Below are 57,671 nucleotides of genomic sequence, written 5' to 3' on the forward strand. Positions count from 1 at the left end.
TCTTTACCGAGGAACACGGTAAGGAAACCAGCATGGGCGTGCGCAAGTCAGGCGAGATTTTCGCCGACATCGCCATGTTGCGCGCTTATGTTCACGAGGCTTCAGTGCGGGCATCGGCGAAAACCGAGTTGCTGTTCATTCCGCGCGCCGCGATCGAACCGGTGATCGCGGGCAATCAGGCCGCGCTCGCGTTCGTGGCGAGCTATGTGGCGATCAATTCGGCCGGCGGCTTCGTCGCGCAACTATTCGATCTGCGCGGCAAGCTGAACAAGGCGGAACTCGAAGAATACGTGCGCAGTGTCGGCGTGAAGCGGGTGGCTGCCGGCAAGGAAATTCTCAAGCAGGACGGTCGCGAGGATCGCCGGCTCTACGTGGTGCGGCAAGGCGAAGTGCGCATCGTGCGGCACGAGGAAGGGCACGACTACACGCTGGCAAAGCTCGGCGAAGGCGAGATCTTCGGCGAAAAGGCGTGTTTGATGCGTCAGGAGCAGATGGCGTCGGCCGTGGCTTCTACCGATACGCGCTTGCTGGTCATTCCCGAGCGCACCGTGCATTTCATTCTCGAGCGCAATCCGAAACTGCGCGAAGTACTGGACGAGCGGATTCGTTACGGCGACCGGGAATTGCAACGGCAGAAGCGCGTTGAACAGCGCCGCAAGCTGCCGCTGATGCTCGACCTGCAGACCAAACCGGAGTTCGGCGAGAAAGTCATCAAGCGCTTTGCGCTGGTCGAGCAGGCCGAGGAAATGGATTGCGGCGCGGCCTGTCTCGCGATGGTATGCCGCCACCACAACATTCCGATGACGCTCGGCAAACTGCGCGAGCTCGCGAATGTGACGACGCAAGGCGCCACGCTCGATAGCCTTGCGCGCGCCGGAGAATCGCTCGGCTTCACCGCGCGCGGCGTGCAATGCACGTTCGATTCGCTGCGCGGCTTCGATCTTCCGTTCATCGTGCATTGGGAGGGATACCACTACGTGGTGGTGTATGGCGTTTCCAAAGAGTACGTGTGGGTGGCGGACCCGGCGCTCGGCTTCAGAAAGATGACCGTGGAAGATTTCGAGCGCGGCTGGAGCGGCACCTGTCTGCTGTTTACCGGCGGCCCCAATCTGTTGCGGATGTCCGCGGCGCGCTCGCCGTGGATTCGCTTTGTCGGTTATCTCAGGCCCTACAAAAAGATACTCGGACACCTGTTTCTCGCCACTTTCGTGATTCAGGTGCTCGGCGTGATTCCGCCGCTGATCATCCAGAACATTCTCGACGGCGTGATCGTGCATCAGAACGTGAGTCTGCTGCATCTGCTGATCGGCGGGCTGATCATCGCCAATGTGTTTTCGCAGTTGATGTCGTCGATTCGCGCTTATCTGGCGAACTTCATGGTGCGCAATATGGACTTCGCGATGATGTCGCAATTCTTCAAACATACGATGTCATTGCCGTTCTCGTTCTTCGCGAAGCGCAAAACCGGCGATATCTTCGCGCGCTTTCAGGAGAACCAGACGATCCGTGCGTTTCTCACCGAATCCACCGTGACGACCGCATTGAATCTGCTGATGGTGTTCATCTACTTCACGATCATGTTCGTCTACAACGTGAAGATGACTTTGGTGCTGATCGCTTTCGTCATACCGATCATGGCGCTCACCGCGCTCGCCACGCCGAAGATCAAGAACTACGCGCGCGAGGTGTTCACCGCCTCCACCGATTCCAAGGCGTTTCTGATGGAAGCGCTTGCGGGTGTCGAGACGGTCAAGGGTATGGGCATCGAGCGGCCCGTGCGTTTGCGCTGGGAAAAGAAATACGCGAAGGCGCTGGAAGTGCAGTACCGTGCGCATGCGTTCAGTATCCTCATCGGCCTCGGCAGCCAGTTGCTGAATGCGGCGACAACCATCGCGATTCTGTGGGTGGGCGCCAATCTCGTGCTGGCGCGCGAAATGACGATCGGTCAGTTGATCGCGTTCAACGCGTTCATGGGCAGCGTGCTGGGCCCGCTGATGGGACTCGTCGGCTTGTGGAGCATGTTGAACGATGCGGGCGTCGCGATGGAGCGTCTCGGCGACGTGCTCGACATCGAGCCCGAGCAGAAGCCGGAAGATCTGCCTTCGCGGGTGATGCTGCCAGAGCTTCAGGGCGAAATCAGCTTGAGCGGCGTCTACTTCCGCTACGGCGACAACGATTCCGCTTACGTGCTGGAGAACATCAGCTTCGACATCAAGCCCGGCGAACTGGTGGCGATCGTCGGACGTAGCGGCTCGGGCAAGACCACGCTCGCGAAACTGCTGGTGGGCTTCTATACGCCGACCGAGGGCAAGATGACGATCGACGGCTACGATCTCGGCGTGGTCGACAAAGCCTATTTCCGCGCGCAGATCGGCTACGTGATGCAGAGCAATCTGCTGTTTTCCGGCACGATCGCCGAGAACATCGCGAGCGGCGACGATGCGCCCGACCGCCGCCGTATCGAGGAAGTCGCGAAAATGGCCGACGCGCATGCGTTCATCAGCAAGATGCCGCTCGGCTACGAGCAGGTGGTCGGCGAGCGCGGTATCGGGTTGTCCGGTGGGCAGATCCAGCGCTTGTGCATTGCACGCGCGCTGTATCACGACCCGCGCCTGCTGGTATTCGACGAAGCCACCTCGGCACTCGACTCGCAATCGGAGAGCAATATTCTCGGCAATATGCACGACATCCTGAAGGGCCGCACGGCGGTGATCATCGCGCATCGGCTCAGCACGATCATGCGCGCCGACAAGATTCTCGTGCTGTACGAAGGCGCGATTGTCGAACAGGGCCGTCACGATGAACTGATTCAGCGCGGCGGCATGTACTACCAGCTAGTCCAGAAACAGTTGAGTGCGTGATGAAGATACTCGATCAGATAGAAGAAGCCGCACCGGCGATTTCGTACGCGGGCTTGATCGAGCGGATCGAGATCTTGCGTTCGACGCTGCGCTGGTCGTCGCGTCTCGAACGCGCGGACATCGACAAGCTGTTGCGACAAGCCACGTCGCTGCGCGACGAGGTGATGCAGCTTTCGCACAAGGAGCGCTTCGTGCAGGCCGCCGCGGCCGCCGATGCCGCGCCGGACCATTCGGCGGACCAGTCGCGCGGCGCGCGCCGCAAGGCGTTGCTCGAACGCAGCTTCATTTTCGAAGGGACGTTCGGCGACAATCCGCGTCTGCTCGAATCGCTCGAAATCGCCGAGAAAGCTGCGCCGACCGATTTGCCGGTGCTGATCGACGGTGAAAGCGGCACCGGCAAAGAGCTGATGGCGAAGGTGATTCATGCGAACGGATCGCGTGCCGACAAGCCGTTCATCTCGGTGAACTGCGGGGCGATTCCGGACAATCTGCTGGAGTCGGAATTGTTCGGGCATCGCAAGGGGGCGTTTACCGGGGCGTCGAACGATCGCAAGGGCAAGTTCGAAAGTGCGCATACCGGCACGATATTTCTCGATGAGATCGGCGAGCTGCCGCTGGCCGGCCAGGTGAAGTTGCTGCGCGTGCTGGAAGCACACGAGATCCAGCGAGTGGGCTCCGACGAAACGATCGCGGTGGATACGCGCATTGTCGCGGCGACCAATCGCAATCTGCGGCAACTCAGCGAAGAGGGCAAGTTTCGCGAGGATCTGTTCTACCGGCTCAGCGTGATTCACGTCACGCTGCCGCCATTGCGCGAACGGCGCGATGAAATTCCGCTGCTGATTTCATGGTTCGGCGACGAGGCCGCGGGCAATCTGAAACGGCGGCCCGTCAGATTGACGCCGCGTTTGCGCGACTTTCTGCTGAACTACGCGTTTCCCGGCAACATCCGCGAATTGCGCAACGTGATGTATCGCGTGTCCTGCCTCGCGGGCGACATGGCCGACCTCGATCACCTGCCGGTGGATATGCGGCCGGCCGCGCCGGGTTCTACCGTCGCTGCGACGGCGAGCGGTCATGAGCCGATCAGCGTCGCGAATCTGATGTCGTTGAGCGACGCCAAACGCGCGGCCAGCGACGACGCGGAGAAAGCCTTCCTGGAGCGCGGGCTGCGCGAGGTCGGCGGCACGGTTGCGGAACTCGCAAGACGCATCGACATGAACCGCTCGCATCTGCAAATGCTATTGAAGAAACACGGTTTGCATTCGAAGGACTTTCGTCACCGGAATCTGAACGCGTCGCCTGGCAAGAACGGCACCGCTGAAAACGAAAACGAAGAAGACGACGGCGATTCATGAATCACTGCATTCCACGCAAATTCACGGTGCAGGATTCAGCAGGGTCTTTTCCGACGCATACGGGTCTTCTGCCCGCACCACCACCGCGGTGATGTTGTCGCGCCCACCGCGCGCGAGCGCCAGTTCGACCAGTTCCTTCGACGCTTGCTCGCACGCCACGCTCGTCAACACGGCGAGCATTTCTTCGGCGCTGACTTCGTTGCTCAGGCCGTCGCTACAGAGAAGAAAGATGTCGCCGTCCGCGACTTCGATCGCGTCGTCGTCGAGTTCGAGCAGATCGGTTGCGCCGACTGCGCGCGTGATCATGTGCTGGGCCGGATGATGCCGCGCTTCTTCATCGGTAATGACGCCGAGCAGTTTCAGTTCTTCGACCTGGCTATGGTCGCGCGTCAGTTGTCGTAACGCGCCTTCGCGCAATAGATAGAGCCGGCTGTCGCCGGCCCATAGATACGCGCAGAAACGCTCGCAGGCCAGCAGCACGACAACCGTGCTGCCGATTCGCTGCACCTGGCGGCGCGTCGCTTCGTCGCGTAACTGCCGATTCGCCGTTTGCAGACACACGCGTGTTTCCGCAACGGACGCGTTGAGGCCAGCCGGCCGCGCGAGCCGGTTCAAACCGTCGATCACGAGGCGGCTCGCGACGTCACCGACCGCGTGCCCGCCCATGCCGTCGGCGACGGCCCAGCGTCCGGATTCGGGCTGGTCGAGGCAGGCATCTTCATTGATTTCACGGACGCGTCCGGCGTCGGAGCGCGCGGACGACGTCCATCGAAACTGATTGGCACAGGTCACAACGGCTACACCGTATCGTTTCTGCTGCGTGCGTCGGGAGCGACACTGATGGTCGAGTTCGCGCCGGTATTGCGCACGTCGACCGACTGGAACGTGTTGATCATCTGGTTAGCATAGAAGTTGTTCGACACCTCGTACAGATTGACGACCGGCCCGATGCTAGGCGTTTCCCGCACATAGGGCTGAATCCAGCCGTACACCCATGGCGCGCCACCGCCGCCGCGAATCGATGCCATTGCTTTGCGGTCGAGCGCGAGGTTCATCGAAAGATCGTTCACTGTGATCGAAGCCATGTCGTTCTCCGGTTGGCCGCACTCACGCGGCGCGCGGTTAAAAGAAGCTGAATCCGATCTTGCAAGGGGCATGCCAATTTGCGGCGCACACGAGTGCGTTGCCGCAACACGTTGATGGCACGGCGATTTCGTCCGGTCCCCGAAGTACGTTGAGGGTATGCACGTGGCCAGAGGTCGGCATGCAGCCAACAACGGCGCGCGCAAACCGGTGCGACGCCCAACACATCGGACAGATGTGTGGACGCTAGCTTTAGCGCCGGGGGATGAGTGCCGTTCGCCGACACATCGGTGCGAATTCTGTCGGGTCGCCACCACCACCTGTCCGCCCAAGAACCGCGCTATTTTCCGTTTGCCCCCTTAAATAAAGGCGTTTCAACGCCTGGCCCGGATGATGCAAATGAACTCGCAACAGTGTTGGAAACGAAACGAGGCCAGCCATGAACACCACTTCTCTTCAAACGATCGAAGCACAGCGCAATGAAAGCCGCCGTGCTTCGTCGGCGATCGAGTTGCCGATCGGCGCTCATCTGGTTACGCAACGTCGCGGTTATGAACATCACGGTATCTACGTCGGCAACGGCCGCGTCGTTCATTACGCGGGTTTTGCTGGCTCCGCGCAGCGCGGTCCGGTTGAAGAAGTGGAGTTGGAACGTTTCGCCGCCGGTCATTCGCTGACGATCCGCGCGACGCCGAGCGCGCGTTACGTCGGCGACGAAGCAGTGCGTCGCGCCCGCTCCCGTCTCGGCGAAAACCGCTATCGGCTGCTGACGAACAACTGCGAACACTTCTGTTCGTGGTGTCTGCTCGGCGAAAGCCGCAGTGAACAGGTGCATTGCTGCTTGCGTCATCCGCGTACGGGTGTGCATGCGCTGGTGTGCCTCGTGAAGGCTTTTGTCGAAAGCGGCAGGGCGTGCGCTCAGTCGGCGCACATCGCGTGAACCCGCCGGATCGCCATGAACGGATTCAAGGAGAACATCATGATTGCCGCCGAAAAGACCTTGCACTGGGCCGTCGATAAATGGCTCGCGCCGACACCTTCTATGCCCGCACGTGTCGTGCAGTTTTGCCATCGCGCATCGCATCAGCGTTTTGTGCGCGTGGAAGCATGGCGCCCGAGCGGGCTGCTGTCGATCTTCTTTTTCCGTCACGACGACGGGTCGTGGAACGTGTTCCCGCCGCAAGCCGAGCGGCCTGCAATGAACGGCCATCGTCGCGCGGCGGTTTGCTAGATGCGCGCTGCCGAAGCGGCTTCCTTGACGATCCACTGACTGAACAGCAGCATCGCCGGTGTCATCGGCCGGGTTTTTAGCGAGGTCAGCCAGTAGCTGCCCGCATGCACTTCCACATCGAATGGACGCACGAGACGCCCCGTATTGATCTCGTGCTCGAACATCAGCGCGGGCGCCAGCGCGATTCCCGCGCCTTGCATCGCCGCTTCCACCATCAACCGTGACGAATCGAATACCGGCCCGCGAATCGGGCGCGGCGCGATGTCGGCTGCGGCGAACCAGTTCATCCAGTCGTCGGCGCGATAGGAGCGCAGCAGCGTTTCGTTCGCGAGGTCGGCGGGTTGCGTGAGACGTGCGGCGATCTCCGCGGTGCAGAGAATGGCGAGCGGCGCATCGAGCAGGCGGGTGGCGAGCGAACCGGGCCAGGTGCCGTCGCCGAAACGGATCGCGAAGTCGAGGCCTTCGGTGGCGAGGTCGACCAGGTTGTTGTGGGTGAGCAGCCGCAGCTCGACAAACGGGTGCGCTTCGCGAAACGACTTCAGGCGCGGCATCAGCCAGCCGACGGCGAACGTGCCGACCACGCCGACTGTCAGCACCTCGTGGAAGTGACCACCTTCGAATTGCTTGAGCACCGCCTCGATGCGATCGAACGCATCGCTCAGAACCGGGCGCAACGCGAGGCCTTCGTCGGTCATCGCGAGGCCGCGCGGCAGACGCTTGAAGAGGGCGGTGCCGAGCCGCTCTTCCAAAGTCCTGACCTGCTGGCTGACGGCCGCCTGGGTCACGTTCAGTTCGAGCGCGGCGCGCGTGAAACTCAAATGCCGCGCGGACGATTCGAATGCGCGCAACGCGTTCAGAGGCAGATACGGTCTCATGATGAACGTATAAGATTTTTTATTGAGTTGGGTAACTTATCATCGTTTGTCGGGGTGAGCGAGAAATTCGAAAGTGGCGGCTCAAGGAGCGGCCATGATCACAAGACGGAAATTCGTAGGGGTGGGCGGAGTGGATCTGAGGAAAGGAGATGTCGTTCGGAGGACGAAGCTGCGTGGGCATCGCAAACGCCATCGCATCAGGTTGACGAAGCGCGCCTTGTACTGCAGAATCTAGCGCGCCCAAGGGCCACGATAAATACCTGACTAGCAGTAGACGGTCGGCTATCCGTGGACTTGGGCATTCTTATTTGTTGTCACCGTCCTACCCCACACTAGCGACGTTCGACTTCGCAGCAATCTGCACCGCCTTCACCACCGGAACCAACGTCCCCCGCACCATCAACTGCACCGTCTTCACCACCAGAATCCCGATCACGACATTCGCCGCGACGAACAGAACCGGCGCGAGCCATTCGATCGGACCGGTCGCGCCTCGTTCGACCATGCGAATCGCCATCGTCGGCAGCGCGGCCACACCGAAGCTGAATGCCCAGTACCCCGGCACGAACGCTTGCTGACGAATCCACGGCAACAAACGCAACAGCATCAGCACCTGATAAAGCCCATAACCGAGCAGCATCATCGCGAACAGATCGGGTGTGCCGCTCGTGAGGCCAAGGTACGTGACGCCCCCCACCACCGGCGGTGCGAGTTGCACGCCGAGGATCGGCCGCAGCGCTTCCGGCAGCGGTTCATGCACGGCGGCGCGATGCAGGATCAGCGATTCGATCGCGAGCCACGACAGCAAACCGGCGCCGAAGAACAAGGCCCCCAGTTGATGAAACCCGAAGGCCGCAGCCGCAGTCCCCGCGACGAAACTCGGCGCGACCGTCGGCAGATAGATGGCCGGCGTGATCAATTCCGGCTGACGTCCACCTTGCCAGAGCCGTCCATGCAAATAAGCGCCGAGCGCGAGTTGCGCCGCCGTCGCCACCCAGAACAGCGCAAGCGCAACGCTATGCGCATACGGCAGCAGCAATTGCGCGGCCAGCAAACTGGAAACCGGCCCGAGCGCCGCGAACGACGATTGCACCGGATGCTGCATTTCCGCGCGCGCGGCGTCCGCGTGCGTGAACCACTTGTGGGCATAAGCAGCCAGAACGACCACCCACACGCCGAGCGCCACGACCGTCAGCACGTCGCCGATACCGGCCGGCAAGTGCCACACCCGAATTGCCACGCGCCACAAGTTCGCGAACGCCAGCGCGCCCACTGCAATGCCGAAGAAAGCGACTGGAATCGAACCACGATTGCTGTTCATCACCGATCCTCCGAAAAGTTGCGACGCGCTCCGCAGTGCGGGTATGGCGCGATCGATGACGTACTGTAAAAGCCGCGGCCCAAACGGAGAACGTGGACGCCGCTCAACAAATCGCGCGATCGTCTCAACGTGATTCAATCGTCTTACGGTATGACGCGCGCTCGCCTTGGCGTAAAATTTCGCTTTCGACACGATGCCTCGCCCATTCATGCCCACGCCAGCGGACAAATCCAACCCGAAGGAAAGCGAAGGCGTCGCCGTCATCGATCGTGCGTGCGCGATTCTGTTCGCGTTCCGTCCCGACGACGCCGCGCTCACGCTTGCCGAACTGGCGGCGCGCACGGGCCTCTACAAGAGCACGCTGCTGCGGCTCGCGGGTTCGCTGATCCAGCACCGTCTGTTGCTGCGTCTCGACGACGGCCGCTATCAACTCGGCTCCGCCACCTTCATGCTCGGCGCGCTGTATCAGCGCAGCCTCAACGTCGGCGATATTCTCGTGCCGCTAATGCGCGAACTCGCGGAAATCAGCGGCGAGAGCGTGTCGTTCTACGTGCGCGACGAAGCGGTGCGCGTATGCCTGCATCGCGTGGATTCGAAGCACGCGGTGCGCTTTCATGTGCGCGAAGGGGATGTGCTGCCGCTGGAAAGCGGCTCGGGCGGTCACGCGTTGCTTGCATTCGGCGGGATGCCCGGCGAGCCGTACGACAAGATTCGTGAGGACTTCTATTGCGTGTCGATCGGCGAACGCGATCGTGAGACGGCGGGGATTTCGATGCCGGTGTTCGGCGTGCGGCAGAGTTTGCGCGGCGTGCTGACGCTGGCGGGTCCGAGTTCGCGAATCGGCCCGGACTTCCTCGAACGCAATCTGGACGCGCTATTCGATTGCGGGTCGCGCGCCACCGATGCGCTCGGCGGCGACTCGCGCGCAATGCGCAATGCGCAGCGGCGCGCGGCGGCGCAAGTTCAGGGCAAGTGACGCTCGGGCTCGCCCGTGTAGCGGTAGTTCATCTGGCGCGGCATCGGCCCTTTGTTGCGCTCCTTGCGTCCGCGCTGTTCCCACGCATGCGACAGAATGCCGACCGCGCGCGACAGGCAGAACACGCCGCGCGCCAGTTCCGGCGCAAAGCCGAGTTCAGCGTAGATCACCGCGGTGGCGCCGTCGATATTCATCGGTACGGGTTTGTTCTTGCGTTCCTTCAGCAGTGCTTCGATCCCGCGTGCAATCGCGGCGTACCGTCCTGCGATAGTGTCCTGCTGCACGTTTTCGTCCACGAGCGCGAGCAGCCGCACCGCGCGCGGATCGACCGGATGAAAGCGGTGCCCAAACCCCGGCAGATACTTGCCATGCTCCGCGGTAAACGCATCGACGCCTTGCTCGACCGCTTGCGCCAACGTCAGGCCGTTTTCGATGCGCGCGGCGATCGAGTCGTAGAGCTCCACCGCTTGCTGGCCGGCACCGCCGTGCACGTCGTCGAGCGCATTGATCGCCGAGGCCATCGCGCCATTTAGCGGCAGCCCGCAACTCGTCGCCATCCGCGAGATCGCGATCGACGGCGCATGCGGCCCGTGATCCACCGAGGCCACTAACGCCGCCTCGAAAAGGCGCGCCTGCGCCGCGTCCGGCAGTTCGCCGCGCAACATCAGCCAGATCATTTGCGGAAAGCTGATATTGCCGATCAATTCCTGAATCGGATAACCGCGCACGTTGATCGAGCCGGGATGGATGTCGATGATCGACGTGCTCCAGTAATCGGCGGCGAGCGTGGCGGCATCGAATGCTTGCGTCATGTTCAGATCACTCCTTCGGCGCGTAGGTGGTCGATTTGCGTGTCGTCGTAACCGAGCGACGCGAGTTGTTCGCGCGTATGCGCCGACAGAACCGGCGCGGGTGTGGCGGGCGCAGTGTCGCCGTCCGACAGACGAAAACCCGCGCGCGTCACGCGTTGGCGATCGATGCTGCGCGCGCTGTCGGCGGCGAATTCACGAATGAACTCACGCGACTCCAGATGCGGATGCGCGAGAATTTCCGGCACCGACATCACGCGCCCCGCGGGTACGCCTGCTTCGAAGCACTTTGCTTCCCAGTTAGTCGCGCTGTCGCGTGCCAACGCGGCTTCGATTTCAGCCTTCAACGCGACGCGGTTCACTTTGCGCGCGTTGCGCTCGGAAAAGCGCGGATCGTCGAGCAGGTCCGCGCGGCCGATCAGATTGCACAAACTCGCGAACTGCTTGTTCTCGTTCGCGGCGATGTTGAGCGGGCCGTCGCCGGTTTTGAATGTGCCCGAAGGCGCGGCGGTGAAGTTCTCGTTGCCCATCGGCGCGGGCGTGACGCCGGCGTTCAGATAGTTCGACACCACCCAGCCCATCGTCGCGAGCGTTGCTTCGAGCATCGACACGTCGAGCATGCGGCCGCGTCCCGTCGCGCGTGCATCGACCAGCGCGGCGCAAATGCCGAACGCGGCCGTCAGTCCGCCCACGGTGTCCGACACCGGATAGCCGACGCGCAACGGCGCGCTGTCGGCGTCGCCAGTCACGCTCATCACGCCGGAGATGCCCTGAATGATCTGGTCGTAAGCAGGGCGTTTCGAGAACTCGCCGTCCATGCCGAAGCCCGAGATCGCGCAATACACGAGCTTCGGATTCACGTCGCGCAGCGCGTCGAAATCGAGACCGAGGCGCGTCATCACGCCGGGGCGAAAGTTTTCGACGAGCACGTCCGCAGTCTTCACGAGATCGCGCAGAATGGCCTTGCCGCGCGGGTCTTTCAGATTGAGCGTGACGGACTGCTTGCCCGCGTTCACCGCGACGAACGAAGCGCCCATGTTGCGCGCCGACGCATCCTTGTCGGCGCCCAGCCGGCGCGCGAGATCGCCGCCTTCCGGATGCTCGACCTTGATCACCTCGGCGCCGAGCAGCGCGAGTTGATACGCGCAAAACGGTCCGGCCAGTACATTCGACAAATCCAGTACCCGCACTCCTGCGAGGGGCAGCGTCATCTTTTCAAACCTCTTGTTCAATGCGAAATTTCGTCGAGATTGCGGTTGTTGGTGCGCGGGCCGAAGATGCCGATCGCTCCCATCACCATCAGCATCGACAGGCTGATCAACGCGAACACGCCCGTCACTTCGAAGTGACGCAGCGCGAACGCGATCATGAAACCGGAGAACATCGCGGACAGACGCGACATCGAGTACACGAAGCCGACCGCGCGAGCGCGCAAGCGGGTCGGAAACAGCTCGGTCTGATACGCGTGATAGCCGACCGAAAGCAGCGTGCCGCACAGCGTGATCAGCACGCCGAGGATCATCAGCATCGCGGGCGAGGTCTGCGTCGCGAACAGGCTGCCGAACACGGCGATGCCGAGCGCGGACAACACGATCAGCGTCTTGCGCTCGATGCGGTCCGCGAACGCCATTCCGAGCAGCGGCCCGAACGGATTCGAGATCGCGATCACGAACGAGTACAGCAGGCTGTGCGTGATCGTCACGCCTTTGGAGACCAGCAGCGTCGGCACCCACGAGGCAAAGCCGTAGAAGCCGATCGACTGGAACAGGTTGAAGACCAGCATCGTGATCGCGCGTTTGCGATACGGCGGCTGCCAGATTTCGCGGAAGGAGGCCTTCGTGGTAGCCGGTTCGATCGTCGGTACGGGTGCGGGCAACGGTTTGCCGTATTGCGCGGCGACTTTCGTTTCGAGCGCGTGCAGCACCTGTTCCGCTTCGGCGGCGCGCCCTTGTTGCGCGAGCCAGCGCGGGCTTTCCGGCACACGCCGGCGAATCGCCCACACCACCAGGGCGCCGAGCGCGCCGATGATTACGACCCAGCGCCAGCCGTCCAGACCGAACGGCGTGAGCGGCACCAGCCACCACGCGAGAAACGCTACCGACGGCACCGCGCTGTACTGCACCAGATGCACGAACGCGAACGCGCGGCCACGCAGATGTTTCGGCACGAGCTCGCTGACGTAGGTGTCGATCGTTACCAGTTCGACGCCCACGCCGATGCCGGCGATCAGCCGCCACAGGTTGATCGCGGGCGCGGTGGTTTGCAGCGCCATGATCAGCGTGGCCGCGGAATACCACAACAGCGACACGGTGAACACGGTTCGCCGGCCGTAGCGGTCCGCCATCCCGGCGAGAAAGAATGTGCCGATGAAGAGCCCCGCAAACGACGCCGCGACGAACGCGCCCAGACCGGACACGCCGAAGAACGACGCGGTGGTCGTCGAATAGAGGCCGCTTTTGACGAGGCCGGGGCCGACGTACGCGGTGAAAAACAGATCGTAAAACTCGAACCAGCCGCCGATCGACAGCAGGAACACCAGCATCCAGACCGCGCGCGTGGCGGGCAGGCGATCGATGCGCGCATTGATGCCGGGCGTGAGCTCCGGCCCTGCGGCGCTTGAATCGGACGACGCGCGCCGCGCGCCGATCGGCAGGCTTGCCATGAAATTCTCCTTCGAGTGTCTCACTCTGGGTCGTTCTGTCTAATAGAACGACGTTCTATTTAATGGGTGTGCCGAGAGTAGTCTGTGCGACCGTCGCAAGGAATCAGGGGTTTTACCTAGAAGAGAGGAAAACGCCGGACGGCCTCGATGGCGAGTCCGGCGCGTCGCTCAATCGTCGAACTGCTCCAGCATCTTGAGCAGCGTGTCGAAAGACAGCGGCTTGCGGGCGTAGGCGATGCGCGGATTCGGCTGCACCGGGATATCGGCGGCCGCGCTGCACAGGATGATCGGGAGCGAGCGCAGATCGGGGTCGGCGAACAGCGCCGCGCACAGTTGCAGGCCGGACATGATCGGCATCATGCAATCCGACACCACGATGTCGGGCCGCGCGTTGCGGATCTGTTCGAGCGCGACCGCGCCGTTCGACGCCGTCAGCACGGCATAGCCGTGCCGCTCCAGCAACAGCCGCCAGACCGTGAGGATGTCGAACTCGTCGTCCACGACCAGAATGGTTTTCATGGGCGGCTACGTCTTTCTTCGCGGAGTCAGTGTGGCCGACAGGCCGTGCTCCGTGACCATGCCTGCGGGATGCGCGGTGGCTTCCATCACGTCGAGCCCTTGCGACGAAATCACGAGTTCGCGCAACGACGTGTCGTGCGCGCTTTCGCGCTGCTTGACCACCGAAATCATGCGCCGCAGGCCGGCATCGGTTTCAGCGTAGCGCAGCAGCACGAGGTTCTCGGTCAACGCGGAGACCCGCACGCTCTTCGCGTGGCCGGGGTCCGCGTAAAGCGGCAGCTCTTCGGTCAGCAGCGTGGTGACGCAGGCTTCGCGCAACTGATGCAGCAGCGCGTTCAGGAATAACCCGAAGCGCTCGGGGCGCAACGCGGAGTCGCGAAAACCCTCCACGCCGTCGATCACGATGCGCGCCGCGCCGGTTTGCTTGACCGTGGCGAGCGCGATTGCCGCGAGTTCGTCGATCGCCAGTTCGACCGCGGGTTGCCACTGGATCATCAGGCGGCCGTCTTCGTACGCGTCGGCGAGTCCGATCGACACGGCCTCGGCTTTGCCGATCAGCCGCTGCGGTCCTTCGTAAAAGCCCAGATAGACGCAGCGTTCGCCACGCGCGATGCCGGCCGCGAGAAATTGCAGGCAGAGCAGGGTTTTGCCGACGCCCGACGGTCCGATCAGCGTGGTCGTGGAGCCTCGTGCGAAACCGCCGCCGAGCAGGTGGTCCAGATGCGGCAGGTTGAAGCCGAGGCGTGTTTTCAGATCCACCGGTCCCGGCTGCGCCGCGCCTTGCGCTTCGAGACGCGGGAACATCAGCAGCCCGCTTTCGGCGATGCGAAAGAAGTGCTTGCCCATCAGATGATTGCGCGCGCGCATCTTGTGCACTTCGATCTCGCGCGCGCGGCGCATGCCGTCGTTGTAGCGGTTCAGCTCGATCAGACCGTCGACGAGCGTGTGCTCGGGATGCGGTTCGTTGCCGGAGAGCGGCGCGAGCAGCAAGGTCGCGCAATCGAGCGCTGCGACCAGCGCATTCAGTTCGTGGATGAACTTCGACAGCGACAATTCGGTTTCGCTGAATTCGCGCGCGCTGCGGAAACCGTCGATGATCATCAGCCGCGGACGATAGTCGTAGATACTCGACGCGATCAGCTTCAGGAAACCGTCGAGGCCGTCCTGCATCAGTTCGTGATAGCCGGACACGAACAGCATTTGCTGCGCGACCGCGCTTTCGTCGAAGAAGCTCAGGCCTTTCAGGTGGCCCAGCAGCTTGTCGTGCGACTCGGCGATCAAGGTCATGTACAACACCTTGTCGCCCTGGCTTACGCGATGAAAGCCGATCTGGCTCGACAGGATCGTCTTGCCCGCGCCTGCCATGCCTTCGAGCAGATAGACGCCGCCGCTGACCAGGCCGCCGCCCAGGATCTCGTCGAAGCCGGGCACGCCAGTTTCCACGTTGGACCGGGAAGACGTCTTGGATTCGTGGATAGTCATGTGGATGTGTCGATCAAAGTGCGGGATGTGAGAGATCGTGCTCGACCGTTCGACAACCCAAACTAACCTGAAGAGCAATCCGCGTTCCCGCTCGAATGCGCGGCCGCGAGTCGGCTCGGAATGAGCGGGATTCTATCCGGTGGCGCGAGGGTTGGCTAACCGCGCGAGGTTGGGCGGCGCGTAGGGCGATTGTCGGAAGGGAAAAGCGGAATGTAATCGACGCATGCCGTTAGCGCGTTTTTGCAATCCGGTGCAATAAAGAGTAGGTGCCAGAGCGCGCGGACCGATTTCCTCAAACCGTCGATGAGAACCGAAATTACCTGGGATGCCCTGGTATTTCCAGGTGAGTGGATTTCGGCGACTTCATCCAGTGCCTGCCGACGCGAATGACGGTCTGGCCGCTTCACCGTATACAATTCGGCAGCGCCAGTTTTCCGCTCAATTCCGACCCGATCCCATTCATGCCGAACCCGTCCCGGGCCTTTCTTCTTGGCCCGCTCCTGAAAGGCGTTTCACGCTCTTTTTATCTCACGCTGCGCGTGCTGCCCGTCGGCATGCGCGATCCGATCGGCCTTGCGTACCTGCTCGCGCGCGCGGCCGATACGATCGCCGATACCTCGCTGATTTCGCCCGAGCAACGTCTCGCGTTGCTGTTGTCGTTGCGCGAGCAGGTCAACGGCGCCGCACACGACAACGCGTTGTTCCAGCGGATGGCCGCCGAAGTCGCGGTACAGCAGGAGCAATCGGATGAAAAGCTATTGCTCGAATCGCTCGGGCCCGCTTTCGAAGTACTCGCGCAACTGAGCGAGTCCGATCGCAACGCGGTGCGCGGCATCGTCACCACGCTGACCGAGGGGATGGAATTCGACCTTCGGACTTTCCCCGACGAACGCTCCGGACAGATCGCCGCGCTGCGCGAGTACAGCGAACTGGATCGCTATACGTATCTGGTGGCGGGTTGCGTCGGCGAATTCTGGACGACGATGACTTACGCGCACATGCCCGGCACGCTGAAGGAGCAACCGGACACGATGCAACGGCGCGGCGTGCGCTTCGGCAAAGCACTGCAACTGACCAACGTGCTGCGCGATTGCGGCAAGGATCTGCGGATCGGCCGTTGCTATCTGCCGCACAGCATGCTCGATCGCTACGGCCTGAGCGCACGAGATCTTCTGTTGCCGGCCAACTCGCAGCGCGCGCGGCCGTTGATGATCGAACTCGTGCGCAACACGCTGGATCACTTTCGCGAGGCGCTCGACTACACGCTGGCGATTCCGGCACTGTCCGTGCGTTTGCGGCTTGCTTGCCTGTGGCCGATCCTGATCGGCCTCGATACGCTGCTGTTGCTGGTGAATAACGACGCATGGCTCGATCCGGCGCAGGTGTCGAAAGTGCGGCGTAACGACGTCTATAAGATCATCGCGTCTTCGCTGCTGCTGGTGCCTTCGAATGCGCTGGTGCGCAGGTCGGTCGAGACACGCATCGCTCAGATCGAAGCGCGGTTCTGAAGCCGGAACGGCCTGATTGCGTGCGGTTTGACGGCGATCAGGGTTCGTACTACCAATCGGGAAACCCCTGGCACCACGCCCCCATGGTTCGCGTTAGTCTGTTCAAAACAGGAGACGAACCATGCGACAAGTGTTCAATATTGCCGTGGTGCTGTTGCTGGGCTATCTGATGGCGGATAGGGCGCTGATGCGCGCGCAGGCCGGCGAGATGGGAACGATAACCTGTCAGAAAGGCGCGGAACTCACCAAATCGCACGCGTTGAGCATAGGTTTCGGCGACAGGGCCGCGAGCAGCCAGGGCGAGAACTTCCTGTCGAGCTGCCTCGTGACGGGTCGCGGACAAGTCGGCGATCTGGTTGCCCGCGACTGACGTTCGTCGCCACTCCTGATCTATAAAAAAAAGCGCCCAGACCGTAACGGTCCGGGCGAAGTCATCGTAAGCCCGATGACGGAGGTATCGAATACGAAAAACTGGCCCGCTATCGGCAATGCTCGATCGCGGGCCAGTTTGTTTTAGGTCATTTCGTTTAGCTAAGGGGCGCGGGTCTCGCCGCCTGTAACGCTTCGTTCCTGACCGCTCAGCTTATGCGCGGTGATGCGCTTAGTGGCCGAAGTACACCGATTGCGGGCCGCTCGCCTGCACCACATGACCCGATTGCGACGCGCCGCTCACCACGCCGCCGTAACCGCTTTGCGCTGCTTGCGCGGTGCCGTTCTGCGCGTCGACGCGTGCCTGGGCGGCTTGAATGTCGGCCGGATAGTTCGGGTCCTGACCGCCCGGGTGATAGCCCGCCTGCTCCAGTTGAATCAGTTCGGCGCGCACTTGAGCGCGAGTCACCGGCTGGTTCGACTGCGCAAACGAAGCGACAGGAGCGGCCAGCGCGGCGGCGATAACAACAGCTTGAATGAGCGATTTCATAATGAACTACCTCCAGTTCGGTCTTTATCGCGCTACGACCAAGTTTGTTCGTAGCCAGTGATTCCATTGTAGTTTTGCGAACTGGCGGGAGTAACCGTGGATTCAGTCAAGGTTTGTTGCTGAATTTGTAATGATTGACGAGGAACCAAACGGAGTGGCGGGGCAAACGGCGTCGAAAACGCCGCTAAGGGTTTCCTAATTATCCGATGGCAAGATCCTTTTCTTCCGGACGCCGGGACTCGAGTCTATTCAGTTCGAGTGGCGAATCTGAAAGAGGAGCAGATATGTCGGTATTGAATAAGGTGAAATCCCTTCAACGTGTAGCCGCGCTGATTGTGCTGCTGACTCTGGCGGCTTGCGACGGCACGGCCGGCGGTCGTAACGACGTGGAAAACTCAATGGCCTCCGCGCTATCGCAGATATCGCCTGCTTCGGTTCTTGCGACCTCGCCGGTCGCGACATCGGGCTCGTTCAAACATCCTGGCGTTCTCGTCACGCGAGACCGTCTCGACGCTGTCAAGGCACAGATTGCCGCGAATAACCCTGTCGTTGCCCATGCATTCGACGCGATGAAAAACAGTGTGTGGGCCGCAAAGACCTACGCAGTTCAGGGACCGCCGGCCGACGGCCGCATCTCGTGCGACACGGCCTCGACCAACGACCACGGCTGCAAGGCCGAACTGCGTGACGCCACTGCGGCTTACACACAGTCGCTCATGTGGTACCTGACCGGCGACCAGACCTACGCCGACAATGCGATTGCAATCATGAATGCTTATTCAAGCAAACTGACGGGTGGACATGGCGGCACCAATGGCCCTTTGCAATCCGCATGGGCTGCGGAAATCTGGCCGGCCGCGGCAGAAATCATTCGCTATACGGCTAGCGGATGGTCGCCCGACGACGCAAAAGCGTTCGCGACAATGCTGACGACCCAGTATTTGCCGTCCATCACTGGAGAGAACGGCGCCGGCAAGAACGGCAACTGGAAGCTGAGCATGATCGACGGGATGTTCGGCATCGCGGTCTTCACCGACGATCGCTCGCTGTTCGATAGCGCGGTAGCCTTGTGGAAGCGCTGGGTGCCGGCTTATTACTACAATGCGGACCTCGACGGAAATGCTCCGGTCACGTTTCCGGGTGGACCGGGCAGTTCGCACGCCGGCGGTTTTTCATGGAATGGGCAGACTGTTTTCAATTCCGCTGTCAGTGGTGTCACACAGGAAACCTGCCGGGATACGCAGCACGTGGGCCTTGCGATAGCCGCAACTTTCAACGCTGCGGAAACCGCGTATATCCAGGGAACGGATCTCTATACGGTGGAGCAGCAGCGGCTGACCACGGCGCTCGAGTTTCTGTCGACGCTATTGCGCGGCGTTCGCAATACGTCGCAGATCGCTTATACCGACGTTCCCGCAGACTTGCTGGGTTCGCTATGCTCGGGATCGAGCGCTCCCAACACCGACAAATTTGTCCCTGTGCTGAAAGGGACGATGGTGAGGGCATACAACGCCTATGCAATCCGCAATAAGGTCGATCTACCCGAGACGAACGCCCACGTAATGGACGACATCATTCCTTTTGCCATTCCCGACGACGGCCACAACGTTCAATGGGAAGTGCTGACGCACGGCGGCTGGGGTGCGACCAACGCGCAATGAGCGTTGGTAAGGTCAGCGATATGGCATCCGAATCAATTTTCATTCGGCCGTTTCAAACCGTCTCCTCGCACATCGACAAACGCTCGTTGACCTGCTCCAGTACGCCGGTCTTTTTCCAGGCCATATAGCGAAGATAACAAGTTTGCTGTGGTGGAAAAGTCGCAGGCAGTCTGTGCCATTTTTCTTTTCTCTGTTGCAGCCAGAGAATCGCATTGAGGATCTCGCGGTCGCTGCGGCGCGGCCGACCGCGGGCCGATTGAACTTCGGGAAAGAGACTCTCAACGCGAGCCCAATCGGCATCTGTAAGTGGGATGGTTACCATCTTCGGCCTTGAGTACTGTGTGGGAGTTGTGACTGTTTATGAGACAGCAATGTTGCCGATACTAGTAAATCTTTTTAAATCGGTCAAACATTCTTGCTGCAATGCGTCGTGGCAAATAATTCCCATTTTTACGTTGCTTTTTTACGCGTGCGATGCTGGGTCGTGAATGGCGTCGTTACGCGACGCTCACTTCGCGTTTCGCGTTAAACCGGCCCACGTGATGCGACGTAACGTCGATCCGCAACGCTACGTAACGCGAGCGAAAAAGCAAACGTTTGGCACTCGTCACGATGGGCATGCCGGTTGACTTCCCATCGCTGAAAACGCCTGCCTGTCGGGCCTCGACGAAAGTTCTCGTCGTGCGAATGCATGAGTAGCGAGTGCGTGGCACGACATGTGCATACGTTAGCGAGGTTAAAAAATTACCGACACCATGCATACGCTCGATCATGAACCAGCGCTCCCGCTTGCAACGACTTTCGACATGCGTTCGACATGCGTCGATTGGGCCGATGGAGCAAACGACTCTCGCGACGATCCCGTGCCGCTGAGCGAACTCGAAGCACGCGTTCGCGACGGCCTGCGTTCGGGCGAATTCCATCTCGTGTTTCAAGGGACGTATCGCGCAAGCGACAGATCGCTCGCGTGCGTTCACGCACACGTTCGCTGGAAGCATCCCGAGTACGGGCTGCTGCTGCCGGGCATTTTCATGATGCCGATCGGGCATCCGGACGTGGCGCTGGAAATGGCGTCGTTCGTCGTCGACGGTGTGTGCCGTGAATTGCACGCGTGTCTGGCCGCGAAGCTGCCGGTGCAGCCGATTGCGATGACGGTGCCGGCGCAAATCGCGATACTCGACTCGTTCGCAAACGAGCTTGCACGTGTGGCGCGCTCGTACGGCGTTGCGGCGAACCTGCTCGAAATCGAAGTGGCCGATAGCGCCGATGCCGCGCGACTGCTGTCGTTGCGCACGCTGACCGCGGGACTGCGCGATGCCGGCGTGAGTCTCTCGCTCGGCAACTGGGGCAACGGCGGGTCGTCGCTCGCGCAGCTCGGCGCGCTCGACGTGGATACCGTCGCGATCGCGCGCGAGTTGATGGCGGCGGTGCCGCGCGACCCGCGTGCGTGCGTCGTGATGACGGCGCTGCTGGATCTGCTGCGTAAGCTCGATGTGCGGGCGATCGCGAGCGGCATCGAAACCGACGCGCAGTTGCAGTGGCTGCGCGCGTGGCCCGAAGTGCTGGCGCAAGGCGCTCTTCTTTCGCGCCCGCAAGCCGGGCTCGCGAATCTGCTCGTGCCGCGCCGCGAGAAATAACGCGTCGGCACGACAGGACGTAATTCGACGTCGTGTCGTGCCGCGTGGCAAACGCGTCATTTGAACACTCGTGCGATTCTCGCAAACAGCCCGTTCCTCGCAATCCACTCGGCGTAGGCGCGATAGTCGGGATCGTTCATCAGATGCCGTTCCTCGGTTTTCGCGCGCAGGAAGTAAAGCAGATTCACGGCGACCAGCGCGGCGCAGTGCATGATCGCGAGCCGCCAGCCCAACGGTTCGACGAACGGCACTGCGACCATCCAGTAAGACAGATTCTTCGCGATGTACGCGGGATGTTTGGTGAAGCGATACGGGCCCGACGTGATGATTCCGCGATTGGTCAGATTCGAAAAGCGCAGACCGAACGAGATCGTGGACAGCGCGTAGCACATCAGCAACGCGATGATCACCGTGCCCCAGATCACGCGAACGATGGGCATCGAGATCAGCCAGTTGTCCCAGAACATCGAGCCTTCGTAGCGGATGTACTGGCTCGAGATCAGCGACCAGAACGGCTGATAACAGATCAGCGCGACCAGCCAGCCGAGCGTGGTCGGTTCCGCGCTGCGCACGTGGCTGTCGAGAATGCGCAGCGTGCACAAATAGCCGACGGTGCCGAACATAAGATCCATCGTGAACGACAGGTCGTACATGAAGCGGAACGTCGACAGCGAAAACGGCGCGTTCAACGCGATGGCCAGCGACGCGCTGAGATGATCCGCGTCGGTCGACAGATACACGATCATCAGCGGCAGGAAGAACGCCTTCACCATCCAGCCCGCGAGCATTTCACGCACGGGCCGCCAGTTGGCCGGCCGTTCGCCGCGAAACAGCAGACGTCCCCAGGTCAGGTAGGCGTCGTCGACTTCGCGCTGATGCATGTCCATCCACACGAAGTAGAACGGCGCCGCGACGATCAGGTACGGCGCGAGCGTGCTGATCAACGACCAGAACGGGTTGTAGAACGCGCCGTGATATTCGGGCAGCAGCCAGTAGAGCAAACCGATTCCCGCATACACGGAGGCCAGCGCGGCGAGCCGCACGGCGACCCGCGCGATGCTCAGCGGCCGCACGGCGCGGCTCGCGAGTCCGGCGCTCGGACGCAGATAGACGCGCGCGACGAAGAGCTCGTACGCGGCGATCGTCGCGATGATCGCGAGGCAGGCGGCGGTGCTGCGCGCCGCGCCGTCCAGTGTCGTGCTGTCGCGCAGCAGCCAGAGAGTCAGCAGTCCCGCGACGATGCCGAGCAGGCCGATCGAAAATGGCGTCGCCGAACGTGGCCGTGGGTCGTGGACTTGCGCGACGCTAGGGAAAGTGGAGTTCATGTCAGCCTCGTAGTCGTGACATTGAAGGCGGCCGGGCTGTTGATTTTTTGAGGCCCGGCCGCTGCGTTGATGCAGTGCTTCCTCTTGCTGCATGGGCTGCCGGTCAGCCGCCTGATCTGCGGCTCGATCGGCGCGGCTCGATCAGCGGTTATTTGCCGGCCGCGGCGCCCGTCACACCGCCGAGCAATCCGCCGACGAGATTCGTCACCGGTGCAAGCGGGTTCTTGGCGTTCGAGCCGCTGCCGGCCGTGCCGCCGGTCAACCCACCGGTCAAGCCGCTGATGAGACCGGTGACCGGGTTGCCGGCCGTCGAGCCTTGGCCTGCCGCGCCGCTCACCACGCTCGTCAGGCCGCCTGTCAGCGAGCCGACCAGGTTGGTGACCGGTGCGAGCGGGCCGCTCGAGCCGGACGTTCCGCCCAGTGAGCCCACTTTGCCGAGCAGACCGGTGATCGGCGTCAACAGATTGCCGATGCCGGCTGCGCCGCCCGTGCCGCCGGAACCCCCCAGGCTGCCGAGATTGCCGATGAGTCCGGTCAACGGCGGAATGGAGACGCCGCCGCTACCCGTACCGCCGAGTCCACCCAATCCGCCGAGCGGTCCGAGCAAGCCCGTGATCGGTGCAAGCGGGTTGGTCGTGGCGCCGGTGAGAAGCCCGCCGGTGCTGGTGACGGTCTTGCCCAACTGGCTGACCACGCCGCCGAGGTCCTGGCCCACCTGATCGCCGGTCGCGCCCGACAGCTTCACGCCGGCCGCGTCGATGCCGTTGCCGAGCTTGCTGAGCAATGAGTTGAGCGGCGCGCCGAGGCCGGTCACGTTGCCGACCGTCTGCGTCGTGTTCGAAACCGTGGTGGTGATCGGGTTGATCGCCGAACTGATCTGCGTTTCGATTTGCTGAACCGGCGCGCTCGTGAGCACGGTGTTCAATCCCGAGCCGAGCGAGACGACGCCTTTGCCCACGCCGTCGACGACGCCGCCGACCGCGGACGTCACCGGCGCGAGGGGAGCCAGCGGTCCGCTGCCGAGACTCGTCACGACGCCGCCGACCGCGGAAACCGCCGAGCCGGCATTCGTGACGACGCCCGACGTGGAGGTGAGCGTCGGTCCGAGCGGATTCGCCGACGTGCCCAGCGTGCCGAGGCCCGCCGCCGCGCCGTTGCCGAGCACCTTGACGCCGTTGCCGAGATCGGTGATCGCGGCGCCGAGGCTGGTGGTCGTCGCGCTGTTGACGCCCGGTACCGATGTGCCGCCGATTTTGCTGCCCGTGTCGGCGACTGTTGTGCCGACCGCGGTGATGAGGTTGCTGGCATTCGTGACGACGTTGCCGATCGGGGTGGAGGAGGTGCCCGAAGTGCCCGAAGTGCCTGAAGTGCCTGAAGTGCCTGAAGTGCCTGAAGTGCCTGAAGTGCCTGAAGTGCCTGAAGTGCCCGAAGTGCCCGAAGTGCCCGAAGTGCCCGAAGTGCCTGAGGTGCCCGAAGTGCCCGAAGTGCCTGAGGTGCCCGAAGTGCCCGAAGTGCCCGAAGTGCCCGAAGTGCCCGAAGTGCCCGAAGTGCCCGAAGTGCCCGAGGTGCCCGAGGTGCCCGAGGTGCCCGAGGTGCCCGAGGTGCCCGAGGTGCCCGAGGTGCCCGAGGTGCCCGAGGTGCCCGAGGTGCCCGAAGTGCCCGAAGTGCCCGAAGTGCCCGAGGTGCCCGAGGTGCCCGAGGTGCCCGAAGTGCCCGAAGTACCCGAAGTACCCGAAGTACCTGAGGTGCCCGAAGTCCCCGATCCCGATGTTCCGCCGAGTCCGCCGCTCCCCACCGGAGTGGTGGGGAGGTGCACTGTCGATCCGCAACCGTAGAGCGCAAGCAAAGTAGACGTCGCAACAGCGATGGCTGTCCGACTGGCGAATTTGTTCATGATGTCCCCGTCAAGAGTGGCTATTGGTGGGTCCATCTTTGCAAGTTGCGCGCCAATGATAGAAAGGGCGAGAATCAGGAAATTCGATAAATAAAATTTCTTATAATTTTAAATATAAACAACATATATCGACAAAATAACGTTTTGTTAGATGCGCCTGTTCCGTGTTCCGTCGGCGTGCTACGTAACGCCCAACGCGCACGTAACGGCCGCACCGCGAAAACAGGAACAGGTAGGGAGACGGCATGAGTCAATGCCGATTGAAACGCCAGTCGGCCAAACCGGCCCACGCGAACGCGCGACCCTTCGCTGCAAAAGCCGCCGCGCAACGCTGCAGACGACTCCTCCAGCCTTCATCATCGATTGAATATCAAAACGCGGCGCTATAAATAGCCAGCGCGTCCGCCTCGCTCACAGGCCGGGGATTGTTCACGAGCAGCCGCGTTTGAAGCATTGCATCGCTCGCCATTCGCGCGAGACCGTCGCGTTCGATGCCCACCTCGCGCAGCCGCGCCGGAATACCGGTGGCAGCGATCATCTGTTCGAGCCGTTCGATCAGCGCTTGCGTGCGGCTTTCCGCGCTGCCCGTCACGCCCGGGACGATCACCTCCGCGAGTTCCGCATACAGATGCGCGGCGGCCTCGGCGTTAAAGCGCAACACGTGCGGCAGCACGAGCGCGTTCGACAGACCGTGCGGCACGTGATAAATGCCGCCGATCGGATAAGCGAGCGCATGCACAGCCGCGACCGGCGAATTGGCGAAGGCCTGGCCGGCAAACGTCGCGCCGAGCAGCATCGCTTCTCGCGCCGCGCGGTTCTGCCCATCTTCGCAGGCGGGCAGCAGATTGCGCGACAGCAGTTCGAGCGCTTTGACCGCGAGCATGTCGGACACCGGATTCTTCAGATGCGCGGACGTGTACGCTTCGATCGCATGCACCATCGCGTCGACGCCGGTCGCGGCCGTCGCGGCCACGGGCAGTCCGAGCGTGAGTTCCGCGTCGAGAATCGCCAGATCGGCGATCAGTTGCGGCGCGACTACGCCCATCTTCTTCGCTTCGCCCACCGTCACGATCGACACCGCCGTGACTTCCGAGCCGGTGCCCGCAGTGGTCGGGATCTGCACGAGCGGCAAGCGCGAAACGGCGACCTTGTTCACGCCGTACATCTCGCTGAGCGCCTGCTCCTGTTGCGGCGCGAGCACGGCCAGCAACTTCGCGACATCCATCGACGAACCGCCGCCCAATCCCAGCACGATTTCCGCGCCGGCTTCACGTGCTCGCGCCGTCGCTTCCAGCACGATATGTTCAGGCGGATCGGCGATCACGTCGTCGATCACGGTGGCGTTCCAGCCGTGCGCCGCGAGATCGGCGAGCGCCGGTTCCAGCAGACCGCTTCTGTGCAGAAAGCCGTCCGTGACCACGCACACGCGCTCGAGTGCCGGAAACTGCGCACGCAGCAACGCGCCGATGCGCCGTGCCGCGCCGAATTCGACAATCAGCGTCGGCACGGTTTGAAAACGGAATGCATTGATCATGCTGTGTCTCCTGGCACCATGTGACTCGTGACTTCGCGCCGGTCGAGCAGCGGAATGATCGTGCCCAAGCCGAGTCGTTGGAAATGCTCGGTCTCGCGATGCACGGCGAGACCGTCGGCCGCGCTGTATTGCTCGAGAATCACGAAGTGATCCGGATCGTGTGGCGAACGGAAGAAGTCGTAGGACAGGTTCTTCGGCTCAGTGCGGGTTGTCGCGGCGAGTTCTGTGAGGTGCTTGACGATCGTGTCGCCGTTGCCGGGTTTGGCGAAATAATGCGCGATTACCTGCAGATAAGCATTGGCCATCAGTTACTCCAATGGGATGGGGATGTCAGCGTTTCAACGCCCTTGTTGCAGACGAAATCCGGGGTGGCGATCGGCGGCAGGGAATCGACAAAACAAATGACATTGTCGATGCCAATAGTCTTTGGCGCCACTGTTTTTCCGTATCTCTGAAAATCTCGGGCCAGGTAGCGGTGAGCGTTGAATAGCATTGGGTGGACGGGCGCACAGATTCCCCCTATTGGGACGGCGTGAACGACTGCAATGTTAATGAAATGGTACGGATACCTAATTTAAAGAAAATGGATTGCTGCACAGTTTGATGCAAATGGCATCAACGATTAATAATTATGAATTTTGAATATTTTTCGCAAAGCTATCCAAACTAATAAAGTTATCCTAATTTTTCTTGGTAATGGTTATCGTTTACGTTAGATTGGCGCTTTATTATTAGGATAACGGAGTAAATTCATGGCCGAGATGGTCGTCCAGCGAGAGACTTCAACAGCAAGGCCGATCACGGCTCACGACGCTGCAGACGCGCGTCCACCCGCTTCGCGGCACGTGCATACGCTCGACTGGAAGAAGGGCTCGCTGCTCGATGCGTTGATCGACAACCGGCCGATGCTCGTCAATCTGGCACGCAGCTTCGTGGGTTGTGGAAGTCTCGCGGAAGATGTGGTGCACGACGTCTTCATCAAGCTGCTCGACTTTCCCGATCAGGGCGCGGTGCGGCAACCGGTTGCATACGTGACGCGAATGGTGCGCAACGCGTCGATCGATGCGTTTCGCCGCCAAAGTCTCGAAAAAACCTATTACGTCGACGAAGACGACGGCCTGCATGTGCCCTCGCCGGAACCTTCGCCGGAAGCTGCGCTGCTTGTGCGCGACACGCTGCGCCACGTCTACAACGCACTCGATCAACTGCCGCCGCGCAGCCGCGCCGCTTTCGAAATGGTGCGTCTGCGCGACGAAACGTTGCAAAGCACGGCGCGCGCACTCGACGTGTCGCAAACGTTGGTCCATTTCATGGTGCGCGATGCCGAAAAGCATTGCGTCGATTGCCTCGACGCCTGCGATCGCGGCGTGGCCGGCCCCGCATTTCACAGCGGCCGTGCGCGGCAGCGGTAAAAAAGAGCGACCGTCAAACGTCACATGAATAGAAGCGGTGCGCGAGTGGCATGTCGGCGCCGCCGAGCCGGGACATGCCAGCGACTGTCCGGCGCTTCCCGACCTTTTATCGACTGAGCCTTTCATCATGACGCAAGTACAGCAGACCTCCAGCACAACAGCCGGCGACGCGGACGACCTCGTCTACACCGTCGTCATCAACGACGAAGAGCAGTACTCGATCTGGCCGACGTTCCGTGACGTGCCGGGCGGCTGGCGCGAAGTCGGCGTGCGCGGCCCTAAAGCCGAATGCCTCGCACACATCGAGACCGTGTGGACCGATATGCGCCCAGCCAGCTTGCGCCACCACATGGATGCGGCGGCCTGACGCGCTGCGCAGTGCAATCCGGCGGGCCTGGGCATCCGCCCGAGCGTACCACTTCAGCAAAAGGATCCAGAGTATGACCATGCTTTCGATGTCTTCGCCCACCCTCGCCGATTTATCGATCGAACCGGGTCTGCCGACTGTCGTCTCGCCGCGCGCGGGCGCGGAGATTTCATTGGAGGAAGCGGCGCCATGCCTGCGGACGATCGTCGACAGCACGCTCGAACGCGCGGGCGGGGTGCTCTTCACCGGTTTTCGCGTAGCCTCGATCGACGCGTTTCAAGGTTTCGCGGGCTCCTTCGGGCATCCGCTGATCGGCTATGAGTTCGCGTCGACGCCGCGCAGCCAGGTGGACGGTGCGGTGTACACCTCGACGGAATATCCGCCGCATCGATCGATCCCTTTGCATAACGAACAGTCGTACACGCGCGAATGGCCGCTGCGTATCTGGTTCCACTGCGCACTGGCCGCCCACACCGGTGGCGCGACACCGATTGCCGATAGCCGGGCGATTTATCGCGCGCTCGATCCAGCGCTTGTCCAGCGCTTTGCGAAGCGTGAACTCCTCTATGTGCGCAATTTCGGGCAAGGGCTCGATCTGCCGTGGGAGCAGGCGTTCGGTTCGGCGGACCCGCGCACGGTCGACCAGATCTGCCGCGCGCGTGGTATCGATTGCGAATGGCGCGATGGCGAAGACGGCGAACTGCTGCTGCGCACGCGCGAGCGCTGCCAGGCGGTGTCGCGTCATCCGCACACCGGCGAAACTGTGTGGTTCAACCAGGCGAATCTGTTCCATCTTTCGTCGCTCGATGAAGACATGCAGGACGCGCTGATCGATTCGGTCGGCCTCGAAAACGTGCCGCGCAATGTCTATTACGGCGATGGCGAACCGCTGGAGGCAGAGGCGCTCGCTGAGATCCGCGGTGTGCTCGATCGGCAGCGTATCGTCTTCCCGTGGCTGACCGGCGATGTGCTGATGCTCGACAACATGCTGAGCGCGCATGCGCGCGATCCGTTCGAAGGACCGCGCAAGGTCGTCGTGGCGATGGCGCGAAGCTACAGCGAGGGCGAAGGCGAGAAGCGGACGGCTGCGCAATGACGAAAGCGCAGGGTGCGGCACTCGTGGCGCATTCGCTGACCGTCGGTTACCGCGATCACGTCGTGCTCGACGGTCTCGATCTGAGCATCGCGGCCGGTCGCATCACCGCATTGTGCGGCCCGAATGGCTGCGGCAAAAGCACGCTGCTGCGCACGCTTGTCGGCTTGCAACCGGCCCTGTCCGGCAGCGTCGACGTCAACGGTGTGCCGCTCGCGTCGCACTCGCGGCGCGTATTGGCGCGCACGCTCACCATGCTCGCGCAGTTCAATCAGATTCCCGCCGGCCTTACCGTGCGCGAACTGGTCGCCTATGGCCGGTACGCGCACGGCCGCTGGCTGCGCGGACTCACTCGCGCCGATCACGAGGCCATCGACGAAGCGCTCGTCACGAGCGGCCTCGCCGACGACGCCGCGCGCGACGTCGGCGCGCTCTCCGGCGGCGAACGGCAGCGCGCATGGATCGCGATGGCGCTCGCCCAGCAGGCGCCGATCGTGCTGCTCGACGAACCGACGACGTATCTCGACATCCATCATCAACTGGACATTCTGCACGAGCTGCGGCGCCTGAGTCGCAAGCGCGGCCTCACGATCGTCTGGGTGTTGCACGACCTCAATCAGGCCGCGGCCTACAGCGATGAAATCGTGCTGATGCGCGCCGGCCGCATCGTCGCGCAAGGCTCGCCCGATGCGATGCTCGACCCGCCTCATCTGCACGACACCTTCAGCGTGCGGATGCTCAAGATTGCGCATCCGCAAACCGGCAGGCCGATGTGCATCCCGGCGTACGAGGGCGACGCGTCGACTACCGGCAGCGCCACGCTTTACGGTGAAGCAATGAGTAAGGATTTCGCCGCATGACGACGTTTGCGGCACGCAAACGCCTGCGCCATCGCGCGCCGGTAACAGAGCGCCATCATGCGCCGGTGAAGAGCCGCGTCACCACGATCGGCGTCGCGCTCGTCGCGTTGATCGTCGTCGTGACAGTGATGCGGCTGGCGCCCGGCTTTCGTGCGTGGCTTGCCGCGCCGGCGGCCAGCGACGCCGCGCAACTCGCCGGCATCCTGCTGTTCGACCTGAAGGTGCCGCGCATTCTGGCGGCATTGGTGGCGGGGGGCTGCCTCGCGGTGGCCGGCACCTTGTTTCAATCGCTGACGCGCAATCCTTTGGCGTCGCCGGATCTGCTCGGCATCACCGGCGGCGCCCAACTCGGTTTGCTTGCCGCGATGCTGGTGCCGTCCCTCGCGGGCGTGAGCCCAGTGCCGTTGCTCTTCGCATGCGGCCTCGGCGCTGCCGCGTGCGTGGCCGCGGCGGCCGGCGGCTGGCGTGCGACGCCGTTGCGGCTCGTGCTGGCCGGCAGCGTCTGCATGCTGCTGTTCTCCGCGCTGACCACGCTGATTCTCGCGTTCTTCGAGCAGAGCATCGTTGGCGTGTCGTTGTGGGCGAACGGCAGTCTGTATCAGCCCGGCGCGGCGGGTCTGAAGATCGCCGCCTGCTGGCTCGTGCTGCCGCTGACCGCATTACCCTTCGTGATTCGTCCGCTCGATCCGCTCGCGCTCGGCGACGACGCCGCGGCGGCGGCCGGTGTTCGCGTCGATGCAACGCGGCTGGCGGCGATGGTAGTGGCGGTCGGCTTCGCGAGCGTCGCGGTGAGTGTGGCAGGGCCGCTATCGTATGTCGGTCTGATCGCTCCCAATCTGCTGCGTCAGGTGCGTGGCGCCCGGTCGTCGCGGCTCGCCGCGCTTGTACCGTTGTCCGCGCTGGTCGGTGGCGCGTTGGTGCTCGTCACCGATAGCGCCGTGCAGGCGCTCGATCTCGACGCGACCCTCTCGACCGGCGTGGCGATTGCCCTCGTCGGCACGCCCTTGATGCTTGCGATGATCCGCAGCGGCGCGGCGTGGTCGGGCATGCTGCATGCCGGCCAGGAGCGTGCCGCCGTGCGCGCGGGCACGCGCCTCGTGCGCGCGCTCGAGGCATGGCCGTGGCCGCTGACGGCAGGCGTGCTGGTGTTGTTCGGCGGCGTGCTCGTGTGCGTGGGCGCATCGTTCGGTCGCGAAACCATCGGCGTGACGCGCTGGTTCGCCGCATTCGATCACCGTGACGAAATTGCGCGAATGGTGCTCGATTTACGGCTGCCACGTCTCATCTGCGCTTTGCTGGCGGGCGCGTTGCTCGCCGCAAGCGGGGTGCTGATGCAGAGCATCGTGCGCAATCCGCTCGCCGGCCCTGAAGTGCTGGGCGTGACCCAGGGTGCGGGTCTCGCAACGCTCGCCGTACTCGTGATGTGGCCGCTAGCGGCGCATTCGACACTGGCCGCGGCAGCGCTCGTGGGCGGCGGCAGCACGCTTGCGTTGACGCTGCTGCTGAATCGCCGGCATCGCTATGCGCCGCTTGCGGTCGCGCTGACGGGCATCGTGACAGGCACGCTGTGGACGACGCTGTCGCAATGGCTCATTACGCAGCAAAGCGTGCAGCCCGCGCGTTTCGTGGTGTGGCTGGTCGGCGGCACGTACGGACGCAGTTGGGGCGAAGCGACGACGCTGCTGCCGTGGTTCGTGCTGGCCGTGCCGGTGTTCGCACTGCTGGCGCGACCGCTCGATCTGCTTGCGTTGGGCGACGACCAGGCCGCGTCGCTGGGGTTGCCGATCGGTGTGTTGCGTCCGCTGGTGCTGACCGTGGCGACGCTCGCCGCGTGCGCGGCGGTGGCCGCGGTGGGGCCGGTGGGCTTTATCGGATTGATGGCGCCGCATCTGGCGGCGATGCTCGGCGCGCGCGCGCATCGCACGCGCTTGTGGCTGGCGGCCGCATGCGGCGCGTTGGTACTGGTCGTCGCCGATATCGCGGCGCGCACGCTGCTTGCGCCGCGTGAAATTCCCGCTGGCGTCCTGACCGCGTTAATCGGCGCGCCTTATCTGCTCGCGCTGCTGATCGCGCAGGCGCGGCGCGAGAAGCGGGGCACATGGTAATGCGGCAACCCGTCGACGACGATGCGCGAGCGCAGTGCTTTGCCCGCTTTGCGCCGGAGCCGATCGCGCATTATGTCGAGCATGTGTGGCTCGGTGTGTCGAATCCGGCCGAGGAGGCGCTGTTGGCGAACGGCCATGCCGATTCGCCGACGCTGATCCGCGTCAGCGAATTGGCGCGGCATCGCACTGCTTTGCTCGATGCGATGGTCGCCCTCTACGGCGGTGAGCGCGAAACACATGCGCGCGCGCTGCTGTCGCAATGGACCAAGTATTACTTCGGCTTCACGGCGACTGCCGGGTTCGTGGCGGCAGCGCTGCTGCGCCGGCCGCTCGCGATGCCGCCGGATAAAACGCATGTCGTGCTGCGTGACGGCTTGCCGGTGGCCGTGTATTTCGAGCGCGACGCATTGGGTCCCGTCGAGCGCGATCCGGCACGCCGCTACGCGTCGCTCGTCGATCACCTGAATTCGGTGATCGAAATGCTCTGCTCGATGACGCGCATCGCACCACGCGTGTTGTGGAGCAACGCCGGCAATCTGCTGGACTATCTGTTCGAACAATGCGCGCCGCAATTCGATCTGACCGGCGACAGCGCGTGGCTGTTCGGTCCGCTCGCGGCCGACGGCGAAGCCAATCCGCTGCGTCTGCCGGTGCGTCAGGCGAAGCCGCGCGCCGCGAGTTTGCCGAATCCGTTCAGCGCACGGCGCGTGTGCTGCGTACGTTACGAAATTCCTGGAGAGACGCAATTGTGTGGACGCTGCCCGCTGCTATTGACGATGAGCGATGCGGAAATCGCGTTGCAGGCCGCTTCGCCTTGATGCCGACGATGCCGTCGGCGGCATGGCCGCGTGTCAGGCAACTCAGCGCGGGCGTCGTGTTGGCGACCATGCTGATCTCCGCGCCGAAGGCGTTCGCGCAAAGCGGTAACAGCGCCGCGCCCGCACCAGACGCGCACGGCGCCGCAACTATCCAGCCGCAAACCTGCACGCCGCTCGCCGACAACCCGATCGTCTCGCAAGCGAGCCCGTCGCCGCCGGCCGAGCCGAAGCGGATCGTCGTCCTCGAATTCATGTTCGCTGAAGACCTCGCGGCGGTGGGTATTACGCCGGTCGGCATGGCCGATCCGGCGTATTACCCGGTATGGATCGGCTACGACAATGCGCGTCTTGCGTCGGTGCCCGATATCGGCACGCGACAGGAGCCGAGTCTCGAAGCGATCGCGGCGGCCAAACCCGATCTGATCCTTGGCGTCGGCTTGCGGCACGCACCGATTTTTGCGGCGCTTGAACGCATCGCGCCGACTGTGTTGTTCAAATACGGCCCGAACTTTAGCGAAGACGGCGCCCGGGTCACGCAACTCGATTGGGGCCGCAAGATTCTGCGCACCATCGGCTGTCTGACGGGACGCGAGGAAGCGGCGCGCGCGGTCGAGGCCAGGGTCGACACGGGTTTCGCCCGCGACGCGCAACGTCTCGCCGCTGCGGGGCGGCGTGGTGAACAGGTTGCGTGGTTGCAGGAGTTGGGCCTGCCGGATCGTTATTGGGCGTTCACCGGCAACAGCACGGCTGCGGGTGTCGCAAAAGCACTCGGGCTCGAGTTCTGGCCCGCGGGCGCGACGCGTGAGGGCACGGCCTACGTCAGCTCGGAAGATCTCCTGAAGCAGCCGAAGCTGACGGTGCTGTTCGTCAGTGCGACTGGAGCGGAGGCCCCACTTGCCAGCAAACTCGATTCGCCGATCTGGCGGTTCGTGCCGGCTCGCGGTGCGGGGCGTGTGGGGCTTGTCGAGCGCAATATCTGGGGCTTTGGCGGACCGATGTCCGCGTTGCGGCTCGCCGATACGATGACGGATACGTTGTTGTCGCTGCCGGCCGCTGGTGGCGGGAAACCAGAGCGCTAACTTCCGTTGGCCATGGCCAGGCTCGGCACCGTTTGTGCCGAACCCTGCGTCTCGCTGACGATACTGCCGTTTTCCAGCTTCAACACCCGATCCGCGAGGTGGAAATAACGGTCGTCGTGGCTGATCACCAGAACGGTCTTGCCGCGTGCGCGCAGTTCCGGCAGCAATTGCTCATAGAACACGGCCTTGAACTGTGGATCCTGGTCCGCGGCCCATTCGTCGAACAGATAGAACGGCCGGTCTTCCAGATACGCGACCACCAGTGCAAGGCGCTTGCGCTGGCCGGTGGAAAGCGCTCGCGTGGAGAACGCGCCGTTCACGACCTGCACCTTGTGATCGAGCGCGAGCTTCGCGACCAGCGCGTTGGCGCGGGCATCGGCCTGCTCGCGCGAGGCATCGTTCGGATCGACGATGCCGAGCAACGCATCGAACAGATGGAAATCGTTGAATACCGCCGTGAAACGCTGACGATACGCGGCGCGTTCGGCAAAGCCGATCGGTTTGCCGTCCAGTTCGATCGTGCCGTCTTCGGGTTCGTAAAGACCGGTCAGCACCTTCGCGAGCGTGGTTTTGCCGCTGCCGTTACCGCCGACGATAAAGACCAGCTCACCCGGCCTGAAGGTCAGATTGACCGGCCCGACACGGAACATCCGCTCGTCCCGCTCGTGAAAATACGAGTGCGTGACATTGCGGATGGTCAGCTCGCGATACGGCGCGTGCGAAGCGTTTTCATCAGGCGGCGGCGAGGTGCGAAGCGCGCCGAATTCGCTCATCACCTTCTCGATGCGATCGAGCGAGACGCGTGCCGCATTGAGCGTCGGCACGTTGTTGAGCAGGCCGTCCAGCGGCAGCAGCATGAACAGGAACACGACCACATAGCCCGATGCCGACGGCGCATCGGCATGCACGCCGAGCGCCGGCCAGAACGCCGCGACACCCAGAAACACATAGAACAGGAACACGATCCAGCCGACTCCGACCGCATAGGCGCTGAACGCGCGGCGTCGATGGTCGCGGACTTCGTCGATGGCCGAGCCGAGCTGGCCGTCCACGAATTGACGCGAACGCGCCTGATGCAGCTTCAGTTCCTTCGCGCCGGTGAAGAGGGCGCCGAGGTAGCCGAACAGTTTGTCCTGCGAGCGGCCGGCGGCTTCGAGCGACGCGATCGCGCGCTTGTCGCCGGCGTGATAGCCGAGTGAGCCGACCAGAATCGCGGCCACCGCCAGCAGGCAGACCGGCCACGACAGCCACGCCAGATAACCCAGGCAGCCGAACACGATGGAACCGTGCATCACCAGATTGGGAAGCGCGAAGAACAACATCGAGACATTGGTGGCGTCGTCGGTCAGCACGGACTGCACGGGTGCCGCGCCGATCCGTTCGACATCGCGCAATTCGGCCTCGGCAACGCGTCGTGCGACGTGCCCGCGCAATTGCGCCATCGTGTCCTGCGAGAGTCGGGCGAACAGCACGCCGGTGATCACTCGCGTGACGAGCGCGACGACCGCGCACAACGCGAAGCGCATCGCGAGCGACAGCTCGGCGGCGCCCGGCTGCGCCAGCGCGCGGCTCAAGGTCGCAACGAGCAGCACGCTGGCGATTCCGTTCAGCACGCAAGCGGTCAACGCGATTGCAAAGGCGCCGCGAGAACGCTTGAGCAGCGCGGCGATCAGGCGCATCGCAGGCTTGCCCGCGGGGCTTGAAGGAGATGAAGCAGACGAGGGTGGCGCATCGTAGCGCTCGGTGGCAGCGGTCATCGGCAATGTGTGTCGCAGTGGTCGGAAATGGATCGGCGAGCGGCGGCGCATGCGTGCATGCGGCCGTTCTGCAGAGCGTGAAGACACGCCCCTCGCCTGATAGACGAACGGGCGCGGCAAACATTTACCTTTACCGTGCAATTCACGCGTGCGCGTTCGTTTAACACATTAAAAATACGGAGTCCAAATAAAAATGGATTGCGAGGTAAAGATTTTCGATCACGAATCGTCACACCAATGAAGAGGCCCATTGTGGTCTGCGACTTGGCCAATGCGGCCGGTTCTAACGGATTTTTCATGCCTATGACGAGCTTCCCGATTGCGTTGCACCATCAGATCCACGCCATGGCGCGCATCGATCCCGATGCGCCTGCGCTCACATCCTTCACGCCGCAGACCGTGCGGTTCACGCGCGGCGAACTGGATCGCCGTGCTGCACGCCTTGCCGCGCAATTGCGCGCAGCGGGTGTGACGACTGAAGTACGAGTGGGTGTGTGCGTCGCGCGCTCCTGCGATCTGTTCGTCGCGTTGCTCGCCGTATTGAAGGCTGGTGGCGTGTTCGTCGCGCTCGATCCGCGTCATCCGGCTGCGCGTCTCGATTGGGTCGTGCGGGATGCGGCGCTCGTGCACGGTATCGTCGATGGCTCCGCCGATGCGGCAATGCGCGCGCGTTTCGCGCAATGCTTCGATGTCGCAAGTTCTGCTGCGGCAGGCGGGGGCGAAGACGAGCTCACGCCGGTGCATCCGCGTGCGGCCGCGTACATGATCTATACGTCGGGTTCGACCGGCACGCCGAAAGCCGTGGCCGTCGAACACGGACCGCTTGCCGCGCACGGCGAAGCGCTGGCCGCTTCACTGCCGATCGGTGCCGACGATCGCGTGCTGCATTTCGCGTCGGTGAATTTCGATGTCTCCATCGAAGCATGGTTGGTTCCCCTTGCGGTTGGCGCCAGTGTGGTGATCAGCGACCCGCCGCCGTTTGCGCCGGAGACCACGCATGCCTTCATACTGCGCGAAGGCGTGACCAATACGACGCTGCCGCCCGCCTATGTGCGTGAGTTCGCCAACGTATGCGAGCGCGTTGGGGTGCCGCCTTCGCTGCGCACCCTGCTGTTCGGCGGAGAAGCGATGTCGCAGGACAGTTTCGACGAGATTCGCCGCGTATTTCCATCGATACGTCTCGTCAACGGTTATGGCCCGACCGAGGCGGTGATCTCGCCGATGCTGTGGCCGGTCGATCCCGGAATGAAGCCGGCGCTCGACGAAGGCAACGGCTTCGCGCCGCTGCCGATCGGTTGGCCGATCGGACGCCGCGTGGCGCGCGTCGACGGCGCCACGCGGCAGGGCGACAGCGGCGAACTGCTGCTCGGCGGCGTCTGTCTGGCGCGTGGCTATCATGGCCGTGCGGCGCTGACCGCTGAACGTTTTCTACCGAACCCGAGCGGCGAGCCAGGTGAACGGATCTACCGCACCGGCGACCTCGCACGCGAACGCGCCGACGGCTCGTTCGACTATCTCGGCCGCATCGACGATCAGGTGCAAGTGCGCGGCGTGCGCGTCGAACCCGGCGAGATCGCGGCCTGTCTGCTGACGCATCCGGCGGTGGCCGATGCGGGCGTGCTGGCTGAAACCGCTCATGGCCGAACCCAGTTGATCGCCTGCGTGGTACTGCAAGAGCCACTCGACGATGCAGAGCTGCAAGCGCATCTCGCCGCGCATTTGCCGCAGCAGTGGATACCGCATCGGCTGGTGCGCTTCGAGCGCTTGCCCTATACGCTGAATGGCAAGCTCGACCGCGCCGCCCTGAGCGACGCCGTTGCCGCGCTGCCGGCTGTCGTCGACGCGAATCATGTTGCGCCTCGAACCACCACCGAAACGCGCCTTGCCGCGCTGTGGCAAAACCTGTTGAACGATCCGGCGCCGCTCGGCTGCGCCGACCGCTTCTTCGCGCGCGGCGGCGATTCGCTTGCCGCGATGCAAATGCAGGCGGCGATCCGTCTCGAGTGGCGCGTGAATCTGCGGCTCGACACGTTGTTCGACGATCGACCGCTGGAAGCGTTGGCGTGTCTGATCGACGCTAGCGAGACGGAAACGTCGGTGGGCTCGCATGCGATCAAGGCGGCCCGGCTTGCCGACGCGCCGTTTGTCGATCGTGCTGCTTCGTTCGCCCAGCAGCGTTTCTGGGTGCTCGCGCACACGCAGGACGCTGGCGCGGCCTATCACGTGGCCGTGCAATGGGACGTGCAGGGGGCACTCGATATCGGTACGCTGCAACGCGCGCTCGATTGCCTGATCGAGCGCCACGAGGCGTGGCGGACCACGCTGATCGAATCCGACGACGGCATTGTCATGCAGCGCATTCACATGCGCTTGCCGGTGCCGGTCGCGCCAATCGATTTGCGTGCCTGCGACGAGACCGGGCGCGCGTCGCGACTGGCTGAACTGACTGAACAGCAGGTCGGCGCTGCCTTCGATCTGTCTAAAGGTCCGCTGGTGCGCGCCGCGCTTGTGACGCTCACCGACACCACGCAGCGCTTCCTGTTGACCGCGCATCATTCGATCAGCGACGGCTGGAGTTCGCGCTGCGCGTTCGACGAACTGCGCGCCGCCTACACCGCGTTTGCAACGGGACGCGAGCCGCAATTGCCTGCGTTGACGGTGCAATATGCGGACTACGCGCAATGGCAACGCGATTGGCTCGCGGCCGGCGAAGGCGAAAGGCAACTGGCATATTGGCGCGACGCATTGCGCGATGCTCCCGAAGCACTGGCGCTGCCGCTCGACCGGCCACGCTCGCCGGAACACGACTATCGCGGCGGCCGCCTTGCACTGCGCCTGCCGGCGGCGCTTTCCGAGGCCGTGCGCGAAACGGCGCGACGTGCGCAGGCATCGCCATTCACGGTGCTGCTAGCTGTCTTCAACGCGTGGCTTTATCGGCTGACCGGCACGACCGACGTCGTCGTGGCCGCGCCGATCGCACACCGGCAACAGGCGGAGACGGCGCCGCTGGTGGGCCTCTTCCTCAATACGCTTGCGCTGCGCGCGCGCGTGGCGCCGGATCAATCGTTCGCCATGTTGCTCGACAGTTTGCGCACTGCCACGCTCGACGCGTTCACGCATCAGGACGTGCCGTTCGATCAGGTGCTGGACGCCGTGAATCCGCCTGTGCGACGCGGCGACGCGTGGCTCAAGGTCAAGTTCGCGCAACAGTTCGATCTGCAACTGACGGCGCAATTGCCGGGCGCCTCGGTACGGATGTCGCCGGGTCTGGATCTTGCCGCCCGCTTCGACTACGCGCTCGATTTCACCGACGATCCGCGCGGTATCGAACTCGTCGTCGCGTACGCGCTCGACGGTATCGACGACGCGACCGCACACGCATGGCTGCACAGCTACGCGGCGCTGGTCGCCGATGCCGTGCGCAATCCGCAGCGCGCGATTGCCGATCTGGACTGCGCGGATAGCGACGATTATCGTGCCGCGCGACGCGGCGCTGAATTCCGGCCGGCAGCCGACAACGTGCTCGCGCTGTTCGCGCGGCATGTCCGGGAGACGCCGCATCGCGTGGCGCTCGCGGACGCCGGCACGCAACTCACGTATGCCGAGGTCGATGCGGCGTCGGACCGTATCGCGTTTGCTTTGAAAGCGCGCGACGTGGGCGTGGAGCAACCCGTGGCGGTGTGTATCGAGCGTTCGGTACGCTTCGCGGTCGCGCTGATCGGCGTGATGAAGTCCGGTGCGTACGTGGTGCCGCTCGATCCCGCGGCCCCGCACGAGCGTTTGACGTCTTGTGTCGACGCGTGCGGCGCCCGATGGATGCTGAGCGCGGATAGCGGCATCGCTGCGCCGGGCACGGCGAGCGTGCTCGACTTCGATACGCTCACCCAGCCTGCGTCGTCGTCGAGCCAGGGGGGGCCGAGCGCCAGCGTATCGGACACCGCAGCGTCGGCGAATCAGGCGGCTTATCTGATCTTCACCTCGGGATCGACCGGTACGCCGAAAGGCGTCGTCATCTCGCACGGTGCGCTGGCCGATTATGTCGAAGGGATGCTGGGCGAACTTGCATTCGCGGCCGACGCATCCATGGCAATGGTCTCCACCGTGGCCGCCGACCTCGGCCACACGACGCTGTTCGGCGCACTGTGCTCGGGTCGCACGTTGCATCTGTTGCCCGCGCAATGCGCGTTCGATCCCGATCGCTTCGCGCATGAAATGCGCACGCGCAACGTCGGCATTCTGAAGATCGTGCCCAGTCATTTGCATGCGCTGCTCGACGCGCGCGATCCCGCCGACGTTCTGCCCGCGCACGCGCTCGTGACGGGCGGCGAAACACTGCCGTGGTCGCTGGTCGAGCGGATTGCGGCTCTGAAGCCGGCTTGCCGCGTGATCAATCACTATGGCCCGACCGAAGCAACAGTCGGCGCATTGACATGCGACACGTCTGCGCCTGCGCAGGCGGCGTTGCGCGCCATCAGCGCAGGCGGCGCTCACTCGGTGCCGCTCGGCCTGCCGTTGCCGAACGCTTATGCGTGCGTGCTCGATCGCCACGGCGCGAGTGTGCCGCCGGGCGCCATCGGCGAGTTGTATCTGGGTGGACCGGGATTGGCGCGGGGTTATCTGAATCGCGCCGCCGCAACCGCCGAACGCTTCGTACCGAATCCGTTTGCACCGGGCGAGCGTCTCTATCGAACGGGCGACCGTGTGAGATTGCGGGCCGATCGTCGGCTGGATTTTCTCGGCCGGCTCGATGATCAGGTGAAGATTCGCGGCTATCGTGTCGAACCCGCCGAGGTCAGCGCGGCATTGCGCGCAATCGACGGCATCGCTCAGGCAGAAACGCTGGCGGTGGAACATGAAGGACGTTTGCGTCTGGCGTCGTTTGTCGCGTTGACAGGCGCAGCGCGCTTCGACGAAGCCGCATTGCGCGCGGCATTGAGCGCCCGCTTGCCGGACTACATGGTGCCGGCCGTATTGCACCATGTCGCCGCGTTGCCGGTGACCGCCAACGGGAAAGTGGATCGCGCGGCGTTGCGGGTGCTGGCGGCTGTGCCGGTTCCGTCGGCAACCGCTGGCGATGCGCCGCAAGGTGCGACGGAAGAAGCGCTGGCGGCTGTGTGGAAAGAGGTGCTCAAAGCCGATCGCGTGGGCCGTGACGACAACTTCTTCGAATTGGGCGGCGATTCGATTCTGGTGTTGCAGGTGATCGCGCGTTCGCGCAAACGCGGCGTGCGCTTCACGCCGAAGCAACTCTTCGATGCACCGACGCTCGCGCAACTCGCACGTGTCGCAACGACGGCGGAGGTCGCCGCGCAAGCCGCGCCGCGCGAGTCGAAGGCCGCGCCTTCCTGCGCTGAACTGGCGGCTACGCTCACGCCCGCGCAACTGCGCTTCTTCGCACTGGACATTCCGCGGCATGGTCACTGGAATCAATCTGTTGAACTCGATTCGCAAGCGCCGTTCGACTTCGACGCGTTCGCACGCGCATTCGAAACGCTACTGACGCATCACGAAATTTTCCGCCAGCGTTTCACGCCTGCCGGTGCGCAAGGTGAATGGCGTCTCGAGCTGGCTGAGCGCGCATTCGAAACACTGCCGCTCGCCGCCGTTTCCGCACGCGACGAAGCCGACGCGCTGGCTCAATTCGACGCGTTGCAAAGCACGCTCGATCTGACGCACGGCCCGCTCGTCTGCGCGCTCGCCGCGCTGCTGCCCGACGGCGCGACGAAACTCTATGTGGCGATCCATCACATCATCGTCGACGGCGTGTCGTGGCGCGTGCTGCTCGACGATCTCGACACCGCGTATCGCGCCGCTTGCGAGCGGCGCGGCGTGCGTCTCGCGGCGACGGGATCGAGCGCGCAGGGATGGGCGGCACGGCTCGCACGCGCCGCGCTCGACCCCGCGAATTCGCCGTTCTCCGCGGAAATACCGTACTGGACCGCGCTCGCCGCGCCCTACGACGATCTGCAACTCGACCGTCCGCAAGCTCAGGCGACGAATGCCGATGCGCAATCCGTGATCCAGATCATCGACACCGATCTGACACGCGCCGCGTTGACGGACGCCAATGCCGCGTATCGCACGCAGATGATCGAACTGCTGATCGCGGCGCTGGCGCAGTCGCTCTGCATACCCGTGTGCCGCATCGAACTCGAGGGCCACGGCCGCGAGGCTTTATTCGACGACATCGACGTCAGCCGTACCCTCGGCTGGCTTACGAGTCACTATCCGGTTCAGTTCACGCTTGAAAATACGCCGGCGGCCACACTCGGTGCAGTCAAGGACACGCTGCGCGCGGTGCCGAACAAAGGCCTCGGCTTCGGCGTGCTGCGTCACTACGGCGACGCGGGAACGCGCGCGGCGCTCGCAGCCGTGCCGCGTCCGCATGTGACTTTCAATTATCTCGGCCAGTTCGATGCGCCGCGCGACGCGGCGCTCGTGCCGCGTTTCGGCGGCGCCGGCCGTGAGCGCGATCCGGGCGGCCCGATCGGCAACGCGCTGGCCATTCACGCGTATATCGACGGCGACGCCACGCGCACGCTCAAAGTCCATTGGGTGTACGGCGCGACGCAATTCGAGCGCTCCACCGTGGAAGCCATTGCGCAGCGTTTCGAAAGCGCGCTCGCGGAATTGACCGCCGCCTGTGCCGCGCGTCTCGCCCAACGCGGCGGCGGCGCGACGCCGGGCGACTATCCGCTCGCGCGCGCGGGTGGTTTGACGCAGGCCGCGCTGGAGCGTGTGCCGTTCGACTTGCGCACCGTCGACGATATCTATCCGCTCTCGCCGATGCAGCACGGCATTCTGTTCCACTCGCTGTTCGCACCCGAGCAGTCGACTTACGTGAATCAACTGGTCGCGACGTTGATCGAGCCTGACGTTCAACGACTGCGTGCGGCATTCGAGGCCGCCGTGCCGCGCCACGACATCCTGCGCACGAGCTTCACGCCGGATGAAGCGACGCCGATGCAGATCGTGCATCGCCAGGCGCACATGCCCATCGAGATTCTCGATTGGCGCGAGCGCGGCGCGCACGCGCATGAAGAATTCGAAAGCTGGCTCGGCGCCGACCGTGCACGCGGTTTCGACCTGACGTCGCCGCCGTTGATGCGTGTCACGCTGATCCGGATGAAGGACGACACATGGCGTCTCGTCTGGACGCGTCACCATTTGCTGCTCGACGGCTGGAGCACGGCGCGTTTCTTCGCCGATGTGCTGCGCGACTACATCGAGCCGCCGCGTCCGCAGCCGTTCGCGGCGCCCGTGAAGACGCGCTATCGCGACTTCATCGCGTGGCTGGCCGTACGCGACGCCGACAGCGAGCGCGCGTTCTGGATGCAACGTCTCGCGCTACTCGACGAACCGACCCGCATTGCCGAGCGCGAGTCCGCGAGCGGCCGCGAACCGCAACATCTGACGCGGCGCGAAACACTCGACGCGGCCACCACGGCGCGTCTTGCCGATACCGCGCGCCGTCTGAAGGTCACGCTCAACACGATGGTGCAGGGCGCGTGGGCGCTCGCGTTGCAACGGATGACGCATCGAACGGCCGTCGCTTTCGGCGCGACGGTGGCCGGCCGTCCCGATGCGTTGCCGGACGTCGATACCGTGCTCGGCCTCTTCATCAACACGTTGCCGGTGATTACCGCGCCGCTGCCGCAACGCCGCGCATCGGCGTGGCTGAGCGATTTGCAGCGCGACAACGCCGCGGCCGCGGAGTACGCGCACACGCCGCTCTATGAAATCCAGCAATGGGCCGGTCACGGCGGCGGCGCGTTGTTCGACACGCTGGTCGTGTTCGAAAACTATCCCGTGGATGAAGCATGGCAAGGGCGCGACGAGCGCGCGCTCAAACTGCGTGAGTTGCGCAATATCGAAGCGACCGATTTCGCGCTTACGCTGGTGATCGAAGCAGGGATGACGCTCACGATCGACTACGGCTACGACGCTGCCCAACTCGACGAAATGCGTGTGGCCGCGCTGCATCGCGCGTTCGCCGCGTGTCTGGCGGCCCTGATGGCCGATCCGGAGGCGCCGCTCGGCACGATTTCGATCTCGACCGCCGACGATCTGGCGGCGTTAGAGCGTTGCAACTCGACCGCGCAAATATGGCCGCACGCGCAGCAACAGGCGCTGCATCGTCAGTTCGAACAAAGGGCGCTGGCGTCGCCGGATGCGATCGCGCTCGAATTCGCCGACGCCCAAGGGTGCATCCAGCAGATGAGCTATGGCGAACTCGATGCGAACGCCGATCGTGTCGCCGCTTCGCTGATCGAAGCGGGCGTGCGCGCGGATACGGCGGTGGCGCTGTGCGTCGAGCGATCGTTCGACATGGTGGTGGCGCTGGTCGGCGTGCTCAAGGCCGGCGCGGCTTATCTGCCTGTCGATCCCGACTATCCGGCGGAGCGCATCGCGTATCTGCTCGGCGACGCACAACCCGCCGTCGTGCTGACGCAGCCGCATCTGCTGGAACGGGTGATGACAGCGGTCGACCGCACCACCTTGGTGAAGATCCTGACGGTCGACTCATTGCGCGGCGCCGACTTTACGCTCAGCGCTCCGATTGCGGTCGCGCCCGATCAGCTTGCTTACCTGATCTACACGTCCGGTTCGACGGGTAAGCCGAAGGGCGCGGGCAATACGCATCGCGCGCTGGCGAACCGCATTGCCTGGATGCAGGACGCGTACCGGCTCGATACCCACGACGTCGTGTTGCACAAGACGCCGTTCGGATTCGACGTGTCGGTATGGGAGTTCGTGTGGCCGCTCGCGGTCGGTGCGAAGCTCGCGATTGCGGCGCCTGGCGACCATCGCGATCCGGCGCGACTCGTCTCGGCAATCGAAACACATCGCGTCACGACATTGCATTTCGTACCGTCGATGCTCGCGGCCTTCGTCGCTCATCTTGAAGACTTCCACGCGGCCGCCCGCTGCACGAGCATCGAGCGGATCGTCGCCAGCGGCGAAGCATTGGCGCCGGAGCTGGTCGCACGCGTCGCGCGGCAGTTGCCCCACGCGCGGCTTGACAACCTGTACGGCCCGACTGAAGCCGCCATCGACGTGTCGCACTGGGCCTGCGGCACGCGCGATGCCGAAGCGCTGTCCGTGCCGATCGGTCATCCGATCGCGAACCTGCAACTGCACGCGCTGGACGTCGCGATGCAGCCGCTGCCACAAGGGGCGATTGGCGAACTCTACCTCGGCGGCACGGGCCTTGCGCGCGGTTACCTCGGCCGCGCGGCGCTGAGCGCGGAGCGCTTCGTTCCCGATCCGTTCTCGCACGGCGGGCGGCTGTATCGAACCGGCGATCTCGCACGCCGTCGAGCGGACGGTGCGCTCGACTATCTCGGCCGCATGGATACGCAAGTGAAGCTGCGCGGCCAGCGGATCGAGCCCGGTGAAATCGAAGCGCTGCTACATGCGGCGCCCGGCGTTCACGACGCCGTAGTGATCGTGCGTGACGAGCAATTGATCGGCTACGTGGCGCACGGCGCGGGCAACCCGCTCGACACGCAGGCGCTGCTCGACGATCTGCGCGCGCAACTCCCGTCGTACATGGTGCCGTCGTATCTGATCGCACTGGACGCGTTGCCGGTGACGCCGAACGGCAAATGCGACCGCCATGCGCTGCCGGATCCCGTGCGCGGCGCCGGCTCGACACACACCGACTGCGTGGCCAGCACCGACACCGAGCGCGAACTCGCCGAGATCTGGAAACGGGTGCTGCGCGTCGACACGATTGGCCGCGGCGACGACTTCTTTGCGCTGGGCGGTCATTCGTTGCTCGCGACGCAGGCCAACGCGCAGGCGAATCTGCACTGGATGCTGATCATGCCGCTGCGCACGCTGTTCGACGAACGCACGCTGCAGCGGTGTGCTGCCGCGATCGATCGGGCGCTCGCCGAGCGCGGCGCACAGGGTGCGGGCGATACCGCGAGCGCCATTAATGCGCTGTTAGACGAATTCGAACTGCAATAAACCCGCTAAGCCGCCTGCCACGTCGAATCGCCGACCCGTACTGAGACAACCCAGCATGACCACTGCCAAACCGGATCTGTTTTCCCTAGCGTCACGCTTCGCGCTGTTGCCGGATGCGCAGCGCAAGGCCTTTCTCACCAGGCTCGACGCCGCCGGCATCGATTTCCGGCTGCTGCCGATTCCACCGCGCGCCGAGCGGAACGCGAGCGTGCCGGCTTCTTTCGCGCAAACGCGTCTGTGGCTGCACGCGCGGATGATCGACGAACCGGCGGCGTATCACATCACCGAACGCTTGCGGCTCGATGGCGTGCTCGATGCCAACGCGCTGCGTCTGTCGTGCGATGCACTGATCGCTCGCCACGAAGCGCTGCGTACGACTTTCACCGAGAGCGGCGATGGCGTATTGCAGACGGTGCACGCACCGTCGCGCTGCCCGTGGCATGCGAGCGACGTGAGCATATTGGCCGCCGGTGTCCGCGAGACGCGCGCCGCCGATATCGCTCGGGCCGACGAAGCGAAGTCGTTCGATCTGTCGAGCGGGCCGCTGATGCGTGCGCACCTGATCCGGCTCGACGCGAACACACACTGGCTCGCACTGACCACGCATCACATCGTCTCCGACGGTTGGTCCGCCGATGTGATGCTCGCCGAGCTGGCGTCGTTTTATCGTGCCTATGCGATGAGCGAAGCGGTGTCGCTCGCGCCCTTGCCGATCCAGTATGCCGACTTCGCGCTGTGGCAGCGCCGCTGGCTCGATGCCGGCGAACGCGAACGCCAACTGGCGTTCTGGCGTGAGCGCCTCGATGCGAATCGCGACGTGCTGATGCTGCCAGGCGCTGCGCCGCGTCCGGCGCAGCGCAGTGCGCGTGGTGCACGGCATCGTTTCGTGGTCGATGCCGCGCTCGCGCAGCGAGTGAAGACATTGGCCAACGCGCAGCGGGCAACGCCGTTCGCGGTGTTGCTTGCAGCACTGAGCGCCTTGCTCGCGCGCTCGTCTGGCGAAACGCAGATTCAGATCGGTGTGCCCTCGGCCAATCGCGAGCGTGGCGACGTGGCCGGTCTGGTCGGCTTCTTCGTGAACACGCTCACGCTTGCCGTGCCGGTTCCCGCGGCGCAGCCGTTTGCCGCACTGGTCGGCGCGACGCAACATACGTTGATCGGCGCCCAGGTGCATCAGGACGTGCCGTTTGAACAGGTTGTCGAGGCGTTGGGTGTGGTGCGCAGCGCCAGTCATCATCCGCTGTTCCAGGTGATGGCCGCCTATGGCGCGCGACGCCGTCTGCCGGCGCTCGCGCAAGTGAGCATGACGGAGTTGCCTTCGGGCACGCCGTTTGCCAAGTTCGATCTGACGTTGAGCTTCGAGGAGCGAGACGACGGTTCGATCGACGCGTACTTCACCTATGCAATCGATCTGTTCGACGCCGATGCGATCGAGCGGATGGCCGCACGATTCATCGAGTTGCTGTCGAATGCGACGGCAGCGCCCGCGCTCGCCACCGGAGATCTGCAATGGCTGCCGCAAGGGGAGCGCACCCAGCTCGATGCGTGGAACCGTACGGCTTCTCTGGACGACGTGGCTTTCAGGTCCGTGCATCAGCGTGTGGCCGATCATGCGAACGCGCGGCCAGACGCACGCGGCGTCGCGGATGTGAGCCGCTCGCTCACGCGCGGCGAAGTGGATGCGCAAGCGGCGCGGCTGGCGCAACGCCTCGTCGCGGCGGGCGTGACGGCGGAGATGCGGGTCGGTGTCGCGTTGAGCCGTTCCGTGGATCTACTGGTCGGGTTGATCGCCGCGCTGAAATCGGGCGGCGCATTCGTGCCGCTCGACCCGAGCCATCCGCGCGAACGGCTCACACAGATTCTCGACGACGCACAGATCACACATGTCATCACTGAACGCGGGAGTCTCGCCGCGTTGCCGGAGTTGGATCGTCTGCGGTTGTGGCTGATCGACGAGGAACCGGCGGCTGATGAACCCTCGGCAGATGAGGTCGAGTTGCCGCGCGTGTCGCCGCATCAGGCCGCGTACGTGATTTATACGTCGGGTTCGACGGGCAAGCCGAAGGGCGTGATCGTCGATCACGGTTCGTTCGCGCGGCATTGCGCCGCGATTGCCGCGCGCTACGGCGCGGGCGAGCATGACGTCTTTCTGCTGTTCCAGTCGGTCAATTTCGACGGCTCGCATGAAGGCTGGTTCTCGCAGTACATGTCCGGCGCGTCGGTGGCGATCACCGCGGACACGCTGTGGCCGCCCGCGCAAACCTGTCGGATGATGGTGCGTGAAGGCGTGACCATGACTTATGTGCCGCCGGGTTGCGCGACGCAACTTGCCGAGTGGGCGCTCGCGCATGGTGCGCCGCCGAGCCTGCGTTCGCTGACGGTGGGCGGCGAAGCCACCTCGCGTGAAGCGTTCGCGCTGATGCGCAGGGCGTTTCCGAAGGCGCGCATCGTCAATGGGTACGGGCCGACTGAAACCGTCATCACGCCGATGCTGTGGATGTTCTCCCCGACCGACGACACCGCGACGCTCGCGGACAGCGCCTATCTGCCGATCGGCACGCTGGTCGGCGCGCGCTCGGCGCATGTGCTCGACGCGCGGCTGAATCCGCTGCCGGTCGGTGTGATCGGCGAGTTGTATCTGGGCGGCGAGGGCGTGGGTGTCGCGCGCGGCTATCTCGACCGGCCGTCGCTTACCGCCGAGCGTTTCGTGCCCGATCCGTTCGGCGCGCGCGGCGCGCGGCTCTATCGTACGGGCGATCTTGTCAGGCGGCGCGCGGACGGCGTGTTCGATTTCATCGGGCGGGTCGATCATCAGGTGAAGCTGCGCGGCCTGCGGATCGAGCTGGGCGAAATCGAAGCGCAGCTCGCCGCGCACGACGACGTGCGCGAAGCGGTGGCGGTCGTTCATGGCAAGGGCACGCAAGCGGTGCTGGCGGCCTATGTCGAATTGAATGCCGACGCGCGTGAACGCAGCACGCGCGCGGATGCGGCGGAACTCGACGCGCATCTGCGTCACACGCTGCCGGACTACATGGTGCCTGCGCATATCGTCGTGCTCGACGCCTTGCCGCGTAATGCGAACAGTAAAGTAGACCGCGCGGCGCTGCCTGAACCGCAGCGTGTCGCGCGTGCCTATCAGGCGCCCGCAGCGGGGCTCGAAACCACGCTTGCGCAGATATTTCGCGAAGTGTTGGGCGTGGAGCGCGTCGGCCGCGCCGATCATTTCTTCGAACTCGGCGGCCATTCGCTTGCTGCGGTCCGCGTGGCGACGCGCGTGGTCGAACGGCTCGCGCGCGATGTGCCGGTGCGCACGCTCTTCGAAGCGCCGACGCTCGCGCAGTACGCGCAACGGGTGCTGGCGGCGGCACACAGCGACCCGCTGGCCGATGCGGGCAACGAAGCGTCGAGCGGCGCTGCGAATTCACATCCGGTGCCGGATGTGAACGGCGTTTTGCCGCTTTCTTCCGCGCAATTGAGCTTGTGGTTCCTGTGGCGCTCGCAGCCGGATAGCGCGGCCTACAACATTCCCGTTGCACTACGTCTACGTGGCGTGCTCGATATCGAGGCATTGCGCGAGGCGTTCGCTCAGGCGGCCGCGCGGCATCCGGCATTGCGTGTAAGGCTCGTTGAGCGCGATGGGCAGTTGCCGGGCCAACGAGTCGACGACCCTACGCCGTTCGAGTTGCCGGTGGTGGATCTCGCGGACGAAGCCGCCGGTGCCGCGCGCGAGAACGCCGCCGTCAGGCTCACCGACCAGGACGCGCTCACTCCCTTCCATCTGCTCGACGATGCGCCGCTCTGGCGCGTGCGTCTGGTGCGTGTTGCCGAGCAGGATCATGTGTTGTCGCTAGTCGTGCATCACATCGTGTCGGACGGTCAGTCGATCGATTTATGGCTCGACGACGTGCGCAGCACTTATGCGGCGATCGTGCGCGGTGCGTCGCCGGCGGTTTCGGTTCCGTCTGCCCATCAGGATCTGGTCTTGCCGGTCGCCGCGCCGCGAGCGCGTCTGTCTTTCTGGCGCGATGCATTGGCGGATGCGCCGTCGCACAGGTTGCCGGCGCCGGCGTCCGGCCGTCTCGCGGCGCCGATCTGGAGCGCCGGCCGTCTCCCTTTTGAATTCGGTCCGGCGCTCGTGTGCCGCGCGCGCTCGAGGGCGCTCGAAGTTCACGCGACGTTACCGATGTTGCTGCACGCTGCGTTGAACGTGGCCTTCTATCGTGCGACAGGCGTCACCGATCAGCCGGTCGGCGTCCTCGCTTCCACGCGTGAGGTGAGCGGCGACGCCGCGCGTCGCGCGCTTGGACTTTTCATCAACGCCGTTGTCGTGCGTACGCGGCTTGCCGCAACCGACACCCCGTCGACGCTGCTCGCCGAAGTCCGCGACGCCGCGCTTGCCGCCTATGCCCACGCGGACACGCCGTTCGCCGACGTGGTGGCGGCGTTGCGGGTTCCGCGCGGCGAAGTCGCCAATCCGCTCTTTTCGGTGATGTTCAACTACATGCGTCCGGTGGGCACCTTGGAGCGCGATTGGGCCGGTCTCACGCTCGACGATTTCAACGACGTGCGGCATCGCGTCGTGTTCGAACTGGAACTGGATGTGGTCGAGCATGCCGACGGACGCGTGACGGGGGCCTTCTCTTACGCGAACGAGTGGGTGGATGGCCGCTTCGTCGAAGTACTGACGGCCGACTATCTGGATGTGGTCCAGCAGTTCGTCGATGCGCCGCATGAACAACTGGGGGCTTCGACAGCACGATTCGCACTCGAGTCCAGGAGCGCGGCATCGGGAAGCACGACCGCGAATGCGACATCCGAGGGCGAAGCAACGCGTCACGCCGAGGTGCTCGAACGGGCGTGGAGCGATCTCTTCGAAGGCAACACGCCGGCGCATCACGACGATCTGTTCGAAGCGGGTGCGAGTTCGTTCGACATCGTCCGTTTCGTCGACGTCGTGCGAAAGGCCGGCCATGCGCTCGACATTGCCGACGTATTCGCCGCACCGACCTTCGCGCAACTTGGGACGCGGCTCGCGGCGCGGGTCTCGAACGTCGTCGAGTTGCGGGATGACGCCTGAAGCTGCGACGAATTCAGGCAACGCAACGCCGTCAAAAAAAAGACGCAGTACATAAAAACCGCATCAATCACAAAAGAGTTTTCACCGGCCCGCGCATACAGCGCGCCGGCTTCCACCGATAAGGATTTGCGATATGCACAGAGACACCGTATTCGATCTGCTCGGAGTCGGTTTCGGACCGTCGAATCTCGCGCTTGCCGTACGCCTCGCCGAAGAGGCGAGCGTATCGAACCTCGCGCATTGCTTCATCGAACGTCAGCCGGAATTCGGCTGGCATCGCGGCATGTTGCTCGACGATTGCCGCATGCAGATATCGTTCCTCAAGGATCTCGCGACGATGCGCGATCCAAAAAGCCGCTTCACGTTCATCAACTATCTGTTCGAACGCGGACGTCTGGTCGATTTCGTCAATCTGAAGAACTTCTATCCGACGCGCGTCGAATTCCACGATTATCTGAGCTGGGTCGCCGCGTCGTTCGACGATCGCGTGAATTATGGCGAGACCGTGACCGGCATCGAAGCGCTCAGAAGCGCCGCGAATCCGAACGACATCGACGCATTGCGGGTGTTCTCGCGCGACCACGAAGGCCGCGAGTGGCAACGCGTGACCCGGGCGCTGTCGGTCGGCATCGGCGGCGGGGCGATGGTGCCGGAAGCGTTTGCCGCGCTCGGCACGCACAGCATCGTGCATTCGTCGCAGTACCTCACATCTATCGATCGCGTGGTCGGCCCGTCGAGCGGCGCGCGAAAACGCGTGGCGGTGATCGGCGCGGGCCAGAGCGCGGCCGAGGTGTTCGTCGATCTGACGCGCCGCTTTCCGCACGTCGACGCGAGCCTCATCATGCGCTCGGGTGCGCTGAAACCCGCCGACGACAGCCCGTTCGTCAACGAAATTTTCAGTCCCGCCTTTACCGACATCGTCTACGCACAGCCGCGCGACGGCCGCCGGTCGCTGATCGAGCGCTTTCGCGATACGAACTACGCGGTGGTCGACCGTCCGCTGATCGAGCAGATCTACGAAATGCTTTATCTGCAGAACGTATCCGCCGATTTCCGGCACCGGGTGCTCGCACACACCGGCATCGAAACGGCGTTACGCACGGCCGACGGCCGGATCGAACTCACGTTGCGCGACCGCTTGAGCGGCCATGCACGCGCCGAGCAGTTCGACGCGCTCGTGCTTGCCACCGGCTATCGTCGCGACACGCATTTCGATTTGCTGGAAGGACTTGCGCCGCATCTGGGCGATGCGCTCGCGCAAGGCAACGTCGAACGCGATTACCGGCTCGCCACGCCGGAGAGCTTTAAGCCGCGCATTTACCTGCAGGGCTGCTGCGAAGACAGTCATGGGCTGTCCGACACGCTGCTATCGGTGCTCGCGCTGCGTTCCGACGAAATTGCCGCCTCGCTCGCACGTCACCTATCGAAAGACCCGTCGACCGGTCGGACAGAACAAACACAAGAAAGTGAAGCGAGCTCGGGCCGCATAGCCTTCGTTTTTTAACAGAAAGCGGTCTTTCTGCCCGCATATAAGAATGGAGCATCAAGAGATGGGGTGGGCTATCAGCACGCGCCGGAGTGCAGCCGCGGCCACGGCTAGCGTGGCGTTTTACGCGGCGGCTGCCGCTACCGCACAGGCGCAGCAGTCGGTGCAATCCGAAGGCAACGCGCGGCGGAGCGCCGGTGGAAGTCAGCCGGACGCGACGCCGGTCAATACGTTGCCTTCGATCAGCGTCAACGCGACGGAGGACAAGGAGGCGACGGTGGGCCTCGTTGCTCGCCGCAGCAGCACCGGCACCAAGACGGACACGCCGATCAGGGAGATTCCGCAGACGATCAATGTCGTCACCGCGCAGCAGATCGAGGAAACCGGGGCGACCAGTATCAATGAGGCGCTGCGCTACGTTCCGGGCTTTTCGACCTACGGCGCGGATATACGCTCCGACTGGTACGCAGTCTTGCGCGGTTTCACGCCGACGGTATTCGTCGACGGATTGCAGGTGCCCAATACACTCAACCTCGCGAGCTGGCGGGTCGATCCGTTCATGATCGACAGCATTACCGTGCTGCGCGGTCCGACTTCGGTGCTCTATGGGCAAGGCGATCCGGGCGCAATCATCGACGTGCAGAGCAAGCTTGCCAACGGCGAGCGCATCCGCGAAGTGGAAGTGCAACTGGGCGACTACGCGCGCAAGCAGATCGCATTCGACGTGGGCGACAAGATCGATAAGGACGGCACCCTGTCCTATCGTTTCCTCGGCGTGGGACGTGACGGCAATTCGCAGACCGGACCGAATCCGGAGCAACGCGTGGCGTTGGCGCCCTCGGTGAAATGGCAGCCGAACGCGAAGACTTCGCTGACCGTCGATGCGACCTATCTGCAGGATTGGGGCGACGCGTCGAACAACTTCCTGCCGGCGCAAGGCACGGTCTTGCCGAATCCGAACGGCAAGATTTCTCCGGACCTCTACACGGGCGATCCGGAGTTCTCCCACTACCGCAAGAAGCAGTGGTCGGTGGGCTATCAGTTCGAATACAAGTTCGATCCGATCTGGACGTTCCGGCAGAACACGCGCTTGATGCATCTGTCGCTCGATCAGGGGCAGGTGTTCGGCGGCGGTCTCGATCCGGCAGACGCCACCGACGCGTCGTTGTTGCGCTACGTCGGCCTGTACCAGATGAACTACAGCCGCTTCGATGTCGACAATCAAGCGGTAGGCCGCTTCGGCACCGGTCCGCTCGAACACACGGTGCTGCTCGGCTTCGAATACAACCGGCAGTCGACCACCGATAGCGAATGGATGGCGACCGCTCCGAGTCTGAACATGTACAACCCGGTGTATACACCCATTACCAACGCTATCTTCAGCGGGCCGGACGCTTTCCCGCGCACCGACACGAAGTCGACTTTGGACGCGTTCGGTGTGTACGCGCAGGACCAGATCAAGTGGCAACGTTGGGTGCTGACGCTCGGTGGACGCCAGGACTGGAGCAACACCACGCAGAACGATATCGCCGGCGGCGATCGTCTCCAGCAGAACGATCATGCGTTCTCCGGGCGGGTCGGCCTCGTGTATCTCGGCGATTACGGATTGTCGCCGTATATCAGCTATTCGACGTCGTTCAATCCGCTGGTCGGCGTGAAGATTGCCGGCGGCGCGATTGCCGAGCCGACCAAAGGCAAGCAGATCGAAGCCGGTTTGCGCTGGCAGCCGGCCGGCAAGAACCTGATGCTGAACGCAGCGGTGTACCAGATCAACCAGACCAATGTCGTCACGCCTGATTTCGCCATCGACCCGACCGGCAGCACGAACGTGCAGACCGGCGAGGTGCGTTCGCGCGGCATCGAGTTGAGTGGCGTGGGCAATGTCACGCGCAACTTGTCGGTCATCGCCTCGTACGTGTACCAGGACGTGAAGAACATCAAGGCCGGCGACGACACACTCGGCAAGTGGCCGGTGGATATTCCACGGCCGCGCCAGATGGCGTCGTTGTGGGGCGACTGGACATGGCACGCGGGGCCGCTGGCCGGTCTCGGCTTCGGCGGCGGTATTCGCTACCAGAGCGATTCTGCCGGTGCCGCCGACAACTCGCTATACGTGCCGAGCTACACCGTGTACGACGCGGCAGTTCACTACGAAACGCGCAACTGGCGCTTCGCGGTGAACGGCCAGAACATTTTCAATCGACGGTTCGTCAGCGGTTGCCAGTCCGTGAATACCTGTTTTTACGGGAATCCGCGCACGGTGATCGCGACCGCGAAATACGACTGGTAAGCCTGTTGCACCAACTCACATTCAGGAATCGACTATGCGGAAGAAAAAACTCGTTTACATCTGGTCGCTGAGAAATGCGGCCGCCGACCGCGCCGGCCAGGACATCGCGTACAAGAGCGGCACGCGCTACATGAAGTCGGTGCTGGAGTCGCTCGTCGAGGCGCTCAACGGCACCGAACTCGGCGATCAGTACTCACTCGAAAAAGTCATTTACGACGACGATGCGGGCTCCAGCGGAGACCGCGAGAAGCTGAAGGAATATGGCTTCGCGTATGAGCCGGGCAAGCGCTGGTTCTATCCGCCGAATCTGCGCGTGCAGGGCAAGCTGGTCAACGACCTGCTGCTCGCAATTCCGTCGACGTACCGGCGTGAGCCGCTCGATGCGCCGGGACGTCCGGCAGGCAAGAGCGCTTTTGAAAAGCATCTGCTCGATACGCTGGTGGCGTTGAAGGCCGATATCGTCGTGCTCGACGGCTTGCTGATCATTCTCGACGAACTGGTCCGGCCCGGTGCATTGTTCTATCGCAAGATCGTAAATATTCATCCGGGCGTGACGCGCGCCGAATCGCCGTACGAGCGGCGCGGCGCGTATGCGACGCTCGATGCGCTCTACGGCGCGCGCGGCAAGAAGATCGTCAACTGGACCACGATGGAAGCCGTGGCGGTCGAGCCGCTCTACCTGACGGGCGCTTCGTTTCACTACGTCGACAACGGGATCGATTCCGGTGAGGTGATCCACGACGTGCTGAATACCGAAATCGATAAGGACGATACGATCCTCGAACTGCGTTGGAACAATTTCAACCGCAGCCTTTTCCCGGCTTTGAATGAAGGGCTCGCAATAATGGCCGGGCAGTCGGTGCAAGTCAGCGCGTGACGGAAGAAGCGGCGCGGATGCGCCGCTTCGTGTCACACCGGCCGCGGGCGCCGCGCGAACATTCGTTCTTACGTGCCGTTGCGGGCGGTGCAATATCTGACAGGCGTCTCAGCGAGCCGGTTGCTGCTGCCGCGCGTGCGGGTGATTTTTGCCGTTCCATTTCCGTGACGCACTGCCGGAAATCACGAAACTGAGCGCGGCAAGCACCCACACGCCCATTCCGCCATAGACCATCACCCATCCGAAGCCTTGCATCAACGCGGCATGCACGACGCTGCCCGACGGATCTATTTCCGCCAAGGCCGGCATTCCCGCTTTGATACCTGCCACATCGCCCGCCGCAATCTTTTCGGCGAGTCTGCCGAGCAGCGCACCGTCGGGTGTTTGCGGCAAGCGAGTCTTCAGGCTGACGAGAATGCCGCTGATCAGGATAGCCCCCATCAACGCAATGTTGATCGCGAGCGTAATCATCCGCGCGCTCATGTCGATGCCCGACGCCATGCCCGCACGTTCGGCGGAGACCGCGCCGGTGGTCGTATTGGTGACGGGCGTATTGGTCAGACCGAGGCCCGCACCGGCGAGAAAACAACCGGGCAGCATCGTCAGTGCGTTCGGATGCGCGACGCTGCTGCCGAGTTTCATCAGCATGAAGCCGAGGCCGATCGTGAACAGTCCCGCGGGTATCGCGATGCCGGAACCGTACCGCAAGATCAGCCGTTCGCCGAGCGGCGGAAATAGCAGCGTCGGCAGCGTATACGCGAGCAGCGCGAGGCCGGCGCCCATGCTGTCGTAGCCGAGGCCGATCTGGAAAAAGATCGGTATATAGATCATGAACGGCCAGAAACTGAAGTTCATGCCCGCCGAGCCCATCAGCGCGCCCGAAAACTGCGGAATCCTGAACACCGAAAAATCGAACATCGGCCGCGCGCTGAAGCGTTCCGCGCAGACGAAGGCCACGAAGGCGAGCGCCGTCGCCACGACGATCAGAATCGCGGCCGGACTCGTGAAGCCGAGATCCGAGCCTTGCGTGATGAAGTACACCAGCCCGAACACGGCGAGCGACAGCGTGACGATGCCGGCGACGTCCAGTGTATGCGCGTGCGGATCGCGCGATTCCTGCACGCCGCCGAACACCAGCGTGAGCGTCACGATCGCGAGCAGCGCGTGAACCCAGAAGACCCATTGCCAGCCCGACACCGCGACGATCATGCCGCCGATGATCGGGCCGAAGCCCAGCCCGATGCCGAGAATGATGCCCCACGCGCTGAACGCGCGCGCGCGTTCGGCGCCCTCGTTGAACTGATGCGACAGCACCGCGACCTGGCAGATCAGCATCGCGCCGCCGCTCGCGCCTTGCAGCAAGCGCCCAACGATCAGCGTCGGCACGCTCTGCGCAAAGCCGCAAATCAGCGACGTGAGACCGAACAGCGCGATCCCCACGACGAAAATCCGGCGGCGGCCGAAGCGGTCCGCGAGCGTGCCGGTGGCCATCAGCACCGTCGTGACCGCGAGCGTGTACGCATTCATGATCCACTGCATGCCCTTGAAGTCGCCGTGCAGCACGCGTTCGAGCGTCGGCAGGATCACCGGCACGCTGGAAATTTCGAGGCCGAACATCAGCGACGCGAGGCAGACGGCGCCGAGCGCCAGCGTGTTCTTGCCGATCGCGAAACGGCGCGGCGAGACGTCGGGCTCAGCCGCGAGCGCGCGCGTTTGCGTTTCTGTCGACGGGGCCGCGCGCGGCCGTGCGCGCCGCGGCGGGGGCGCTATCCGGTATCTGGACATACGAGTCACCTTGAGAGTCAGTCGATGGCTTTCGCCACCTGGGACTGTGTAATATAGGGGGAATAAAAGTCCCGATTGACTCGTTTGAATCCCATGACTGCGTCTCGCATGGAACCAATTAGGTGAAAAAATGAGTGACATCCTGGATGGCGTGACCACCTTCGTGCGCGTGGTCGAAACCGGCAGTTTTGCGCTGGCAGCCGAGCGCATGAACCTGACCCGTTCGGCGGTCGGCAAGGTGATCGTGCGGCTGGAAAAACGGCTCGGCGTACGCCTGATCAATCGCACGACGCGCAGCCAGAGCCTCACCGAAGACGGTCAGGCGTATTACGACCGCTGCGTGCGCGCGCTCGCCGAACTCGAAGCCGCCGAAGCGGAACTGGATTCGGGGCGGCGCGAACCGCAGGGGCGCTTGCGGGTGAGCGTGCCGCAGGCCTTCGGCCACCATTGCGTGGCGCCGGTGTTGCTCGGTCTCGCGCGTCGGCATCCGCAACTGAAGGTCGATATTTCGGTCACGGATCGCTTCGTCGACGTGGTGGAGGAGGGCTTCGATCTGGTCGTGCGCATCGGTCCGCTTGCCGACAGCACGAGTCTGGCGGCGCGCCGGCTGGGCGTGCAGTACGCGAGTATCGGCGCGGCGCCTGCGTATCTCGCGCAACGCGGCACGCCACGCAATGTGGACGAACTGCGCGGTCACGCGATCGTCGCGTACACGCGAGCGGGCGTGGCCATGCCGTGGGACGTAGTGGACGTCGACGGACAGATCCGTCGTGCGGAAGTCGAGCCGCAGCTCGGTTTCGACGACATGCAAGGAATGGTGGACGCGGCGATCGCGGGCTTCGGCCTCGCGTGGCTGCCGTGCTGGCTGCTGACCCGCTACGTGCGGTCGGGTCAACTGGTCGCCGTAATGGAGAACTGCTTTCGACCTTCGCAGGACATCCACGTGGTGTGGCCGAAGAGTCGCTATCTGGCCTTGAAGACGCGCTACGCCATCGACGCGCTGGTGGCCGACATACCCGCCATGCTCGGGGCGCC

Annotated in this window: 39 protein-coding genes (2 of these 39 cut by a window edge); 22 read left to right on the forward strand and 17 right to left on the reverse strand. The window is 63.6% G+C overall.

Annotated features, from left to right (window positions below):
- Both PQQ51_RS11955 and PQQ51_RS11960 read left to right on the forward strand, forming a co-directional pair.
- Window positions 1-2,861, forward strand: the 3' portion of a protein-coding gene (locus tag PQQ51_RS11955) for a peptidase domain-containing ABC transporter (RefSeq protein ID WP_408496990.1). Its footprint begins 196 nt before the window's first position; only the last 2,861 of its 3,057 coding nucleotides appear in the window; the start codon falls outside the window, past its left edge; the stop codon is at window positions 2,859-2,861.
- Entirely contained in the window at window positions 2,858-4,219 is a 1,362-nt protein-coding gene (locus PQQ51_RS11960) for a sigma-54 interaction domain-containing protein (RefSeq protein ID WP_408496991.1), read from the forward strand. The genes PQQ51_RS11955 and PQQ51_RS11960 overlap by 4 nt, the downstream gene beginning before the upstream one ends.
- A gap of 21 nt (window positions 4,220-4,240) precedes the next feature.
- Here PQQ51_RS11960 and PQQ51_RS11965 read toward each other — a convergent pair whose 3' ends face one another.
- Complete coding sequence (locus PQQ51_RS11965) at window positions 4,241-5,011, reverse strand: PP2C family protein-serine/threonine phosphatase (RefSeq protein WP_408496992.1); 771 nt, start codon at window positions 5,009-5,011, stop codon at window positions 4,241-4,243.
- A 5-nt stretch (window positions 5,012-5,016) separates the two neighbouring features.
- Entirely contained in the window at window positions 5,017-5,304 is a 288-nt protein-coding gene (locus PQQ51_RS11970) for a hypothetical protein (protein WP_408496993.1), read from the reverse strand.
- A 437-nt stretch (window positions 5,305-5,741) separates the two neighbouring features.
- Between PQQ51_RS11970 and PQQ51_RS11975 the strand changes: the two genes are divergently transcribed.
- Complete coding sequence (locus PQQ51_RS11975; RefSeq protein ID WP_408496994.1) at window positions 5,742-6,242, forward strand: lecithin retinol acyltransferase family protein; 501 nt, start codon at window positions 5,742-5,744, stop codon at window positions 6,240-6,242.
- A gap of 39 nt (window positions 6,243-6,281) precedes the next feature.
- Entirely contained in the window at window positions 6,282-6,533 is a 252-nt protein-coding gene (locus PQQ51_RS11980) for a hypothetical protein (RefSeq protein WP_408496995.1), read from the forward strand.
- Here PQQ51_RS11980 and PQQ51_RS11985 read toward each other — a convergent pair.
- Both PQQ51_RS11985 and tehA read right to left on the reverse strand, forming a co-directional pair.
- Window positions 6,530-7,408, reverse strand: a complete 879-nt coding sequence (locus tag PQQ51_RS11985) for a LysR family transcriptional regulator (protein WP_408496996.1) — start codon at window positions 7,406-7,408, stop codon at window positions 6,530-6,532. The genes PQQ51_RS11980 and PQQ51_RS11985 overlap by 4 nt on opposite strands.
- Before the next feature lie 322 nt (window positions 7,409-7,730).
- Entirely contained in the window at window positions 7,731-8,729 is a 999-nt protein-coding gene (gene tehA, locus PQQ51_RS11990; RefSeq protein ID WP_408496997.1) for a dicarboxylate transporter/tellurite-resistance protein TehA, read from the reverse strand.
- A 208-nt stretch (window positions 8,730-8,937) separates the two neighbouring features.
- On the opposite strand from tehA, the gene PQQ51_RS11995 reads away from it, so the two are divergent.
- Window positions 8,938-9,705 carry an IclR family transcriptional regulator gene (locus PQQ51_RS11995; protein WP_408496998.1) on the forward strand — a complete coding sequence of 256 codons (768 nt, stop codon included), beginning with the start codon at window positions 8,938-8,940 and terminating at the stop codon, window positions 9,703-9,705.
- Here the strand turns inward: PQQ51_RS11995 and PQQ51_RS12000 are convergent.
- The 5 genes from PQQ51_RS12000 to PQQ51_RS12020 all read right to left on the reverse strand — a co-directional run bounded on the left by PQQ51_RS12000 (window position 9,693) and on the right by PQQ51_RS12020 (window position 15,177).
- Window positions 9,693-10,517, reverse strand: a complete 825-nt coding sequence (locus PQQ51_RS12000) for a citryl-CoA lyase (protein ID WP_408496999.1) — start codon at window positions 10,515-10,517, stop codon at window positions 9,693-9,695. The genes PQQ51_RS11995 and PQQ51_RS12000 overlap by 13 nt on opposite strands.
- A 2-nt stretch (window positions 10,518-10,519) precedes the next feature.
- Complete coding sequence (locus tag PQQ51_RS12005) at window positions 10,520-11,725, reverse strand: CaiB/BaiF CoA transferase family protein (protein ID WP_408497000.1); 1,206 nt, start codon at window positions 11,723-11,725, stop codon at window positions 10,520-10,522.
- Window positions 11,726-11,742: 17 nt separating this feature from the next.
- Window positions 11,743-13,176 (reverse strand): MFS transporter, encoded by a 1,434-nt coding sequence (locus PQQ51_RS12010; protein ID WP_408497001.1) that lies wholly within the window; start codon window positions 13,174-13,176, stop codon window positions 11,743-11,745.
- A gap of 168 nt (window positions 13,177-13,344) precedes the next feature.
- Window positions 13,345-13,695 (reverse strand): response regulator, encoded by a 351-nt coding sequence (locus PQQ51_RS12015; protein ID WP_408497002.1) that lies wholly within the window; start codon window positions 13,693-13,695, stop codon window positions 13,345-13,347.
- Between the two features lie 6 nt (window positions 13,696-13,701).
- Window positions 13,702-15,177, reverse strand: coding sequence for an ATPase domain-containing protein (locus PQQ51_RS12020; RefSeq protein ID WP_408497003.1), 1,476 nt, complete (start codon window positions 15,175-15,177; stop codon window positions 13,702-13,704).
- A 461-nt stretch (window positions 15,178-15,638) separates the two neighbouring features.
- Between PQQ51_RS12020 and PQQ51_RS12025 the strand changes: the two genes are divergently transcribed.
- A complete protein-coding gene (locus PQQ51_RS12025) occupies window positions 15,639-16,685 on the forward strand; it encodes a phytoene/squalene synthase family protein (protein ID WP_408497004.1) in 1,047 nt (348 codons plus the stop codon).
- A gap of 121 nt (window positions 16,686-16,806) precedes the next feature.
- Window positions 16,807-17,055 carry a hypothetical protein gene (locus PQQ51_RS12030; protein ID WP_408497005.1) on the forward strand — a complete coding sequence of 83 codons (249 nt, stop codon included), beginning with the start codon at window positions 16,807-16,809 and terminating at the stop codon, window positions 17,053-17,055.
- 231 nt (window positions 17,056-17,286) lie between these two features.
- Here the strand turns inward: PQQ51_RS12030 and PQQ51_RS12035 are convergent, their stop codons facing one another.
- On the reverse strand, window positions 17,287-17,604 hold the full coding sequence (locus PQQ51_RS12035) for a DUF4148 domain-containing protein (RefSeq protein ID WP_408497006.1): 318 nt from the start codon (window positions 17,602-17,604) through the stop codon (window positions 17,287-17,289).
- Between the two features lie 284 nt (window positions 17,605-17,888).
- On the opposite strand from PQQ51_RS12035, the gene PQQ51_RS12040 reads away from it, so the two are divergent.
- The gene (locus PQQ51_RS12040; protein WP_408497007.1) at window positions 17,889-19,265 is read left to right on the forward strand and encodes an alginate lyase family protein; all 1,377 of its coding nucleotides are present in this window, start codon (window positions 17,889-17,891) and stop codon (window positions 19,263-19,265) included.
- Between the two features lie 52 nt (window positions 19,266-19,317).
- Here PQQ51_RS12040 and PQQ51_RS12045 read toward each other — a convergent pair whose 3' ends face one another.
- Window positions 19,318-19,587 carry a transposase gene (locus PQQ51_RS12045; RefSeq protein ID WP_408497008.1) on the reverse strand — a complete coding sequence of 90 codons (270 nt, stop codon included), beginning with the start codon at window positions 19,585-19,587 and terminating at the stop codon, window positions 19,318-19,320.
- A 484-nt stretch (window positions 19,588-20,071) separates the two neighbouring features.
- Between PQQ51_RS12045 and PQQ51_RS12050 the strand changes: the two genes are divergently transcribed.
- Window positions 20,072-20,902: an EAL domain-containing protein gene (locus PQQ51_RS12050; RefSeq protein ID WP_408497009.1), complete on the forward strand. Its 831-nt coding sequence runs from the start codon at window positions 20,072-20,074 to the stop codon at window positions 20,900-20,902.
- A gap of 56 nt (window positions 20,903-20,958) precedes the next feature.
- Here PQQ51_RS12050 and PQQ51_RS12055 read toward each other — a convergent pair whose 3' ends face one another.
- From PQQ51_RS12055 to PQQ51_RS12070, 4 genes are all read right to left on the reverse strand, one after another.
- Entirely contained in the window at window positions 20,959-22,227 is a 1,269-nt protein-coding gene (locus PQQ51_RS12055) for an isoprenylcysteine carboxylmethyltransferase family protein (protein WP_408497010.1), read from the reverse strand.
- A 148-nt stretch (window positions 22,228-22,375) separates the two neighbouring features.
- Window positions 22,376-24,121 carry a collagen-like triple helix repeat-containing protein gene (locus PQQ51_RS12060; RefSeq protein ID WP_408497011.1) on the reverse strand — a complete coding sequence of 582 codons (1,746 nt, stop codon included), beginning with the start codon at window positions 24,119-24,121 and terminating at the stop codon, window positions 22,376-22,378.
- 370 nt (window positions 24,122-24,491) lie between these two features.
- Window positions 24,492-25,652 (reverse strand): iron-containing alcohol dehydrogenase, encoded by a 1,161-nt coding sequence (locus tag PQQ51_RS12065; RefSeq protein ID WP_408497111.1) that lies wholly within the window; start codon window positions 25,650-25,652, stop codon window positions 24,492-24,494.
- Window positions 25,652-25,960, reverse strand: coding sequence for a putative quinol monooxygenase (locus tag PQQ51_RS12070; protein ID WP_408497012.1), 309 nt, complete (start codon window positions 25,958-25,960; stop codon window positions 25,652-25,654). The genes PQQ51_RS12065 and PQQ51_RS12070 overlap by 1 nt, the downstream gene beginning before the upstream one ends.
- A gap of 447 nt (window positions 25,961-26,407) precedes the next feature.
- On the opposite strand from PQQ51_RS12070, the gene PQQ51_RS12075 reads away from it, so the two are divergent.
- The 7 genes from PQQ51_RS12075 (at window position 26,408) to PQQ51_RS12105 (ending at window position 33,389) form a co-directional block, all read left to right on the forward strand.
- Entirely contained in the window at window positions 26,408-27,067 is a 660-nt protein-coding gene (locus PQQ51_RS12075; protein WP_408497013.1) for an RNA polymerase factor sigma-70, read from the forward strand.
- Between the two features lie 127 nt (window positions 27,068-27,194).
- The gene (locus PQQ51_RS12080) at window positions 27,195-27,434 is read left to right on the forward strand and encodes an MbtH family protein (protein WP_408497014.1); all 240 of its coding nucleotides are present in this window, start codon (window positions 27,195-27,197) and stop codon (window positions 27,432-27,434) included.
- A 73-nt stretch (window positions 27,435-27,507) separates the two neighbouring features.
- Window positions 27,508-28,530, forward strand: coding sequence for a TauD/TfdA family dioxygenase (locus PQQ51_RS12085; RefSeq protein WP_408497015.1), 1,023 nt, complete (start codon window positions 27,508-27,510; stop codon window positions 28,528-28,530).
- Entirely contained in the window at window positions 28,527-29,387 is an 861-nt protein-coding gene (locus tag PQQ51_RS12090; RefSeq protein ID WP_408497016.1) for an ABC transporter ATP-binding protein, read from the forward strand. Before PQQ51_RS12085 ends, PQQ51_RS12090 begins: the two co-directional genes overlap by 4 nt.
- Window positions 29,384-31,492, forward strand: coding sequence for a Fe(3+)-hydroxamate ABC transporter permease FhuB (fhuB, locus tag PQQ51_RS12095; RefSeq protein WP_408497017.1), 2,109 nt, complete (start codon window positions 29,384-29,386; stop codon window positions 31,490-31,492). Before PQQ51_RS12090 ends, fhuB begins: the two co-directional genes overlap by 4 nt.
- Window positions 31,492-32,310, forward strand: coding sequence for a siderophore-iron reductase FhuF (gene fhuF, locus PQQ51_RS12100; protein ID WP_408497112.1), 819 nt, complete (start codon window positions 31,492-31,494; stop codon window positions 32,308-32,310). The genes fhuB and fhuF overlap by 1 nt, the downstream gene beginning before the upstream one ends.
- Window positions 32,310-33,389, forward strand: a complete 1,080-nt coding sequence (locus PQQ51_RS12105) for an ABC transporter substrate-binding protein (protein ID WP_408497113.1) — start codon at window positions 32,310-32,312, stop codon at window positions 33,387-33,389. The genes fhuF and PQQ51_RS12105 overlap by 1 nt, the downstream gene beginning before the upstream one ends.
- On the opposite strand, the gene PQQ51_RS12110 is transcribed toward PQQ51_RS12105, so the two are convergent.
- A complete protein-coding gene (locus PQQ51_RS12110) occupies window positions 33,386-35,146 on the reverse strand; it encodes a cyclic peptide export ABC transporter (protein ID WP_408497018.1) in 1,761 nt (586 codons plus the stop codon). The two genes, PQQ51_RS12105 and PQQ51_RS12110, sit on opposite strands and share 4 nt — an antisense overlap.
- Before the next feature lie 303 nt (window positions 35,147-35,449).
- Here PQQ51_RS12110 and PQQ51_RS12115 point away from each other — a divergent pair, with 303 nt between their 5' ends.
- The 5 genes from PQQ51_RS12115 to PQQ51_RS12135 all read left to right on the forward strand — a co-directional run bounded on the left by PQQ51_RS12115 (window position 35,450) and on the right by PQQ51_RS12135 (window position 54,851).
- Complete coding sequence (locus tag PQQ51_RS12115) at window positions 35,450-45,121, forward strand: non-ribosomal peptide synthetase (protein WP_408497114.1); 9,672 nt, start codon at window positions 35,450-35,452, stop codon at window positions 45,119-45,121.
- Window positions 45,122-45,176: 55 nt separating this feature from the next.
- Window positions 45,177-50,198 (forward strand): non-ribosomal peptide synthetase, encoded by a 5,022-nt coding sequence (locus PQQ51_RS12120; protein ID WP_408497019.1) that lies wholly within the window; start codon window positions 45,177-45,179, stop codon window positions 50,196-50,198.
- Window positions 50,199-50,331: 133 nt separating this feature from the next.
- Entirely contained in the window at window positions 50,332-51,702 is a 1,371-nt protein-coding gene (locus tag PQQ51_RS12125) for a lysine N(6)-hydroxylase/L-ornithine N(5)-oxygenase family protein (RefSeq protein ID WP_408497020.1), read from the forward strand.
- 46 nt (window positions 51,703-51,748) lie between these two features.
- The gene (locus tag PQQ51_RS12130; protein ID WP_408497021.1) at window positions 51,749-53,974 is read left to right on the forward strand and encodes a TonB-dependent siderophore receptor; all 2,226 of its coding nucleotides are present in this window, start codon (window positions 51,749-51,751) and stop codon (window positions 53,972-53,974) included.
- 34 nt (window positions 53,975-54,008) lie between these two features.
- The gene (locus PQQ51_RS12135; RefSeq protein WP_408497022.1) at window positions 54,009-54,851 is read left to right on the forward strand and encodes a formyltransferase family protein; all 843 of its coding nucleotides are present in this window, start codon (window positions 54,009-54,011) and stop codon (window positions 54,849-54,851) included.
- 108 nt (window positions 54,852-54,959) lie between these two features.
- On the opposite strand, the gene PQQ51_RS12140 is transcribed toward PQQ51_RS12135, so the two are convergent.
- Complete coding sequence (locus PQQ51_RS12140; protein ID WP_408497023.1) at window positions 54,960-56,636, reverse strand: MFS transporter; 1,677 nt, start codon at window positions 56,634-56,636, stop codon at window positions 54,960-54,962.
- A 130-nt stretch (window positions 56,637-56,766) separates the two neighbouring features.
- Between PQQ51_RS12140 and PQQ51_RS12145 the strand changes: the two genes are divergently transcribed.
- Window positions 56,767-57,671: the 5' portion of a LysR family transcriptional regulator gene (locus PQQ51_RS12145; RefSeq protein ID WP_408497024.1), read on the forward strand. The gene runs 37 nt beyond the window's last position; only the first 905 of its 942 coding nucleotides appear in the window; it begins with the start codon at window positions 56,767-56,769; its stop codon lies off the right edge, out of view.

This window comes from Paraburkholderia xenovorans, assembly GCF_046030735.1.
Classification (GTDB): domain Bacteria; phylum Pseudomonadota; class Gammaproteobacteria; order Burkholderiales; family Burkholderiaceae; genus Paraburkholderia; species Paraburkholderia xenovorans_A.

Coding starts and splice junctions, on each gene's coding strand:
- PQQ51_RS11970 (WP_408496993.1), bottom strand. CDS start 5,304: ATGGCTTCGATCACAGTGAACGATCTTTCGATGAACCTCGCGCTCGAC.
- PQQ51_RS12105 (WP_408497113.1), top strand. CDS start 32,310: ATGCCGACGATGCCGTCGGCGGCATGGCCGCGTGTCAGGCAACTCAGC.
- PQQ51_RS12025 (WP_408497004.1), top strand. CDS start 15,639: ATGCCGAACCCGTCCCGGGCCTTTCTTCTTGGCCCGCTCCTGAAAGGC.
- PQQ51_RS12060 (WP_408497011.1), bottom strand. CDS start 24,121: ATGAACAAATTCGCCAGTCGGACAGCCATCGCTGTTGCGACGTCTACT.
- PQQ51_RS12020 (WP_408497003.1), bottom strand. CDS start 15,177: ATGACTATCCACGAATCCAAGACGTCTTCCCGGTCCAACGTGGAAACT.
- PQQ51_RS12130 (WP_408497021.1), top strand. CDS start 51,749: ATGGGGTGGGCTATCAGCACGCGCCGGAGTGCAGCCGCGGCCACGGCT.
- tehA (WP_408496997.1), bottom strand. CDS start 8,729: ATGAACAGCAATCGTGGTTCGATTCCAGTCGCTTTCTTCGGCATTGCA.
- PQQ51_RS12110 (WP_408497018.1), bottom strand. CDS start 35,146: ATGACCGCTGCCACCGAGCGCTACGATGCGCCACCCTCGTCTGCTTCA.
- PQQ51_RS12075 (WP_408497013.1), top strand. CDS start 26,408: ATGGCCGAGATGGTCGTCCAGCGAGAGACTTCAACAGCAAGGCCGATC.
- PQQ51_RS12080 (WP_408497014.1), top strand. CDS start 27,195: ATGACGCAAGTACAGCAGACCTCCAGCACAACAGCCGGCGACGCGGAC.
- fhuB (WP_408497017.1), top strand. CDS start 29,384: ATGACGACGTTTGCGGCACGCAAACGCCTGCGCCATCGCGCGCCGGTA.
- PQQ51_RS12120 (WP_408497019.1), top strand. CDS start 45,177: ATGACCACTGCCAAACCGGATCTGTTTTCCCTAGCGTCACGCTTCGCG.
- PQQ51_RS12125 (WP_408497020.1), top strand. CDS start 50,332: ATGCACAGAGACACCGTATTCGATCTGCTCGGAGTCGGTTTCGGACCG.
- PQQ51_RS11975 (WP_408496994.1), top strand. CDS start 5,742: ATGAACACCACTTCTCTTCAAACGATCGAAGCACAGCGCAATGAAAGC.
- PQQ51_RS12040 (WP_408497007.1), top strand. CDS start 17,889: ATGTCGGTATTGAATAAGGTGAAATCCCTTCAACGTGTAGCCGCGCTG.
- PQQ51_RS12070 (WP_408497012.1), bottom strand. CDS start 25,960: ATGGCCAATGCTTATCTGCAGGTAATCGCGCATTATTTCGCCAAACCC.
- PQQ51_RS12115 (WP_408497114.1), top strand. CDS start 35,450: ATGACGAGCTTCCCGATTGCGTTGCACCATCAGATCCACGCCATGGCG.
- PQQ51_RS12135 (WP_408497022.1), top strand. CDS start 54,009: ATGCGGAAGAAAAAACTCGTTTACATCTGGTCGCTGAGAAATGCGGCC.
- PQQ51_RS12010 (WP_408497001.1), bottom strand. CDS start 13,176: ATGGCAAGCCTGCCGATCGGCGCGCGGCGCGCGTCGTCCGATTCAAGC.
- fhuF (WP_408497112.1), top strand. CDS start 31,492: ATGCGGCAACCCGTCGACGACGATGCGCGAGCGCAGTGCTTTGCCCGC.
- PQQ51_RS12030 (WP_408497005.1), top strand. CDS start 16,807: ATGCGACAAGTGTTCAATATTGCCGTGGTGCTGTTGCTGGGCTATCTG.
- PQQ51_RS12000 (WP_408496999.1), bottom strand. CDS start 10,517: ATGACGCAAGCATTCGATGCCGCCACGCTCGCCGCCGATTACTGGAGC.
- PQQ51_RS12090 (WP_408497016.1), top strand. CDS start 28,527: ATGACGAAAGCGCAGGGTGCGGCACTCGTGGCGCATTCGCTGACCGTC.
- PQQ51_RS12085 (WP_408497015.1), top strand. CDS start 27,508: ATGACCATGCTTTCGATGTCTTCGCCCACCCTCGCCGATTTATCGATC.
- PQQ51_RS12055 (WP_408497010.1), bottom strand. CDS start 22,227: ATGAACTCCACTTTCCCTAGCGTCGCGCAAGTCCACGACCCACGGCCA.
- PQQ51_RS12015 (WP_408497002.1), bottom strand. CDS start 13,695: ATGAAAACCATTCTGGTCGTGGACGACGAGTTCGACATCCTCACGGTC.
- PQQ51_RS12045 (WP_408497008.1), bottom strand. CDS start 19,587: ATGGTAACCATCCCACTTACAGATGCCGATTGGGCTCGCGTTGAGAGT.
- PQQ51_RS12050 (WP_408497009.1), top strand. CDS start 20,072: ATGCGTTCGACATGCGTCGATTGGGCCGATGGAGCAAACGACTCTCGC.
- PQQ51_RS12035 (WP_408497006.1), bottom strand. CDS start 17,604: ATGAAATCGCTCATTCAAGCTGTTGTTATCGCCGCCGCGCTGGCCGCT.
- PQQ51_RS11980 (WP_408496995.1), top strand. CDS start 6,282: ATGATTGCCGCCGAAAAGACCTTGCACTGGGCCGTCGATAAATGGCTC.
- PQQ51_RS12140 (WP_408497023.1), bottom strand. CDS start 56,636: ATGTCCAGATACCGGATAGCGCCCCCGCCGCGGCGCGCACGGCCGCGC.
- PQQ51_RS12005 (WP_408497000.1), bottom strand. CDS start 11,725: ATGACGCTGCCCCTCGCAGGAGTGCGGGTACTGGATTTGTCGAATGTA.
- PQQ51_RS11995 (WP_408496998.1), top strand. CDS start 8,938: ATGCCCACGCCAGCGGACAAATCCAACCCGAAGGAAAGCGAAGGCGTC.
- PQQ51_RS11985 (WP_408496996.1), bottom strand. CDS start 7,408: ATGAGACCGTATCTGCCTCTGAACGCGTTGCGCGCATTCGAATCGTCC.